Genomic DNA, 56056 nt, shown 5'->3' with positions numbered 1-56056 from the left:
GCACCTTCCCTGTCCGAGGAACAACCCGTCACGACGAACACGGCCTGCTCCTCGTCCTGGACCGACGACTCGACGGGCACGACACCTTCCTCTCCGGCATCCTTGACCTCGGCCAAGGGGCCGCAGCGGTACGGATCTTCACCCTCGACGATGTCACCGTGCTCCGACCGCTGGAAGCGATCAAGGCGCCCAGCCCGGTCTGGGCCGGAATCCTCCACCTCCCGCACGGACTTCGCCCGCGCGTGGTCCCTGCTGACCTGGCGGACGCCGCCCAGGCCGACAACCGCGACCTGGACACGCTCGACGCGGCCGAGCTGCGGTACGCGCTGACCTTCCTCGGTGAGGCCACCACCGCCCAGATCCGTATGGCACGGATCGCCGCCATCGTCTCCGCCCTGCCCCTGGTCGGGGGTGACGCCGCATGAGTGGAGCAGTCAGTCGGCTGGTCAGTTTGGACATCGGGGGAACCCTCGGAAACGCGCAGGGCCCCGGCCTGGCGGCCAGGCTCGCCGCCGTCTCCCCGCTCGGCCCGAAGCAGGCCAGGCGCGTGATGCGGGACGTCCTGCACACCGCGGCGGAGATCACCGACGCCGTGATCCAGCAGGTCTGCGCGGAACTGGACATCAAGCAGTCGGACTTCCCAACGGATCTGCCCGTCTCGCCGCTCGTCCTCTTCCCCGGAGTCGTCGAGGCCCTTCAGCAACTCAGCGACAGCGCCACCGTGGTCACGCTCTCGAACGTGACCTGCACCGAGGCCGACCCCGACCGGCTCCTCGCGCTCCTCTCCCCGTGGGTCAGCGCCCACTTCCCGTCCTGCCGCACCGGGTTCGCCAAGCCCGACTGCCACGCATTCTGGACCGTCGCCGACGCCCACCAGGTGCCAGCCAGGACCATGGTCCATGTCGGCGACGACTGGGAATGCGACATCCGCGGCGCCACGGCCGCCGGATTCGCCGCCGTCTGGCTCGCCCACGGCCGTACGGTCCCCGACGAGCACGTCCTCGTTGAACACGACGTGCTCGTCGCCCACGATCTCGCCGACGCGGTCCAGCACGTTCGCCAGCTACTCGATCTGAGGAACCCATGAGCCTGTTCACCGGCACCGCCAGCTACTACCGCCAGTACCGCCCGGGTATCCCGGAGGAGGTCGCGACCGTCCTCGACCAGGCCGTCGCCGCCGGCAAGCCCCGTCGACTCCTGGACATTGGCACCGGCACCGGCCTGGTCGCCGAAGCCCTCCTCGGCCGGTTCGACGACATCATCGCCATCGACAACGACGCCGACATGCTCAAGGCCGCCGAGGAAGCCCTCCGACCCCAACTCCCTGACGGGGCGAGCCTGGCGCTCATCGAGTCGACGGCCGAGGGCTTCAAGCCCCCGACCGGCTGGCAGGCCGACCTCGTCACGATCTGCCGGGCCTTCCACTGGCTCGACCAGGCGACCGTCCTCGCCCTCCTCGACGACCAGGTCGCCCCCGGTGGCGCCGTCGCCATCTTCGGCGACAACAGCTTCTGGGCCGCCGACAGCGCCTGGAAGCAGTCCGTGCGCGCGGTCGTCCAGAGCTTCCTCGGCGAGGAACGGCGGGCCGGCAACAGCACCTTCAAGCACCACAACCGGCCCTACAGCGAGATCATGGAGGAGTCACCCTTCAACCGGGTCGAGGAGATCCGGGTGCCCGTCCACCGGACGTGGAGCGCCAACAGCATCCTCGGCTACCTCTACTCCACGAGCTTCGCCGCACCGCACCTCTTCGGAGACCGCCTCGACGAGTTCGAGGCGGCCGTGGAGACAGCCCTCGCCGAGCACAGCACCGAGGACGTCTTCCCGGAGGACAACGAATTCCTCATCCGCATCGGCCGGCGGGGCACTGAGTGACAGCAGTCGACGGTCCAGCCGCCCGCCAATACGGGCGGCTGGCCGCACCCAGGGTCCTGACCGAGCTCACCACCGAATCCGTGCTCTGCCTGCCCATCGGCTCCCACGAGCAGCACGGTCCCCACCTGCCGCTCAACACGGACACCGTGATCGCGGAGCGGTTCACCGGCCTGCTGGTCCAGCGGTACGGCGGACAGCACGACCTGTGGGCGTTGCCGGCCGTCCCGTACGGGCTCTCGCTCGAACACGCCTGGTCGCCGGGAACCGTGTCGCTACGGATCGCGAGCTTCATGTCCCTGCTCGACGTCGTGGTCACGGAGTACCTGCGGGCGACCCCTGCGCGAAGGCTCCTGATCATCAACGGCCACGGCGGCAACCGAGGAATCCTGGAGCCTGCTCTCCACGAGCTGAGGAGCGCGCACACCTTCTCCGTCTACGTCATCCACCCGGCCTCGCTGTCCACCGTCCAGGTCGGCGGCGAGACCGTCCCGGAGATCCACGCCGGCATCCGAGAGACGGCCATGATGCTCGAACTCGCGCCCGAGGACGTCCATCTCGACCGCCTCCCAGTGGACTTCACCGCCAACGGCGACGAGGCGAAGCGGCTTGTCCTGGACCGTGGCACGACCTGGCCGTGGACCTCCGGCGACACCACCATCGCCACCTGCGGCGTCATCGGAGGCGACCCGCGCCGGGCAACCGCCGATGCCGGCCGAGCCATTCTCACCAGCGCCCTCGATGCGGCCGGCCAGGTGCTCACCCACCTCACCAACCACAGGCCGTAACCGCCCCCATGCCCACCAGGAGATCCCGTGGCCCTCACCGCCGCAGAGAAGCACGCCTTCATGCGCGACGGCCTGCTCGTCAGGCGCGGCGCCGTTCCCGACGACCAGATCGTCCGAGCCCGTGAACTGGTCACCGACTGGTACCGCGAGTCGATGAACCCTGAGCTCATCAACGCCTACACGCAGCGGACCTTCGCACCGGAGCTCGGAAGCCACCCCGATCTGCTCGCGCTCTTCTCCGCGCCCCCGGCCGCCGAGCTCGCCCAAGATCTGCTCGGCACCGTTCGCCCCGTCTCCAGCGTGCAGCTCCAGATCCGCATCCCCGAGGGCCAGCTCGAACAGCCCCAGCCGGAGAAGGCGATGCACGTGGACGGCGTCGCCTGCCCGCATCTCGACCCCGTCGAGCTTCGAACCTTCTCGCTGCTGGTAGGCGTCGTGCTGTCCGACATCACCGACCCGCAGGGCGGGGCCCTGCGCTACCAACCGGGCGGACACCTGGCCATGGCCGACTGGTTTCGCACCCAGTGGTCGCTCGGCATCACCGAGCAGGTCCCACCCGACATCGACGCGCATGTCGGCATCCCGTTCCTCGGCCAGCCCGGCGACCTGCTGCTGATGCACCACCTCGTCCCCCACGCCGTGGGCCGCAACCTCAGCCCGGAGCCACGGATCATGGCGTACTTCCGCGTAGAGCACCCCGACCACGCCCGGCGGCGGCTGCAGGCACTACAAGACCCGTGGCTCGACTACCCGGGGCTGTCACAGCCCGCGTGAACTCCCAGCAGGGCCGGGATCACGCCCGGCCCGTCCACTGACTCCCAGACGGAGGGATACCTGTGCGACCGATCCCAGCAGAACAACTCACCGCCGCCGCCCGCGCCCTGGAGGTCGGCGAACTCGTCATCGTGCCCACCGATCGCTGGTACATGATCTGCGCCGACGCCACGAACCTGGCCGCCTGCAACAGCATCTTCGACGGCAAGCAGCGGGCACGCGCCAAGTCCCTCGTACTCGTCACCCCCTCCCTGGAGGAGTGCGAGAAGCAGTTCGTCATCCACCCCGAGGCCAGGCAACTGGCCGCCGCCTTCTGGCCCGGCGACCTCGCCATGCTCCTTCCCTGGCAGAGCACGGACGTCGGGGCACAGCACCCCTCAGTCGGGTCGCCGGCCCTCACCACCAACTCGTCGGGCCCACTCGGCGCCCTCGCGGCGGAGGCCCGCACGCCAGTGGCGGCAACGACCGTCAACATCTCGGGCGACGCGGGAGTGGACGCGCCTGGCCCTGCGATCACGGTCGGGGAGGTCCAGCAGTTCCTGGACTCCACCGGCGTCAAGGCGGCCGTCATCCTTGACGGAGGAGTCTCGCCGGCCGCCAACCACCTCACCATCGTCGACTGCTCGACGCCAGCTACCCGCCTCATTCGGGCCGGCCTCGTCCACGAACGGGCGATCTCGGCTGTGCTCGACCGCCAAGTGTCATGACCGAGAGCACCTGCGCTCCACGATCACCGGTGGACGAACCTCAGGCATCGTTCGCCGCCGAGACACCGCGATCCCATCGGTCCAGTGAGTGTCGGCCGAAAGACGCCCTGTCGCTCCAGCAGGTGCGTCATCCTGTCCTATCGGCGCCGCGTACCGCCCAGCTCGGCCGCGCCCGGCCAGGCCGGGGGCGGGCACCCGCCGAGAGGCGGGTGGGGGGTGGATGGTGGGGAACGGCGGTGAACGTTTCCAACGCAGCAGGTCACGCGGGGGTGCAGCAAAAACACCGCTGCCCGGGACTTCCGAAGAAGTCCCGGGCAGCAGCAAGAAGCAAAAGACACCGATCAGACGTTGAAGCCCAACGCCCGCAGCTGCTCGCGGCCGTCGTCGGTGATCTTGTCCGGGCCCCACGGCGGCATCCAGACCCAGTTGATCCGCAGGTCCTGGACGAGGCCGTCGGTGGCCGTCTTGGCCTGGTCCTCGATGACGTCGGTCAGCGGGCAGGCCGCCGAGGTGAGCGTCATGTCGATGGTGGCCACGTCGGACTCGTCGATGTGGATGCCGTAGATCAGGCCCAGGTTGACGACGTCGATGCCCAGTTCGGGGTCGACGACGTCCATCAGGGCCTCGGTCAGGTCCTCGACCGAGACGGTGCCGGCGGTGGTGCCGACGATCAGGCCGGTCGGCTGCTCCTCCGCAGCGGAGGCCGTGGCGTCGGCGGTGGTGGTGCTCTCGTCACTCATGGTCTGTCCTCCTCTGCAGGATCAGTCGTTCACGGCGGGGTGCTGGGCGAGCGCCTGGGCGGTGGCGTCCTTCCAGGCCATCCAGCTGAGCAGGGCGCACTTGACCCGGGCCGGGTACTTGGAGACGCCGGCGAACGCGACCGCGTCCTCCAGCACCTCCTCGTCGCCCTCGCCCTGGCCCTTGCTCTGCATCAGCTCCAGGAAGGCCTCCTGGACCGCCTGCGCCTCGCCGACGGTCTTGCCGACCACCAGGTCGTTCAGCACCGAGGCGCTGGCCTGGCTGATCGAACAGCCCTGGGACTCGTACGAGACGTCGGTGACCGTCGCGCCGTCGAGCTTCACCCGCAGGGTGATCTCGTCGCCGCACGTCGGGTTGACGTGGTGCACCTCGGCGTCGCCGTCCCGCAGCCCCTTGCCGTGCGGGTTGCGGTAGTGGTCCAGGATGATGTCCTGGTACATCGAGTCGAGCTTCATGGTCGTCCTGCCCCGTCCCGTCAGCCGAAGAAGTTCCGGACGTGGTGCAGGCCGTCGATCAGCGCGTCGACCTCGCCCGGCGTCGAGTACAGGTAGAACGACGCCCGCGTGGTCGCCGGAATTCCGTACCGCAGGCAGACCGGCCGCGCGCAGTGGTGTCCGACGCGCACGGCGATGCCCTGCTCGTCCAGCACCTGGCCCACGTCGTGCGGGTGGATGTCGCCGAGCGTGAAGGAGATCGCGGCACCGCGGTCCACGGCCGTGCGCGGGCCGATGATCCGCAGGTCGGGGACCTCCAGCAGGCGCTCCACCGCGTACTCGGTGATCGCGTGCTCGTGCGCGGCGACCTTCTCCATGCCGATCGCCGACAGGTAGTCGATGGCCGCGCCGAGCCCGACCGCCTGGGCGATCGGCGGGGTGCCGGCCTCGAACTTGTGCGGCGCCGGGGCGTAGGTGGACGAGCCCATGGTGACGGTCTCGATCATCTCGCCGCCGCCGAGGAACGGCGGGAGGTCCTCCAGCAGCTCCTGGCGGCCCCAGAGCACGCCGATGCCGGTCGGGGCCAGCATCTTGTGGCCGGTGAAGGCGACGAAGTCGGCCTCCAGGGCCTGGACGTCCAGCACCATGTGCGGGGCGGCCTGCGAGGCGTCGATGACGACCAGCGCGCCGACCGACTGGGCCTTGCGGACGATCGTCTCGACCGGGTTGACCGTGCCCAGCAGGTTGGAGACCAGGGTGAAGGAGACCACCTTGGTCTTCTCGGTGATCAGCTCGTCGATGTCCGACAGGTCGAGCCGGCCCTCGTCGGTCAGCCCGAACCACTTGAGCTTCGCACCGGTGCGCTGCGAGAGCAGCTGCCACGGGACGATGTTGGAGTGGTGCTCCATCTCCGTGATCACGATCTCGGAGTCGGCGTCCACCCGGTACGGCTCGTCGGCCCAACCCAGCATGTTGGCAACGAGGTTGAGCGACTCCGAGGCGTTCTTGGTGAAGATCACCTCGTTGCGGCTCGGCGCGTTGACGAAGGCCGCGACCTTGTCCCGGGCGCCCTCGTACAGCGCCGTGGCCTCCTCGGCGAGCACGTGCACGCCGCGGTGGACGTTGGCGTTGTGCCGCTCGTAGTAGGCGGTCAGCGCCTCCAGCACCTGGCGCGGCTTCTGCGAGGTGGCCGCGTTGTCCAGGTAGACCAGCGGCTTGTCGTCGTGCAGCAGCCGCTGGAGGACCGGGAAGTCCTTGCGGATCGCGTCGGTGTCGAGCAGTCCCGTGAACGGATGCGTCACGCGGACGCGCCCCCCTTCACATACGCCTCGTAGCCCTCGTTCTCCAGCTTGTCGGCCAGCTCGGCACCGCCGGACTCGACGATGCGGCCGCCCGCGAAGACGTGGACGTGGTCGGGCTTGATGTACCGCAGGATGCGGGTGTAGTGGGTCACCAGCAGGGTGCCGACCTCGCCGGTGGAGCGGACCCGGTTGATGCCCTCGGAGACGATCCGCAGCGCGTCGACGTCCAGGCCGGAGTCGGTCTCGTCGAGGATCGCGATCTTCGGCTTGAGGAGCTCCAGCTGGAGGATCTCGTGGCGCTTCTTCTCACCGCCGGAGAAGCCCTCGTTGACGTTGCGCTCGGCGAACGCCGGGTCCATCTGCAGGGCGGCCATCGCCTCCTTGACCTCCTTGACCCACAGCCGCAGCTTGGGGGCCTCGCCGCGGACGGCGGTGGCGGCGGTGCGCAGGAAGTTGGAGACCGAGACGCCGGGGACCTCGACCGGGTACTGCATGGCCAGGAAGACGCCGGCCTTGGCACGCTCGTCGACGGACATCTCCAGGACGTCCTCGCCGTCCAGCAGCACGGTGCCGCCGGTGACGGTGTACTTGGGGTGGCCGGCCAGCGAGTAGGCCAGGGTGGACTTGCCGGAGCCGTTCGGACCCATGATGGCGTGGGTCTCGCCCTGCTTCACGGTCAGGTCGACGCCCTTCAGGATCTCGCGCGGGCCGTTCTCGGCCTCGACGGAGACGTGCAGGTCGCGGATTTCAAGGGTTGCCATGGGTACTCAGGACTCCTGGTTGACGGAGACGAGCACATCGTCCCCTTCGATCTTTACGGGGTAGACAGCGACCGGCTTGGTGGCGGGCAGGCCGGAGGGCTTGCCGGTGCGCAGGTCGAAGCTGGAACCGTGCAGCCAGCACTCGATCATGCAGTCCTCGACCTCGCCCTCCGAGAGCGAGACGTTCGCGTGCGAGCAGGTGTCGTTGATCGCGAACACCCCCTCGTCGGTGCGGACGACCGAGACCGGCACGCCGTTGAGGTCCACGCGCTTGGGCACGTCCTCCTGGAGGTCGCTCAGCGCGCAGGCACGGAGGAAGCTCATCGGGATCAGACCGCCGCTTCGAGCTCGGCGTCGATCTTCTCCAGGAGCTGCTCCTGGACCTCGGCCACGCCGATCTGCTGGAGCAGCTCGGCGAAGAAGCCGCGGACCACCAGGCGGCGGGCCTCGTCGGCCGGGATGCCCCGGGCCATCAGGTAGAACAGCTGCTCGTCGTCGAAGCGGCCGGTCGCCGAGGCGTGGCCGGCGCCGACGATCTCGCCGGTCTCGATCTCCAGGTTCGGGATCGAGTCGACCCGGGCGCCGTCGGTGAGCACCAGGTTCCGGTTGAGCTCGTAGGTGTCGGTGCCGACCGCGGCCGCGCGGATCAGCACGTCGCCGACCCAGACCGCGTGGGCGTCCTGGCCCTGCAGCGCGCCCTTGTACGCCACGTTCGACCGGCAGTGCGGCGTGTCGTGGTCGATGACCAGGCGGTGCTCCAGGTGCTGGCCGGCGTCGGCGAAGTACAGGCCGAACAGCTCGGCCTCGCCGCCGGGGGCGGCGTAGTTGACCCGGGGGTGCAGGCGGACCAGGTCGCCGCCGAAGGTGACGACCACGGACTTGTACGAGGCGTCCCGGCCGACCAGCGCGTTGTGCTGGGCGACGTGGACGGTGTCCCGGTCCCAGTCCTGGACCGAGACGAAGGTGAGCTTGGCGCCGTCGCCGACCAGCAGCTCGACGTTGGCGGCCCGGGTGCCGGTGCCCTCGTGGTTGAGCACCACGACGGCCTCGGCGAACGGCTTGACGTCGATCACCACGTGGGCGAAGCCGACCCCGCCCCCGGCGCGCACGTCGATCTTGACCGGCTCGGTCAGCACCGCGTCCTTGGGCACGGTGACGACCAGCGCCTGCTCGAAGGCGCTGAAGGCCTGCGCCGCGACCCGGTCGACCGGCGTGCCGGCCTTGCCCAGGCGGGCGTCGTCGCGGCCGACGGTCTCGGCGGTGACGCCGTCGGGCAGCCCGAGCTCGACCTTGTCCTCGCCGCGCGCGGCCTCGGCCGCGGTGCCGTCGTGCAGGCCGGCGAGACGGTGCAGCGGGGTGAACCGCCAGTCCTCCTCGCGGCCGGTGGGCACCGGGAAGTCGTTCACGTCGAAGGACGGCTTGACCGCGACGCGCGCGTCGATCGGCTGCTGGACCGCGGTGCGGCCGGTGCCGGGGCCGGCGAGCTGCGCGCCCGCGCCGGCGGTGCCGACCTCGATCGAACCGGCGGTGGTGGAGCCGGTGGTGTTCTGGACGTCAGCCATGGCTGTCGTAGTGCTCTCTTCCTCGAAAAGTCGGTGGGGCGGTCTGCGGCTGGTCGTCAGCCGACCGCGCCCTCCATCTGCAGCTCGATCAGCCGGTTGAGCTCCAGCGCGTACTCCATCGGCAGCTCGCGCGCGATCGGCTCGACGAAGCCGCGGACGATCATCGCCATCGCCTCGAACTCGGTCAGGCCGCGGCTCATCAGGTAGAACAGCTGGTCCTCGCTGACCTTGGAGACCGTCGCCTCGTGGCCCATGGACACGTCGTCCTCGCGGACGTCCACGTACGGGTAGGTGTCCGAGCGGGAGATCGTGTCGACCAGCAGCGCGTCGCACAGCACGTTGGACTTGGCGCCCTTGGAGCCCTCGCCGATCTCGATCAGACCGCGGTAGGAGGTCCGGCCGCCACCGCGCGCCACCGACTTGGAGACGATGTTGGACGAGGTGTTGGGCGCCATGTGCACCATCTTGGCGCCGGCGTCCTGGTGCTGGCCCTCGCCCGCGAAGGCGATCGACAGGGTCTCGCCCTTGGCGTGCTCGCCCATCAGGTAGACGGCCGGGTACTTCATGGTGACCTTGGAGCCGATGTTGCCGTCGACCCACTCCATGGTCGCGCCCTCGTACGCCACGGCGCGCTTGGTGACCAGGTTGTAGACGTTGTTCGACCAGTTCTGGATGGTCGTGTAGCGGCAGCGGCCGCCCTTCTTGACGATGATCTCGACGACCGCGGAGTGCAGCGAGTCGGAGGAGTAGATCGGCGCGGTGCAGCCCTCGACGTAGTGGACGTAGGCGTCCTCGTCGACGATGATCAGCGTCCGCTCGAACTGGCCCATGTTCTCGGTGTTGATCCGGAAGTAGGCCTGCAGCGGGATGTCGACGTGCACGCCCTTCGGCACGTAGATGAACGAGCCGCCGGACCACACGGCCGTGTTCAGCGCGGCGAACTTGTTGTCGCCGGCCGGGATGACGGTGCCGAAGTACTCCTTGAACAGCTCCGGGTGCTCGCGCAGCGCGGTGTCGGTGTCCAGGAAGATGACGCCCTGCTCCTCCAGGTCCTCGCGGATCTGGTGGTAGACGACCTCGGACTCGTACTGGGCGGCGACACCGGCGACCAGGCGCTGCTTCTCCGCCTCCGGGATGCCCAGCTTGTCGTAGGTGGCCTTGATGTCCGCGGGCAGGTCCTCCCAGGACTCGGCCTGCTTCTCGGTGGAGCGGACGAAGTACTTGATGTTGTCGAAGTCGATGCCGGTGAGGTCGGAGCCCCAGGTCGGCATGGGCTTCTTGCCGAACAGCTTCAGGCCCTTGAGCCGGAGGTTCAGCATCCACTCGGACTCGTTCTTCTTCGCGGAGATGTCGCGGACGACCTCCTCGCTGAGCCCGCGCTTGGCCGCGGCACCAGCGGTGTCCGGGTCGGCCCAGCCGTACTCGTAAGTGCCCAGGCCCTCGAGCTCCGGGTGCGAAACGGTGTCAGTCATGCGAGCTTCCTAACGCGCGGACGCAGAATCTTCGGTGGACGCAGAATTTTCATGTACTGGCAGTCGGCGCTGCATCGGAGCCGTGGCCCGCGGACCGCTGGGCGGGCGACGATGCGGCACCGGGTGCCGGCACATAGGTGGTGCAGACCCCGTCGCCGTGGGCGATGGTGGCCAGCCGTTGCACATGGGTGCCCAGGAGCTGGGAGAAGACCTCGGTCTCCGCCTCGCAGAGCTGGGGGAACTGCTCGGCGATGTGCGCGACCGGGCAGTGGTGCTGGCAGAGCTGGGCGCCCGCCGGGGCCTTGGCCACGGCCGACGGGACACGCCGCACCGTGGCAGCGTACCCGTCCGCGCTCAGCGCCTGGGCCAGGGCCTCCGGACGCTCCTGCGCCTCGGCCTGCCGCAGGGTCTCCAGGTACTTCTCGGCCTGCTTGCCGAACCGGGCGCGGGCGAAGGCGGCGACCGCCTCCTCGCCCGCCTCGCCGCCGCCGACGGAGTCCGCGATCCAGCGCAGCGCGTCGGCCGCGAGCTGGTCGTACGCCTGGTAGAAGGCGTCCCGGCCGGCGTCGGTGAGGGCGAAGACCTTGGCCGGGCGGCCCCGGCCGCGGCTGCCGTAGACCCGCTGTTCGCGGGACTCGACCAGGCCGGCGGCGGCCAGTCCGTCGAGGTGGCGGCGGACGGCGGCGGCGGTGAGGCCGAGCCGGGTCGCCAGGTCGGCGGCGGAGGAGGGGCCGTGGTCCAGGATCGACCGGGCGACCCGGTCACGGGTGGCGCGGTGGCCCTCCAGCAGCACCTCGGCCGCCGTCACGGGCACGTCGCAGCCGGGGGCCGGCTCGGCCTCCTGCTGCGGGATGTGCTCGCGCATGTTTTTCACAACACCAGTGTTGCGTAATTACTTCCGGGAGGACAAGCCGTGATCCAGGCCTCACCCGTGTCATCTGTCACGCAGGCAAGCCTTACCTGACCTGCGAAAACGATCACCAAGGCCGGTGTCGGGCCCGCCCGTTCGGCCCTCATAGACTCGCCGCTATGCATTCCGAACCCGCGGTCCAGGTCGCCGGGCTGGTCAAGCACTACGGCGACAAGACCGCGGTGGACGGCCTCGACCTGACCATCACCAGCGGCGCGATCACCGCCGTGCTCGGCCCCAACGGCGCCGGCAAGACCACCACCATCGAGACCTGCGAGGGCTACCGCCGCCCCGACGCCGGCACCGTCCGCGTCCTCGGCCTCGACCCGGTCACCCAGAGCGCGGCCCTGCGGCCCCGGATCGGCGTGATGCTCCAATCAGGGGGCGTGTACGCGGGCGCGCGCGCCGTCGAGATGCTCCGGCACACGGCCAAGCTGCACGCCCACCCGCTGGACGTCGACGCCCTGGTCGAGCGCCTCGGCCTCGGCTCCTGCGGCCGCACCACCTACCGCCGGCTCTCCGGCGGCCAGCAGCAGCGGCTCGCCCTGGCGATGGCCGTGGTCGGCCGCCCCGAGCTGGTCTTCCTGGACGAGCCCACCGCCGGCCTCGACCCGCAGGCCCGCCGCGCCACCTGGGAGCTGGTCCGCGACCTGCGCCGGGACGGCGTCACCGTGGTGGTCACCACCCACCACATGGACGAGGCCGAGCAGCTCGCCGACCAGGTCGCGATCGTCGACCGCGGCAGGGTGATCGCGGGCGGCACCGTCGAGCAGCTCTGCCGCGGCGGCGCCGAGGACGCGCTGCGCTTCGACGGCCCGCCCGGCCTCGACCTCGGCCCGCTGCTCCGGGAGCTGCCCGCCGGCGCCACCGCCACCGAGACCGCCCCCGGCAGCTACCGGGTCGAGGCGCCGCTCGACCCCAGCCGACTGCTGGCCACCGTCACCGGGTGGTGCGCGACCGCCGGCGTCCTGCCCGAGCGGCTGGCCGTGCAGCGCCGCAGCCTCGAAGACGTCTTCCTCGACCTGACCGGACGGGAGCTCCGCTCGTGACCACGTACGCACCGAAGCCCGGTGCCGCGCCCGTCGGCCGGATGCTGTTGGCCCAGACCGCCTTCGAGACCAGGATGCTGCTGCGCAACGGTGAGCAGCTGCTGCTCACCGTGGTCATCCCGACCGTGCTGCTGGTGCTGTTCTCCGCCGTCGACGTCGTCACCGTGGAGGGCCCGGGCAAGCGGGTCGACTTCCTGGCGCCGGGCCTGCTCGCGCTGGCCGTGATGTCCACCGCCTTCACCGGGCAGGCCATCGCCACCGGTTTCGAGCGCCGCTACGGCGTGCTCAAGCGGCTCGGCGCCAGCCCGCTGCCGCGCTGGACGCTGCTGACCGCCAAGACCGGCTGCGTGCTGGTCACCGAGGTGCTGCAGGTCGCCCTGCTGTCGGTGATCGCGCTGGCGCTCGGCTGGTCCCCGCACGGCAACCCCGTCACCGTCGCCGCCCTGCTGGTCCTCGGCACCGCCGCCTTCTCCGGGCTCGGCCTGCTGATGGCCGGCACCCTCAAGGCCGAGGCCACCCTGGCCGCCGCCAACCTGGTGTTCATCCTGCTGCTGCTGGCCGGCGGGGTGATCGTGCCGCTCAGCAGGTTCCCGGACGCCGTCCGGTCGGTGCTGGAGCTGCTGCCGATCTCGGCGCTCTCCGACGGGCTGCGCTCGGTGCTCCAGCACGGCGCCGGGGTGCCCTGGTCCGACCTCGGCATCCTGGCCGGCTGGTCCGTCCTCGGGCTGGCCGCGGCCGCCCGGTTCTTCCGCTGGGAGTAGCCCGCGCCGACGAAACGCAGCGCCCCCAGGCCTCAACCGGCCTGGGGGCGCTGCGTGTTGTCGGGCCGGCTACCGGCCCGGGGGCGCTGTGCGCCGTCGGCCGAAGCCCGGTCAGCCCTCGCTGCCGCCCCGGCGCCTGCGGGCCACCAGCACCAGCGCGCCACCGACCAGCAGCACGCCGGCGCCGGCCGCCGCGATGATCGGGGTGGAGTCGCTGCTACCGGTCTGGGCCAGCGCCGGGGCGCTGGGGGCGGGCGCCGCCGGGGCGACCGTGGTCCTGCTGGGGGTGGGGGTCGGGGTGGCCGTCGGGGTCCTGCTCGGGGTGGGCGTCGCCGACGGGGTGTCGGTCGGCGTCGGGGTGGGGGTGGGCGTCTTGGTGGGGGTCGGGGTCGGCGTCGGGGTCGGGGTGTGGCACGGCGCGATGGTCTTGGTCTCGTCGATGCTCCAGCCCTTCTCGGCCGGGGTCTCGGTGGTCTTGACCACCAGGTGCGCCGTGAGCGGGGCGTCGTGGTCCTTCACCGGGAAGGTGCCGTGGAACTCCGCCGGGAACTCCTTGGCGTCCAGGACCTTGTCGTCGCCGATGGTGAGGCTGACGGTGTTCTTCACGTCAGGCTTGGGGCTGTAGTTGATCAGGTCGATCACGACCTTGTCGCAGGTCGTCGACCAGGTCGGAACGTGCGCCGAGGCGTTGGTGGCCAGCGCCAGCGGCAGGAGAATTCCGGCCGCCGCCGTTCCGGCGAGTGCCGCCGCGCCCATCCGAATGTGCCGCTGCTGTCGCGCCATTACCCTGTTCCCCTCCGAACGGTCTTGCGCAGCAGGCGTGTTGTGAGTGTTCGCGGAGGCCCGCTACGACATGTCCGGGGGACTCTACCGGCACTTCCGCACCTCACCACACCCCGCCGCACGACCGGATTTCGTCTGTCCGCCCGTTCCCGGATGTGCTTGCCCAGCCCATCACAGCCGCCACCTCGCAGAACGCGGATTGGGCAAACTTGAATGAACTTCGTCACCTCGGCCACAGAGAAGCGCCCCCGGCGATCAGGCTCGATCACCAGGGGCGCCATGTCGATCAGTCGACGACCGCGCGGGGCGTTCCGTCGGGTCAGGCCTTCCGGGCCGCCTTGCGTCGGGCCGCCACCACGATCCCGCCACCGGCCGCGAGCGCCACGGCGCCGCCGATCGCCAGCGGCAGCACCGGACCGGAGCCGGTGTGCGCCAGGTCGCCGCCCGCGTTCGCCTGGGCGGACGGGCTGGCCGAGGCGCCCGGAACGGCCGCCGAGGTCGAGGCGGAGGCGGAGGGGCTCGCCGAGCCGCTCGCGCTCGGCTTCCCGGTCGCCGGGGCGCTCGGGGAGCCGGACGGGCCGGTCGAGGCGCTGGGCGTCACCGGGACGCTCGGCGAGCCGCTCGGCGTCACCGGCGGGGTCACCGGCGGCGTGGCCGGGGTGGTCGGCACGGTGGTGCCCGGCAGGCAGCCGGTGAACGGGTAGTGGTGGGTCTCCGCGCCGCCCTTGCCGGTCAGCGAGGCCGCGATCACCGAGCCGTTGACCGGGCCGCCGCTGCCGAGGTCGAAGGCCGCGTTGGGCGCGAGCACGGTGCCCGCCCAGGCCGCCTTGCTGTTCTTGACCACCTTGGTCGCGGTCGGGAAGTTCCAGAGCAGCTTGGCCCGGATCGCGCCGCCCGTCGCGCTCTGCAGCTTGTCGTCCAGCACGAAGGCCGACTTGCCCGCGTCCCAGAGGTGGAAGCCGGTGGTGCCGGCCGCCGCCATGTCGTACGAGCCGCCGGTCACGTTGATGACGGTGACCGCGCCGGCCGGCACCTTGACGAAGACGTCCTTGGCGCCCTGGAGCTTGCCGGCGTCGACGGTGAAGCTGTTGTACCTGGCGTCGCCGCCGGTGAAGGTGAGCTCGGCACCCTTGGCCTCGACGGTGGCGCCGGCGGTCTGCGGCACGGCGGCCAACGAGGTGGCGGCGGCGCGCAGCTTGGCGAACTCGGCCTTGAAGTCGATCGGCGAGGCGCCCTGGGCGACGGAGCCGGCGTGGGCCTGGACGACGGCACCGTCGGCCTTGGAGCCGTAGACGCCGTTGCCCTTCATCACCTGGGTGTTGTGGCCGGTGATCTTGCCGGCCACCACCAGCGCGTTCTTGCCGGGCAGGGCGTCGACCTCGGCGGCGGTCAGCTCCTGGCCGACGGAGAACCCGCCGGTGAAGTCGGCGTTGCCGCCGACGGCCACGGCGCCCTCGGCGTCCGGGGTGTGGGTGTCGTCGCCCTCGATGAACTCTCCGTAGAGGTTGGCGACCCCGAGGCTGCGGCACTCCTGGTCGGAGCCGACGGTGCCGACGGCGTGGGCGGCCGGAGCGATCAGCGCGGCCAAAGCGAGCGAGCCGCCGGCCGCGAGCGCGGCGGCGGAAGTGGATATGCGCATGTGCAGGATCTCCGCGTGTGTGCGGGAAGGGGGGAACGGCCCGAAAAAAGGTATGGACCAATCCGCACTCTTTCGGCCAAACGGGTGAATGGTCAAGACCAATGACCGCCTTGCCCGAACAGTCCCGTTTGCTCCCTCCCCGTTCGGGTACGGCCCGCCCCCGCGCCCCGCCCCAAGATCGCCTGTAAGGCCACCTACGATGGGACCCGTGCGTACCCCCTTCTCCCTGCTCGCCGAGCGCTGGCAGCCCTCCGCCGCAATGGTCCGGCGCGCCGCGTTCGCCGCGCTGGTGATGAGCGTGGTGATCGTCGTCACCGGCGGCGCCGTCCGGCTCACCGCCTCCGGCCTCGGCTGTACGACCTGGCCCCGCTGCACCGCCGACAGCCTCACGCCCACCCCCGAGATGGGCTTCCACGGCATCGTCGAGTTCACCAACCGGATGCTCACCTACGTGCTGAGCGCGGCCGTCGGCTGGGCGATCCTCGCGGCCCGCTGCCACCGCCCCTGGCGGCACGGCCTGACGAAGCTCGGCTGGGCCCAGTTCTGGCTGGTGATGAGCAACGCCGTCCTCGGCGGCATCACCGTGCTGACCGGCCTCAACCCGTACACCGTCGCGCTGCACATGATCGCCGCGATGGCGCTGGTCTGGGTGGCGCTGCTGATGTGGGAGCGCTCCAAGGAAGGCGACGGCGCACCGAAGCTCTCGGTGGCCCGCCCGATCCACCAGCTCTCCTACGTCCTGGTGACGGTCGTCGGCCTGCTGGTCGCGGCGGGCACCCTGGTCACCGGCGCCGGCCACCACCCGGGTACGCCCCAGGACAACAAGATCGTCCCCCGCATCCCGATCGACTACGACCGGCTGGCCCAGTTCCACGCCGACTTCGCCTTCGTCTCGGTCGGCCTCACCATCGCGATGATCTTCGTCTTCGCAGCGATCAAGGCCCCCCAGAGCGCGAAGTCCCGCGCCAAGGAACTCCTGATCGTCCTCCTCCTTCAGGGCGTCCTCGGCTTCATCCAGTACTTCACCGACGCCCCCGAACTGATGGTCGTCCTCCACATGCTGGGCGCGACCCTCACCTGGATCGCCGCCCTCCGCATCCCCCTCGCCCTCCGCACCCGCGCGGCGGAGGACACCATCGACCAACTCCCCACCCAGACCCCCCAACCCGCCGCGGTCTGAGGCAGTGGCGAAGGCCCCCATCGATTTTCGTTGGGGGCCTTCGCCGTGCGGTCGCAGCAGTTGTCGCCCGTCATGCGCCCGGATGCTTGGCACGGCATCGTCCCGCAGCGCGTCCAGGCCTCGTACGGCATCCACCTCCCCCATCCGCTCGGAGACCTCCCCCGGCGTGAGCCACCCAGCTTCAATCGACTCTTCCGAGCCCCGCGCTACTCCACCCACCGGCCGACAGCGGAACACAAGCGCGCCGACCCCTCGCTGCAGGTTCTTGTAGACCCCGGTCTCCTCACGAACCTCGCGACACACCCCGTCATCAATCACTTCGTCCAGCTCCAGCACGCCACCCGGCGCCTCCCGAGCCCCGTTGTCCGCCCGCCGAATCGCCAACACCTGCCCGTCCTCCCGCACCACCACCCCCGCGACGGACACCGAGTGGAACGGCAACGACTGGGGCCCACGCTCACACCACTGGTTGGGTCAGGTCGAGGACCATCACGTCATGCCGGGCCGCACCCTCCCACGGGATCGCCGACCCGACGCGCTCGTAGCCCCACGCCCGGTAGGACGCCCCGGCCGCAGTCGCCTCCGGCCGGGTATTCAGCATCACCCGGGCGTTGTCGATTCCTTCGATGAGGACGCGATGCATGCGAGTGGCGACGCCCTGGCGGCGCCACTCGGGCCGGACCGCCAGCTCGAAGAGTCCGAACGTGCGCTTTCCGTCCTCGGACCGGAGCTCCTCGGGCACGGGATCGATCAAGGTGTCCCACCATCCGGTGTTCGCCGACAGCGGGTAGCCGTACGCCATGCCCACCACGGTGTCGCTGTCGAAGGCAATCACCGCCCGGAATCCCCGCCGACGTACCTGCGAGCGGAACCGCCGAAACGCCCGCTCCACGTCGGCCGGCCCTTCGTTGTAGGGAGGCTCCGCAAACGCATCGGAGAACACCTCCCTCAACTGCCCCTCCAGCCCGGCCGTCTGCTCCCCGTCCAAGAGCCGAACCGCCACCGTCACACCATCCTCTGTTTCCGGGCCGAAACCCCAAGCACCCGAAGTTCCTCGATGCAGTCTCGCGCCACTGCCGTGTCGACTCGAACAGCCAAGGAGGCCACCGAACTCAACCGATCTGCCAACCTAGCCGAGGCCATTCCCTGCGCCGCGCTGGCGCTAGCTACCGCCTCTGCGCACGCTTCCTCAACGTTGCCGGCCTTCATGAGCACCTCGGCAAGACGTGCCCGGTACAGCGCCGCGTTTCGGCTGAATTTCGGGCCGAGCAGCTCAACGGCAGATCGAAGAAACGGAATCGCATGCGCGAGTTGCCCAGCTCCGACATGCCACGCGGCGGTTGCATAGTCCACCTCAACCCGACCTGCAAATGCCGTCCATGGCGGCGCATCAGTGTCGCTATCCGATCGGTCTTGCCACGTTAGCGCCTGAGAGAGGGCGCGGCGGGCGCCTGCATGGTCACCGGCAGACGACAGTGCCCGCGCCTGCCGCAAGGCGACCACTGACTTCACCTTCGGCCCGCCATGCCTCTGCGCGATCTCCCCAGACGCGGTCGCCGCCGCAATCGCCTCCCACGGCCGCCTCTGTTCCACGGCAAGCAGAGACAGACTGTCGAGCGACCGAACTTCCAGCAGCGGGTCGCCAACCAGACGGGCCGAGGTCAGCGCCTCAGTACATGCTGCACGCGCAGCCGCCTTCCTTCCCGCGTCGAACTCGATCCAGCCGAGGTGGGAGTGAATCGTTCCAACCAGGGCGTGAAGGTCACGCCCGACCGGAGCGAGATAGACCCCTCCGGTCACAGCGTTCTCAACACTCTGCAAAACCTGAGCAGCGGCCCGCCGGGCGACGCGGCCACCTTGCGTGTGATCGATGGCGTACAGATCTGCAACCTTGGCCCTGAACACCTGGACATCGGCTGCACCGATCCGACGACCAACCTGTACAGGGGCAAGAACCGAAGCCCCAAGAAGTGCGCCGACATCTACAACGAACTGTCGCCTCTGCACCGCACCCACTTTGCACCCGGCGCTTGGGACGCTGCGGGCTCGCCCGCTGGGCACTGTAAATCCCAGCTCATCAAGCGGGACTCCCAACAACGCCTCAAGTACCGCCTGTTGGCCAGGATGCGGCAACGGCGGGCCGGGAGACTCCCATCTCCGGAGCTGACGCACACTCACTGCAGCGCGGACATGCATACGTTGCGCCATGTCGAGGAACGCTGCGACGAAGCTCTCTTGCGTGTACCCAGCTGCCTTCCTCAATCCGGCAAGCGATCGTTCCGCCACATGACCCCCCGTAGTCGGAGACCTCAGCCAAGCCCAAACGTCCGGTGAAACGTCCGGCCGCTCAGACCCCACGCGTCATCTCGAGCCGGTGAACTAGGAATACCTCGCTGGCAGATCGAGCACCAGAGAGGGGCCAATCGGACCACCCGAGGGAGTGACCTCGATGTCTCCACCCAGCACGCTGTCAGCAGTCTCAGGCGTCGACAGTGAACAGCCTCACTGCACTCCAGCAATCACCGGCGGCGAGGCCACTGATGATGAGCGCGTCGCACCGGCGATCGTCCGCCTCCCCTACCAGTCGGAGTCGGTGGCAGCTGCGCGCCGGTTCGTCGGCGCGCAGCTGCGCGAATGGGGGCTGGACGACGTGGTGGACGACGCCGCCGTGATCGTCAGCGAGTTGGCCACCAACTCCCTCAGGACCGGCTGCCACACCCGTATGCTCGTCGGCCTCCGCCATCCGGCCGACCACATCGTCCGCATCCTCGTCGGTGACGGCTCCAGGACGATGCCCGTGATGCTCCAGGCCGGGCCCGACGCGACGTCCGGCCGGGGCCTGGCCTTGGTCCACCGGCTCACCCGCGGCCGCTGGGGCGTCGCCCTCCTCCCGCACGGCAAGGTCGTCCACGCCGACCTCGCGATTCCCCGGTGAACTCACCACCCCCGCACGACGATCCCAACGCCGCGCCAGCGCCGCCACCCACCCCCGACCCCCCGCAGGTCTGGGCCGCCTACGGCGTCTCCGCCGCAGCCGGGCTGCACATCGTCGTCGCGGCCCTCGCACTGATCAACCGCTCCCACTGATGAACTCCCGTCCGCGCCGCCGACCCGGCGGCGCGGACGGACCACCCTGAACGAGGAGATGCAGCACAGATGACCACCGCACCCTGGGGCACCACCCGCATGGGCCCGTACCCCCACCCCGGACCGGCCCCCACCCTCACGCCCGTGATCGACCCCGAGACGCAGATCGCCATGTTCCTGGACGAGCACGGCCGCACGGTCGAGTTGGGCGCGCACGGCACCAGCACCAGCGGGCTCACGCCCACCACCACCTCGCCCGGTGACGGGGCCGGGCCCGGCGGAGCCACCGATGCCGACAGCACCGAGTCCTACGACCAGGACCAGAGTTCCGGCTGATGAACAACCGGAGCAGGTCGGTCCTAGTGCTGACCAATCCCCTGGACGTGACAGCGGACGCGGTCCTGCGGATCCTCGCGGAACGCCGCATCCCGGTGGTCCGCCTTGATCCCGGCACCGACCTGCACACGGGTGCCTCGCTGACCGCCGCGTACCGCACGGGCGACCAGCGGGGCACCCTGAGCACCGCCACCCGTGAACTGAACCTCTCCCAAGTCCGGTCCGTCTGGGTTCGCCGGGCCTCGCCCTACAAGGGCCCGCCCGACCTGGACGGGCAGGACCGCCGGTTCGCCACCTCGCAGTGCCTCTGGGGTGCGGGCGGCATCCTCGCGTCGCTTCCCGACGCGCAGTACGTGAATTACCCGTGGGCCAACCGCGCCGCCGAGCACAAGCCGGCGCAGCTGGCCGCCGCGCAACGGCTCGGGTTCCTGGTCCCCGACACGGTGATCACGAACAGCGTGCAGGAGGCACAGGAGTTCGTGGCGTCGCAAGCCTCGGGGGCGGTCTACAAACCACTCTGGAACACCCCCTACTCGGTCGACGGGCAGCCTCACGCCGTATGGGTGCGTGAAGTGTCCGGCAGCGAACTCACCGCAGCGATCGGCGCGTGCCCGCACATGTTCCAGGCGAAGGTGCCCAAGGCCTTCGACGTCCGGGTGACCGCCGTCGGCGACCGCACGTTCGGCGTCCGGATCGACAGCCCCGATCTCGACTGGCGTCGACGCCAGGACCGGATGACGTGCACACGGATCGACGTCCCCGAACCGGTTACCCGTTCGATCGACGCATTCCTCCACCAACTCCGTTTGGTGTACGGAGCGTTCGACTTCGCCGTGACTCTCTCCGGGGACTGGTACTTCCTTGAGTGCAACCCGAACGGCCAGTGGGCCTGGCAGCCGGACGAGACCACCAGGGCGATCGCCCGCGCCATCGCCGACCAACTAGCGAAAGGCACCACCGCATGAGCACATCGGAACAGCTCCGCGCCGCCATGGTGGACGCGTTCACCGGGGAGGACGCGATCACCGATCCGGCATGGGACAGTGCCGCCCGGTCGGTCCCCCGAGAACTGTTCACAGGATCGTTCTTCCTTCCGGTCTCGGGAGGCTCCGCCTACCGGCCCGTGTTCAAGGGCGACCCCGGCTGGCTGGAGCACGTCTACTCGAACGAAACCCTCGTCACCCAACTCGACGGACACACCCGCCCCGAGGACGTGACCGACGGCACCGCGACCGGAGCCCCGACCTCGTCGTCCACCCTGCCGTCCCTGGTCCTGCGCATGTGGCACCAACTCGACACCGAGGCCGGGCACCGGGTCCTGGAGATCGGCACCGGAACCGGCTACTCGACCGCCCTCGGCACACACCGGCTCGGCGACGGCAACCTCACCAGCATCGAGTACGACCCCCGGGTCGGCGAGGCCGCCGCGGCCGCCCTCAAGGCCGCCGGCCACTCGCCGCGCCTGATCATCGGCGACGGGCTACTCGGTGACCCGGACGGAGAACCGTACGACCGCCTCATCGCCACCTGCGCGGTCCGCTACGTCCCGCCCCCGTGGCTGCACCAGGTGAAGCCCGGCGGCCGGATCCTGGTCACCCTGTCCGGCTGGTCCTTCGGCTTCGGTCTCGCCCTCCTCGACGTGACCGGCCCCGGAGAAGCCACCGGCCGCTTCCTGCCCGGCTACACCAGCTTCATGATCGCCCGCCCCCACGACCGGCCGCCCCGCCAGAGCCTGTCGCTGCTCCCCGGCGACGAACGCCCGACCCGGATCGACCCCGAGACCATCAGCACCTGGACCGGCAGCTGGGTCGCGCAGCTCGCGGCTCCCTCCGCCGAGCGGATGGGAGCCGGCGCGCACCAGATCCTCTCCGACGTGGCCACCGGCTCCCAGGCCCGGACCGCCCCCACCCCCGACGGTGGCTGGACCGTCGTCCAGCGCGGCCCGCTCCGCCTCTGGGACCAGGTGGAAATCGCCGTCGAGACCTGGCAGGACGCGGGCGAGCCGCACCAGGAGGGCTTCGGCATCACCATTTCGCCGTCGGGCCAGCGCGTCTGGATCAGCCACGAGAACGGCCCGGGCTGGAACCTCCCCATCTGAAACGGCGAACGGCCCGGCTCCCCCACCTGGGGGAGCCGGGCCGTTCGCCGTACCAAGCCGTACCAGCGGTCCTCAGCCGCCGAGCTGGATGCCGGCCATCCGCTTCCACTCGTACGGGCCGGTCCTCACCTTCAGCCCCAGCTCGCCCTCGAAGTTCTCGTGCAGGGTCAGACCCGCCAGCTCCGCGGCGCGGCGGCCGACGGCGTAGGTCGGGGCCACCTGGTCGCCCCAGGCGCCGTCCGCGCCGACCACGACGATGCGGGTGGCCACGTCGCCGACGTACTCGACGACCGCGTCGGCGCTGCCGCCGTGCTGCCGGGCGAAGCTGGTCAGGTGCTTGGCGATGCGCTTGGCGCGGCGCTCGGTGCGGGCGTCCGGCGCGGCGGCGGTGGCGGTCTCTGCGCTGCTCATGCCCGCATGCTACCCACCGGTAGAGAAGCTGGCGACGGGAGCGCCCTGTGCACCGGGACACATACTCGGAGCATGACGTTCAAAGGCTGGCCGGCCGAGGCCCTCGACTTCTACGAGCACCTCGAAGCCGACAACTCCAAGACCTTCTGGCAGGCCCACAGGGAGCAGTACGACGACGCCGTGCGGGCCCCGATGGAGCTGCTGCTCGCCGAGCTGGAGCCGGAGTTCGGGCAGGGCAAGATCTTCCGCCCCAACCGCGACGTCCGGTTCTCCGCCGACAAGTCCCCGTACAAGACCCACATCGGCGCCCACCTGGAGACCGGCGGCTACATCCAGCTCTCCGCCGACGGCCTGGCCTGCGGCAACGGCATGTACCAGCTCGCCCCCGACCAGCTGGACCGCTACCGCGCCGCCGTCGCCGAGGACGTCGGCGGCGCCGAGCTGCTGCGGGTGATCGCCGCCGTCGAGAAGGCCGGCCCGCAGGTGCACGGCCGGGACAGCCTCAAGTCCGCCCCGCGCGGCTACCCCAAGGACCACCCGCGGATCGAGCTGCTGCGCCACAAGGGCCTGGTCGCCTGGCAGGAGTGGGAGCCCGCGAAGTGGCTCGGCACCCGGACCGCCCACACCCGGATCGCCGGCTTCCTGCGCGCCTCCCAGCCGCTCCGCGACTGGCTGGACGGCCACGTCGGCCCGTCGGAACTACCGGGTCGCTGAACACGGAAGAGCCCCGGTCCACCAGGACCGGGGCTCTTCCTGCGAGGAACGGGCCCTACTTCACGAACGGGTCGATCGCGCACACCACGAACAGCAGCGACAGGTAGGTGATCGACCAGTGGAACAGCCGCATCTCCTTCAGCTTCGCGCCGACGATCCCGGCCTTGGCCCGCCCGTACAGCGCGTGCGCCTCGCGCAGCCAGAACCCGCCGAGCAGCACCGCGACGACGGGGTACAGCCAGCTCATGTGCCCGAGCGGCCATACCGCCAGCGACACCGCGACCATCACCCAGGAGTAGGCGACGACCTGCTTGCCGACCGCGACGTTGCCCTTGACGACCGGCAGCATCGGCACGCCGGCCCGCTCGTAGTCGTCGCGCACCTTCATCGACAGCACCCAGGTGTGCGGCGGGGTCCAGAAGAACACCACCAGGAACAGCGCGACCGCCGCCCAGGAGACCGAGTTCGTCACCGAGGACCAGCCGATCAGCACCGGCATGCAGCCGGCGATGCCGCCCCAGACGATGTTCTGCGAGGTGCGCCGCTTGAGCCCGAGCGTGTAGACGAACACGTAGAACAGCAGCGCGCCGAGCGCCAGTCCGGCGGAGAGCCAGTTGACGCCGAAGCCGAGCAGCAGGGTGGAGAGGACACCGAGCGTGATGCCGAAGACCAGCGCCTCGCGCGGGGAGACCATCCCGGTGACGATCGGTCGCCGCTCGGTGCGGGTCATCAGCGCGTCGATGTCGCGGTCGATGTACATGTTGAGGGCGTTGGCGCCGCCCGCCGACAGGTAACCGCCGACCACGACCTTCAGCACCAGCAGCATGTTCGGCACGCCCTGCTGGGCCAGGAACATCACCGGCACCGTGCTCATCAGCAGCAGCTCGATGATCCGCGGCTTGGTCAGTGCGACGAACGCGCCGACACGGGCCCCGATCGGCCGGTGCGCAGGAGTCGCCCCGGTGACCCCGGCGGGACGGGTTTCGACGGCGGTCACTAACACCCCAACTGAAGATGAATCCTCGCAGGCGTCCATAGGAACGAAGGGTCCCGAATCGTCCGCTCTGCGCGTACCACGCCACCTTAGACGCTCCATATATCCCATCCGGCTCCGGGGTCCCCCGGCGAGGCGGATCCCGCGCGACCGGCTGAGCCGACCGGGTGACGCCCCGGAACGGCCGCGGAACGGGCCCGGCGGGTCCCGCGCAACCCGTCCCGACCACCCGGGCGGCGCGCACCGCCGAACCGGGAGAGTCTGGACAAAACATGTCAGAACGCCCTAGTGGGAATCAGCATGCGGAAATCCCGGTTGTCCCGGCACGGAGGGTGAGCCCCGGCCCGGGCGGTAGGCTCGCACGGAGAAGCGGGATCTACCCTCCGTGACCGGCACCAACCACAGTCGGGCCCACAGCGCCGTGGCCGACCCGGTCCCCATTCACGGGGTCACTCTTCACAATGGAAGGAGCCCTGAGACAGGGTGAGCACTGCGCCGAAGAACGCATTCGAGTGGAGCGACCTGGACGAGCGCACGGTTGACACGGCGCGGGTCCTGGCGATGGACGCTGTCCAGAAGGTCGGTAACGGGCACCCCGGGACGGCCATGTCGCTGGCCCCCGCCGCGTACCTGATCTTCCAGCGCTTCCTGCGCCACGACCCGACCGACCCGGCCTGGGTCGGCCGCGACCGCTTCGTCCTCTCCCCCGGGCACACCAGCCTGACCCTCTACACCCAGCTGTACTTCTCCGGCTACGGCCTGGAGCTGGACGACCTCAAGGCCTTCCGCGTGGCCGGCAGCCGCACCCCGGGCCACCCGGAGCACGGCCACACCGCCGGCGTCGAGACCACCACCGGCCCGCTCGGCCAGGGCATCGCCAACGCCGTGGGCATGGCGATGGCCGCCCGCTACGAGCGCGGCCTGTTCGACCCGGAGGCGTCGGCCGGGGAGTCCCCCTTCGACCACACCATCTGGGCCATCGTCTCCGACGGCGACCTGGAGGAGGGCATCTCCGCCGAGGCGTCCTCGCTGGCCGGCCACCAGAAGCTGGGCAACCTGGTCGCCGTGTACGACGACAACCACATCTCGATCGAGGGCGACACCGAGACCGCCTTCTCCGAGGACGTCCTCAAGCGCTACGAGGCCTACGGCTGGCACGTGCAGCGCGTCACCCCGAAGGCCAACGGCGACATCGACGTCGAGGCCCTCGCCGGTGCGCTGGAGGCGGCCAAGGCCGAGACCTCCCGGCCGTCGCTGATCGCGATGCGGACGATCATCGCCTGGCCGGCCCCGGACGCCCAGAACACCGCCAAGGCCCACGGCTCCGCGCTCGGTGCCGCCGAGATCGCCGCCACCAAGAAGGTCCTGGGCTTCGACCCGGAGAAGACCTTCGAGGTCAGCGACCAGGTCATCGAGCACGCCCGCCAGGTCATCAAGCGCGGCAAGGCCGCCCGCGACCAGTGGCAGCAGGGCTTCGACGCCTGGCGCGCCGCCGACGCCCACCGGGCCGCCGAGTTCGACCGCATCCAGGCCGGCGAACTGCCCGAGGGCTGGAAGAAGGCCATCCCCTCCTTCCCGGCCGGCAAGGACGTCGCCACCCGCAAGGCCTCCGGCGAGACCCTCAAGGCGCTCGGCGCGGTGATCCCGGAGCTGTGGGGCGGCTCGGCCGACCTCGCGGAGTCCAACCTCACCACGATCGACGAGGACAGCTCCTTCCTCCCCGAGGGCAACCCGCTGAAGTCCGCCAGCCCGTACGGCCGGACGATCCACTTCGGCATCCGCGAGCACGCCATGGGCTCGACCATGAACGGCATCGCGCTGCACGGGAAGACCCGCGTGTACGGCGGCACCTTCCTGGTCTTCGCCGACTACATGCGCCCGGCCGTCCGCCTGGCCGCGCTGATGAAGCTGCCGGTCACCTACGTCTGGACGCACGACTCGATCGGCCTCGGCGAGGACGGCCCGACCCACCAGCCGGTCGAGCACATGGCCTCGCTGCGCGCCATCCCGGGCCTGAGCATGGTCCGCCCGGCCGACGCCAACGAGACCGCCGTCGCCTGGCGCACCGTCATCGAGCGCCAGACCACCCACCCCGGCCCGGTCGGCCTGGCGCTCACCCGCCAGAACGTCCCGACCTTCGACCGCGAGGTCTTCGCCTCCGCCGAGGGCACCGCCAAGGGCGCGTACGTGCTGGCCGAGGCCGGCAACGGCGACCCGCAGCTGATCCTGCTGGGCACCGGCTCCGAGGTCCAGCTGGCCGTCCAGGCCCGCGAGGTGCTGGAGGCCGAGGGCATCGCCACCCGGGTGGTCTCCGTCCCGTCCTTCGAGTGGTTCCAGGAGCAGGACCAGGCCTACCGCGACAGCGTGCTGCCGCCGTCGGTGAAGGCCCGGGTCTCGGTCGAGGCCGGCATCGCCCAGGGCTGGCGCGAGCTGGTCGGCGACCACGGCCGGATCGTGTCGCTGGAGCACTTCGGCGCCTCCGCCGACTACAAGGTGCTGTTCGAGGAGTTCGGCCTGACCGCCGAGCGCGTGGTGGCCGAGGCGCACAACGCCCTGCGCTCCCTCGAAGCCGTCAACCGCTAAGCGCGTCCGGGCCGCGTGCCCGCCCGCACGCGGGCACGCGGCCCCTCTGACTACCCCACGAAGCAGAAGAAAAAGGGACTGAGCACCATGACTGACGCACTGAAGCGCCTCAGCGACGAAGGCGTTGCGATCTGGCTGGACGACCTCAGCCGGACGCGGCTGAACTCCGGCAACCTGGCCGAGCTGGTGCAGAACAAGCACGTGGTGGGCGTGACCACCAACCCGACCATCTTCCAGAAGGCGATCGCCGGCAGCGGCGACACCTCCTACGACAGCCAGCTGCGCGACCTGGCCGTCCGCAAGGTCACCACCGACGAGGCGATCCGCATGATCACCACCTCGGACGTGCGCGACGCGGCGGACGTGCTGCGCCCGGTCTACGACGCCTCCAACGGCCGCGACGGCCGGGTCTCCATCGAGGTCGACCCGCGCCTGGCGCACGAGACCGCCCCCACCGTGGCCGAGGCCAAGCAGCTGTGGTGGCTGGTCGACCGCCCGAACGTCCTGATCAAGATCCCCGCCACCAAGGCCGGCCTGCCCGCCATCGCCGAGGTCATCGGCCTGGGCATCAGCGTCAACGTCACGCTGATCTTCTCGCTGGAGCGCTACAAGGCCGTCATCGACGCCTACCTGACCGGTCTGGAGACCGCCAAGGCCAAGGGCCTGGACCTCTCCCAGATCGAGTCGGTCGCCTCCTTCTTCGTGTCCCGCGTGGACACCGAGATCGACAAGCGCCTGGACAAGATCGGCGGCGACGCCCGGAACCTGCGCTCCAAGGCCGCCCTGGCCAACGCCCGCCTCGCCTACCAGGCGTACGAGGAGGTCTTCGGCTCGGTCGACGGCAAGACCGCCGGCAGCGCCCGCTGGCGTGCCCTGGAGGCCGCCGGCGCCAAGCCGCAGCGCCCGCTGTGGGCCTCCACCGGCGTCAAGGACCCGGCCCTGCCGGACACCCTGTACGTCACCGAGCTGGTCGCCCCCGGCACCGTCAACACCATGCCCGAGGCCACCCTGGACGCCACCGGCGACCACGGCGTGATCACCGGCAACACCATCGTCCCCAACTACGCCGACGCCAAGGCCGTCCTCGAGGCCATCGCGGCCGCCAGCGTGGACTACGACGACGTGGTCCAGGTGCTGGAGGACGAGGGCGTCCAGAAGTTCGAGCAGTCCTGGCAGGAGCTGCTCGACACCGTCACCGCCTCGCTGGCCACCTTCGCCGGCGAGAAGTGACCCCCGCTCACACAGCCAGCGCACGAAAGCGGAGCACACCAAGTGAGCACTGATTTCCCTGAGTTGACATCGGATTCGGACGCGGACGATCTCCCGCCCACCCCCGTCAACCCGCTTCGTGACCCTTCCGACCGGCGGCTCCCGCGCATCGCGGGGCCGTCCGGCCTGGTCATCTTCGGGGTCACCGGCGACCTGTCCCGCAAGAAGCTGATGCCGGCCATCTACGACCTGGCCAACCGCGGTCTGCTGCCGCCGGGCTTCTCGCTGGTCGGCTTCGCCCGCCGCGAGTGGGACGACGAGGACTTCGCCAAGGAGGTCCACGACGCCGTCCGGGACCACGCCCGCACCCCGTTCCGGGAGGAGGTCTGGCAGCAGCTCGCCAAGGGCATGCGCTTCGTGCACGGCACCTTCGACGACGACGAGGCCTTCGACAAGCTGCGCGAGACCATCGAGGAACTGGACAAGGCCCAGGGCACCGGCGGCAACTTCGCCTTCTACCTGTCCGTCCCGCCGAAGTTCTTCCCGACCGTCGTCCAGCAGCTCAAGAAGCACGGCCTGGCCGACCCGCCCTCCTCGCCCGCCAACGGGCAGGAGGGGCCCAGCAGGACTTCCTGGCGCCGCGCCGTCATCGAGAAGCCCTTCGGCCACGACCTGGAGAGCGCCCAGGAGCTCAACAAGGTCGTCCACGAGGTCTTCCCCCGGGACGAGGTCTTCCGGATCGACCACTACCTGGGCAAGGAGACGGTCCAGAACATCCTGGCGCTGCGCTTCGCCAACCAGATGTTCGAGCCGATCTGGAACCGGTCGTACGTCGACCACGTGCAGATCACCATGGCCGAGGACATCGGCATCGGCGGCCGGGCCGGCTACTACGACGGCATCGGCTCCGCCCGTGACGTCATCCAGAACCACCTGCTCCAGCTGATGGCGCTCACCGCCATCGAGGAGCCGGCGTCCTTCCACCCCAAGGCGCTGGTGGCCGAGAAGCTCAAGGTGCTCAGCGCCGTCAAGCTCCCGGCCGACCTCGGCCGGCACACCGTGCGCGGCCAGTACGCGGCCGGCTGGCAGGGCGGCGAGGAGGTGGTCGGCTACCTGGACGAGGACGGCATCGACCCGGACTCCAAGACCGACACCTACGCGGCCATCAAGCTGGAGATCAACAACCGCCGCTGGGCGGGCGTCCCGTTCTACCTGCGCACCGGCAAGCGCCTGGGCCGCCGGGTGACCGAGATCGCGGTGGTCTTCCAGCGCGCCCCGTACCTGCCGTTCGACTCCTACGCGACCGAGGAGCTGGGGCAGAACGCCCTGGTCATCCGGGTCCAGCCGGACGAGGGCGTGACGGTGCGGTTCGGCTCCAAGGTGCCGGGCACCTCCTTCGAGGTCCGGGACGTCACGATGGACTTCGCCTACGGCGAGTCCTTCACCGAGTCCAGCCCGGAGGCGTACGAGCGGCTCATCCTCGACGTGCTGCTCGGCGACGCCAACCTGTTCCCGCGCCACCAGGAGGTCGAGCTCTCCTGGCAGATCCTCGACCCGATCGAGAAGTACTGGGACGCCCACGGCAAGCCCGCCCAGTACGCGGCGGGCACCTGGGGCCCGGCCGAGGCGGACGAGATGCTCGCACGAGACGGCAGGAGCTGGCGCCGGCCATGAAGATCGACCTCACCAACACGACGTCCAGCAAGATCAACGCCGCGCTGATGGAGGCGCGCCGGGCCAGCGGCTCCACCGCCGCCGGCATGGTGCTCACCCTGGTGATCGTGACCGACGAGGGCAGCGCCTACGACGCCCTCAAGGCCGCCAACGAGGCCTCCCACGAGCACCCGATGCGCACCCTCGCGGTGATCAAGCGCGCCGGGCGCTCGCCCCGGGCCCGCGCCGAGACCCGGCTGGACGCCGAGATCCTGGTCGGCTCGGACGCCGGCTCCGGAGAAACGGTCATCCTGCGCATGCACGGCGAACTCGCCTCGCACGCCCAGTCGGTGGTCCTGCCGCTGCTGCTGCCGGACGCCCCGACCGTGGTCTGGTGGCCGGACAACGCGCCGCAGCACCCGGCGCAGGACCCGCTGGGCGCGCTCGCCCAGCGCCGGATCACCGACGCCGTCACCGCCGAGTCCCCGGTCGGCCAGCTCGCCCAGCGGGCCCAGAGCTACACCCCGGGCGACACCGACCTGGCCTGGACCCGGATCACCGGCTGGCGCTCGATGCTGGCCGCCGCGCTGGACCAGCGGCCGTCCGCCATCACCTCGGTGATGGTCGAGGGCGAGTCCTACAACCCCAGCGTCGAGCTGCTCGGCCTGTGGCTGCTCAACCGGCTGAACGTGCCGGTCGAGCGGGTCGTCACCGGCGGCCCCGGCATCACCGCGGTGCACCTGCGCACCAAGGACGGGGACATCACCCTGGACCGCCCGGACGGCCTGATGGGCACGCTCTGCATGCCCGGCTCGCCGGACCGCCAGGTGGCGCTCAAGCGGCGCGAGACCTCGGAGCTGATCGCCGAGGAACTGCGCCGACTGGACCCGGACGACATCTACTCGACGGCCGTGCGCACGCCCGTCGACCGGCTGCGCGAACCGGTCGAGGCCGACCGGGGCGCCGCCGAGCAGGCCGCGGCCGGACCGGCGGCGGCCGCCTCGGTGGGCGAGGCCGCGGCCGCGGCCGCCGACGCCGCGGTGGCCAACCCGGCCCGGGTGACCACCGAGAACGCGGAGAAGTCCACCGCGAAGAAGGCCTCGGGCAAGCGCGCCGCCAAGGGCAGCGCATGACCGCCGCGACCCCGCAGCTGGTCGTCCACCGGGACAAGGAGCTGATGGCCCAGGCGGCCGCGGCCCGGCTGATCACCCGGATCGTGGACGCCCAGGCGGCCCGCGGCACCGCCTCGGTGGTGCTCACCGGCGGCCGCAACGGCAACGCCCTGCTGGCCGCGATCGCCGCCTCCCCGGCGCGCGACGCGGTCGACTGGGGCCGGCTGGACCTCTGGTGGGGCGACGAGCGCTTCGTCTCCGCCGCCGACCCGGACCGCAACGCCGTCCAGGCCCGCGCCGAACTGCTGGACACCGTCCCGCTGGACCCGGCGCGGGTGCACGAGATGCCCGCCTCGGACGGGGTGGACGGCTCGGACGTGGAGGCCGCCGCGGCCCGCTACGCACAGGAGCTGGCCAAGGCCGCCGGGCCGGGCGACCGGCTCGGCGTCCCGGCCTTCGACGTGCTGCTGCTCGGCGTCGGCCCGGACACCCACGTGGCCTCGCTCTTCCCGGAGCACCCGGGCGTGCGGGAGACCGAGCTGACCGTGATCGGCGTGCGCGGGGCCCCCAAGCCCCCGCCGACCCGGATCTCGCTCACCCTCCCGGCGATCCGGGCGGCCCGCGAGGTCTGGCTGCTGGCCGCCGGCGAGGACAAGGCGGGCGCGGTCGCACTGGCCCTGTCCGGCCCCGGCGAGCTGCAGGCCCCGGCCTCCGGCGCGTACGGCCGCAGCCGCACCCTGTGGCTGCTGGACCGCGCCGCCGCGGAGCGGATCCCCCCGCAGCTGTACCCGCCGGCCTCGGCCTGAGGCCCGACCGGCCCGGCAGCGGGAGACGAACACCGAAGGGCGCCACCGTCGATGACGGTGGCGCCCTTTCCGCAGGTCTGACGTCCTACGGCCCTCCGGTCAGATCTCGCCGCGCAGCTTGGCCAGCGCCTCGGCGAGGATCGCCTCGCCGTCGGCGTCGGTGCGCCGCTCCCGGACGTAGGCGAGGTGGGTCTTGTACGGCTCGTTGCGGGAGGGCGCCGGCGGGTTGTGCTCGTCCTGTCCGGCCGGGAAACCGCAGCGCGGGCAGTCCCAGGTGTCCGGGATGACGGCTTCGGCGGCGAAGCTGGGGCGGGTCTCGTGCTTGTTGGCGCACCAGAAGGAGATCCTGTTGCGCGGAGCGGACTCACCGCGCTCCGCCTCCCCCATCGGGCCTGCCCCGACCCTGCTCCCACGGATGGCGTTGCCACTTGCCACGGTCTGACTCCCTGCGTGCTGGTGCGCCGACCCGCCGCGGTGCGCGTCGGTGGCGAAAGTCGTCCTAGTGTAAGCAGGACTTAAGCATCCGCCACCATCGCCTCCGCCCCCGACCGTCCCAGGATAGGCGCTCGGGCGACGGGGCGTCAGGCTTGTGTCAGCTCTTGTACTTCAGGATCAGGCCCAGCACCATGATGCAGGCGAACCACCCCAGGCCGACCACGATGGTGATGCGGTCGAGGTTGCGCTCGGCCACCGCCGAACCGCCGCCGGTGGACATCGCGCCACCGCCGAACATGTCGGAAAGACCGCCGCCCTTCCCCTTGTGCAGCAGCACCAACAGGATCATCAGCGCACTGAAGATGATCAGGGCAATCGAGAACCCGAGAACCACGACGGGACCAACTCTCTCGTATCTTCGCGAAGGGGCCGGGCCGCGTACGGCGGTCCGGCCCCAAAGCCTACGTTGCTGCGGCGGCGTTAGCCTACTGCCTGCTCACGGTAGCGCACGATCTTGACGAACTCGTCGGCGTCCAGCGAGGCACCGCCGATCAGGCCGCCGTCGATGTCGGGCTTGGCCATCAGACCGGCCGCGCTCGACGACTTGACCGAACCGCCGTACAGCACACGGACCTTGTCGGCCAGCTCGGCGGAGTACAGCTCGGCGAGCCGGGCCCGGATGGCGGCGCAGACCTCCTGCGCGTCCTCCGGGGTGGCCACCTCGCCGGTGCCGATCGCCCAGACCGGCTCGTACGCGACCACGATCGACTCGGCCTGGTCCGCCGGGACGCCCTCCAGGGCGCCGTCCAGCTGGGCCAGGGTGTGCTCGACGTGGGTGCCGGCCTTGCGGACCTCCAGCGGCTCGCCGATGCACAGGATCGGGGTGACCCCGGCCCGGTAGGCGGCCTTGACCTTGGCGTTGACGATCTCCTCGTTCTCGCCGTGGTACTGGCGGCGCTCCGAGTGGCCGATCACCGCGTAGGTGCACTGGAGCTTGGCCAGCATCGGGCCGGAGACCTCACCGGTGTACGCCCCGCCGTCGTGCTGCGAGATGTCCTGCGAGCCGTACTTGATCTTCAGCTTGTCGCCGAAGACCAGGGTCTGCACCGAGCGCAGGTCGGTGAACGGGACCAGGACGGCGACCTCGACGGCCGCGTAGTCCTTGTCGGCCAGCGCGAAGGCCAGCTTCTGGGTGTGCTGGATGGCCTCGAGGTGGTTGAGGTTCATCTTCCAGTTGCCCGCCATCAGCGGGAGACGCTCAGTCATGCTTTCAGCCTTCCAGTGCGGCGAGACCGGGGAGGGTCTTGCCCTCCAGGTACTCGAGGCTCGCGCCACCGCCGGTCGAGATGTGCCCGAACTTCGTCTCGTCGAAGCCCAGGATGCGGACGGCGGCGGCGGAGTCGCCGCCACCGACCACGGTGAACGCGGCGCTGTCGAGCAGCGCCTGGGCGACGGCCTTGGTGCCGTTCGCGTAGTCCGGGTGCTCGAAGACGCCCATCGGGCCGTTCCAGAACACCGTGCCCGCGTCGGCCAGCTTCGCCGCGTACAGCTCGCGGGTCTTCGGGCCGATGTCCAGGCCCTCCTGGTCGGCCGGGATCTTGTCCGCGTCGACGGTCTCGAAGGTCGCCGGGGTCTTGCCCTTGAGGTCCGGGAAGTCGGCCGAGACCAGGACGTCCACGGGCAGGACGAACTCGACGCCCCGCTTCTGCGCCCGGTCCAGGTACTCCAGGACGGTCGGGATCTGGTCCTCCTGCAGCAGCGAGATGCCGACCTCGTGGCCCTGGGCCTTGAGGAAGGTGTACGCCATGCCGCCGCCGATCAGGATCCGGTCGGCCTTCTCCAGCAGGTTGTCGATCACACCGAGCTTGTCGGAGACCTTGGCGCCGCCGAGCACGACCACGTACGGCCGGGCGACCTCCTCGGTGAGCTTCTTCAGCACGCCGACCTCGGTGGCGATCAGGTCGCCGGCGGCGTGCGGCAGCAGCGCCGGCAGGTCGTACACCGAGGCGTGCTTGCGGTGCACCGCGCCGAAGCCGTCGCCGACGTACAGGTCGGCCAGGCCGGCCAGCTGCTCGGCGAAGGCCTTGCGCTCGGCGTCGTCCTTGCTGGTCTCGCCGGCGTTGAAGCGCAGGTTCTCCAGCAGCGCGACCTCGCCGTCGGCCAGCCCGGCGACGGCGGCCTCGGCGCTGTCACCGACGGTGTCGGTGGCGAAGGCGACGTCCCGGCCGAGGATCTCGCCGAGGCGGACGGCGACCGGCGCGAGCGAGAACTTCGGGTCCGGCTCGCCCTTGGGGCGGCCGAGGTGGGAGGCGACGACGACCCTGGCGCCGCGCTCGACGAGCTTGGCGATGGTCGGCGCGACGGCGCGGATCCGGCCGTCGTCGGTGATCGTGGTGCCGTCCAGCGGGACGTTCAGGTCGGCGCGTACGAAGACGCGCTTGCCGGCGACGTCCAGGTCTTCGATGGTCTTCACGGGTTCTTCGGTCTCCTGGGGAGATGGTTGATGCGCAGAGGCGGCACGGCGCAGGGGCCGCCTGAGAAGTCCTTGCACGCAGAGCGAGGGCCCGGTCGGCACGTTGCGCCGTCCGGGCCCTCGCCCCTACATCACGTCAGCTCCCACTGCGTCAGAGCTGGCCACCGACGATGGCGACCAGGTCGACGACGCGGTTCGAGTAGCCCCACTCGTTGTCGTACCAGCCGAGCACCTTGACCTGGTTGCCCTGGACCATGGTGAGCTGCGAGTCGAAGATGCACGAGTGCGGGTCGTTCACGATGTCCGAGGAGACGATCGGGTCCTCGGTGTAGGCCAGGATGCCCTTGAGCGGGCCCTCCTGCGCGGCCTTCTGGAAGGCCGCGTTGACCTCGTCCTTGGTGACCTCGCGCTCCAGGGTGACGACCAGGTCGGTGATGGAGCCGGTCGGGACCGGGACGCGCAGCGAGGTGCCGTCCAGCTTGCCCTTCAGCTCCGGCAGGACCAGGGCGGTCGCCTTGGCGGCACCGGTCGAGGTCGGGATGATGTTCTGGCTCGCCGCACGAGCACGGCGCAGGTCCTTGTGCGGGAAGTCCAGGGTGACCTGGTCGTTGGTGAACGCGTGGACGGTGGTCATCAGACCCTTGACGATGCCGAAGCTCTCGTTCAGCACCTTCGCCATCGGCGCCACGCAGTTGGTGGTGCAGGAGGCGTTGGAGATGATGTGGTGCGCGGCGGCGTCGTACTTCTCGTCGTTGACACCCAGGACGACGGTGATGTCCTCGTCGGTCGCGGGGGCCGAGATGATGACCTTCTTGGCACCGGCGGCGAGGTGCTTCTTCGCGGCCTCGGCCTTGGTGAAGATGCCGGTGGACTCGACGACGATGTCGGCGCCCAGGGCGGCCCACGGCAGGTTGGCCGGGTCACGCTCGGCGGTCACCTTGAAGGTGTGGCCGTCGACGGTGATGCTGTCCTCGGTGTGCGAGACCTCGCCCGGGAAGGTACCCAGGGTGGTGTCGTACTTGAGCAGGTGAGCCAGGGTCTTCGTGTCGGTGAGGTCGTTGACACCGACGATCTCGATGTCCGCACCCTGGGCCTTGACGGCGCGGAAGAAGTTGCGGCCGATGCGGCCGAAGCCGTTGATGCCTACCCGGATCGTCACGAACCGATCTCCTCGTTAGGTACGCCGGCGCTGAGCCGACGGGGATGAGATTTGGGAAGTCCCCGACCGCCTACGACCCTACCTCTCCCGACCCTGGGAGGGCACATCGCGCCACCTGGCAAGACCTGGCGTGGCGCACTTCCGGGCCCTCCGGCCTTGCCCGCCCGGGCCGTTGGTCCTGGTCAAGTGGTCTTGACCAATTTCGCCTTTCGCCCCCGCCCCGGAACGCCGACGGCCGGTGCCCCGGAATCCGGACACCGGCCGCTGCTCGGAGTCGATCAGTTGAGCGCCATCTCGTCGGTCAGGTTGGCCTCGGTGCTCGGCAGGCCCAGCTCCGCCGCCCGCTTGTCGGCCATCGCCAGCAGCCGGCGGATCCGGCCGGCCACCGCGTCCTTGGTCAGCGGCGGGTCGGCGAGCGCGCCCAGCTCCTCCAGCGAGGCCTGCTTGTGCTGCATCCGCAGCTGGCCGGCCGCGGCCAGGTGCTCGGGCACCTCCTCGCCGAGGATCTCCAGCGCGCGGGCCACCCGGGCCCCGGCCGCCACCGCGGCCCGGGCCGAGCGGCGCAGGTTGGCGTCGTCGAAGTTGGCGAGCCGGTTGGCGGTGGCCCGCACCTCGCGCCGCATCCGGCGCTCCTCCCAGGCGAGCACCGACTCGTGCGCCCCCAGCCGGGTCAGCAGCGCGCCGATCGCGTCACCGTCGCGGATGACCACCCGGTCCACCCCGCGCACCTCGCGGGCCTTGGCCGGGATGCCGAGCCGGCGGGCCGCGCCGACCAGCGCCAGCGCCGCCTCGGAGCCGGGGCAGGTGATCTCCAGCGAGGAGGAGCGACCCGGTTCGGTGAGCGAGCCGTGCGCCAGGAAGGCCCCGCGCCAGGCCGCCTCGGCGTCACAGGTGGCCCCGGAGACCACCGCCGGGGGCAGCCCCCGGATCGGGCGGCCGCGGCCGTCCACCAGGCCGGTCTGGCGGGCCAGCAGCTCGCCGTCCTTGACCACCCGGACGACGAAGCGGCTGCCGCGCCGCAGCCCGCCGGGCGCCATCACGACCAGGTCGGAGGAGTGCCCGAAGATCTCCAGCAGGTCCTTGCGCAGCCGCCGTGCCGCCGCCCCGGTGTCCAGCTCCGCCTCGATCACGATGCGGCCGCTCACGATGTGCAGTCCGCCCGCGAACCGCAGGATCGCCGACACCTCCGCCTTGCGACAGCAGGCCCGGGTGACCGGGAGCCGGCTGATCTCGTCCTTCACCGCTGGAGTCATCGCCATGGCCCGATCCTTCCATGTGTCCGGAAAATCCGGTCGTACGCGGCCGCCAACAGCTCGGGGTCGTGTCGCGGGGTGCCGTCGGTACGGGCCACCGTGCCGAGCACCAGAGCGGCACCCATCCGTTCGGCGGCCTTCTCCAGACCGGCCAGGTCCGCCTGGCCGAAAGCGCCGCCCGTGACGGCACGCTCGTCCACCAGGATCGCATCCACCGCGAGGTCGGGGGCGTGGTCGGCGATGACCTCCAGGTGACGCTGCGGGGTGAAGCCCTCGGTCTCGCCGGGCTGGGGGGCCAGGTTCAGGGTCAGCAGCCGGCGGGCGCGGGTCTCCGTCAGCGCCTTGGCCAGCTCGGGCACCAGCAGGTGCGGCAGCACGCTGGTGAACCAGGAGCCCGGGCCGAGCACCACCCAGTCCGCCTCCCGCACGGCCGTGACCGCCTCCGGGACGGCCGGCGGGCCGTCCGGCAGCAGCCGGATCGACTGCACGGTGCCGGGGGTGGCCGCCACGCTGGCCTGGCCGCGGACGGCCGCGACCTCGGCCGGGCGGGCCGGGTCGTGGCCGCGCACGACCGCCTCGATGTCCAGCGGCACCGCCGACATCGGCAGCACCCGGCCCTGGACGTTCAGCAGCCGGCCGACCCAGTCCAGCGCCGTCACCGGGTCGCCCAGCTTCTCCCAGAGCGCGACGATCAGCAGGTTGCCGACCGCGTGGCCGCCCAGCTCGCCGTTGCCGGTGAAGCGCTGCTGGATCACCTCGGACCAGGTGCGGCCCCAGTCGTCGTCCCCGCAGAGTGCGGCCAGCGCCTTGCGCAGGTCCCCGGGCGGCAGGACGCCCAGTTCCTCGCGCAGCCGCCCGCTGGAGCCGCCGTCGTCGGCGACGGTGACCACCGCGGTGAGGTCGCTGGTGAGCCGGCGCAGCGCGGACAGCGAGGCGGACAGGCCCTGCCCGCCGCCGAGCGCGGTGATCCTCGGGGCCGGATTGGCCCGGGCGGGACTGCTGCGCGGACGGCTCGGCGACGGACTGCCCGCCCGTTCACCGGTCCTGCTCTGCGGCTGCCGACCGGGCACGTATCCCGCCACACATCACCTCGCGTTCTCGGCCCCGCCACCGGCTCCGCCGGCGGCCCGGCAGGGAAGGCGGCGGTTACTCCCGACCCATGTCACGGTGGACGAGCACCGTCTCGACTCCGTCGGCGATGAGACGCTTGGTCAGACGCTCGGACATGGCGACGCTACGGTGCTTGCCACCGGTGCAGCCTACGGCAAGCGTCATGTAGCGCTTCCCCTCCCGCCGGTACCCCTCGGTGACGATGCGCAGCAGCTGGGCGTAACCGTCCAGGAACTCGTTGGCCCCGGGCTGCTGGAACACGTAGTCGGCGACGTCCGCGTCGGTGCCGGTGCGGGCCCGCAGCTCGGGCACCCAGTGCGGGTTGGGCAGGAAGCGGCAGTCCACCACGAGGTCGGCGTCGACCGGCAGGCCGTACTTGAAGCCGAAGGACATCACGGTGGCGCGCAGCTCGGGCTCGTCGTGGTCGGCGAACTGGGCGTCCAGCTTGGCGCGCAGCTGGTGCACGTTGAGGTTGGAGGTGTCGATCACCAGGTCGGCCTCGCCGCGCAGGTCGCGCAGCAGGTCGCGCTCCTGGGCGATGCCGTCCACGATCCGGCCGTCGGCCTGCAGCGGGTGCGGGCGGCGGACGCTCTCGAAGCGGCGGACCAGGGCGTCGTCGGAGGAGTCCAGGAAGACCACCTGGAGCCGGACGCCGCGCTTCTCCAGCTCGTCCAGCGAGGTGAGCAGGTCGTCGAAGAACTGGCGGCCGCGGACGTCCACGACCACGCCGATCCTGGCGACGTTGCCCTGGGAGCGGGCGCCCAGGTCGACCATGGTGGGGATCAGGGCCGGCGGCAGGTTGTCCACCACGAACCAGCCCAGGTCCTCCAGGCACTTCGCGGCGGTGGAGCGGCCGGCTCCGGACATGCCGGAGATGATCACCAGCTCCGGCGCGTTCTCGGCCACGTCTGACACGGTCACTTCGGTTCCCCGCTCTCGGTCTTTCTGCTGGGGAGAACGCACACGGCACGGCCGCCCTTCCCCGGCCCGGACAGGCGGGCGGGGTCGGGGCGCGCCGACAGACGGGCGGCGTCGGCCGTCATGGCGTCTCCTGGGATGGTGCGGTCTGGGGTGCTGCGGCCATCGGCTCGGCCGCCTCGTCGGCCCCGTCCTCGATGATCTCGCCGGTCGCGGTGTTGACCGCGGGTGCGGCGGGTGTACGGGACGACAACGCCGCCGCAACAGTCTCCGCGGTGCGGCGCCCGATGCCGGGTACCTCGCAGATCTCGTCGACGGTGGCGGCCCGGAGCTTCTTCAGCGAGCCGAAGTGCTTGAGCAGCGCCCGGCGGCGAGTCTCGCCGAGGCCCGGGACGGAGTCCAGTTCCCCGGCGGTGAGTCGCTTGGAACGCTTGGCGCGCTGGTAGCCGATCGCGAAGCGGTGGGCCTCGTCGCGCACCCGCTGGAGCAGGTAGAGGCCCTCGCTGGAGCGGGGCAGCACGACCGGGTCGTCCTCGCCGGGCAGCCAGACCTCCTCCAGGCGCTTGGCCAGGCCGCACAGCGCGACGTCGTCGATGCCGAGTTCCGCCAGCGCGCGCTGGGCGGCGGCGACCTGCGGCTGGCCGCCGTCGACCACCAGCAGCTGCGGCGGGTAGGCGAAGCGCTTGGGGCGGCCGTCCTCGGTGCGCGGGCCGTCGGCCGGGTGGTCCTCGTCGGGCTCCTCCGGGACGGCCCACTCGCCGGTCTGCTCGCGCTCCTGGAGGTAGCGGCGGAAGCGGCGGCTGATCACCTCGTGCATCGAGCGGACGTCGTCCTGGCCCGCGAAGCCCTTGATCTGGAAGCGCCGGTACTCGCTCTTGCGGGCCAGGCCGTCCTCGAAGACCACCATCGAGGCGACCACGTCCTCGCCCTGGAGGTGGGAGATGTCGTAGCACTCGATGCGCAACGGGACGGAGTCCAGCTCCAGGGCGTCGGCGATCTCCTGGAGGGCGCGGCTGCGGGTGGTGAGGTCGGAGGCGCGCTTGGTCTTGTGCAGGGCGAGCGCCTGTTGGGCGTTGCGCTGCACGGTGGCCATCAGGTCCTTCTTGTCGCCGCGCTGCGGGATCCGCAGGTCGACCTGGCTGCCGCGCAGTTCGCTGAGCCACTCCCTTATCGGGGCGGCCGGTTCGGGCAGCGCGGGGACGAGCACCTCGCGCGGGACGGACTCGTTGCGCTCCTCGGAGGTGGCACCGCCGTAGAGCTGCTGGAGGGCGTGCTCCACCAGTCCGGCGGTGTCCACGTCCTCGACCTTGTCGGTGACCCAGCCGCGCTGGCCGCGCACCCGGCCGCCGCGGACGTGGAAGATCTGGACGGCCGCCTCCAGTTCGTCCTCGGCGACGGCCAGCAGGTCGGCGTCGGTGGCGTCGGCGAGCACGATGGCGTTCTTCTCCATCGCGCGCTTGAGGGCGCCGATGTCGTCCCGCAGCCGGGCCGCCTTCTCGTACTCCAGGTCCGCGGCGGCCTCCTGCATCTGCTCTTCCAGCCGGCGCAGGTAGTTGCCGGTGCGCCCGGCCATGAAGTCGCAGAAGTCCTCGGCCAGCGCCCGGTGTTCGTCCGCGGAGACCTTGCCGACGCAGGGCGCGGCGCACTTGCCGATGTAGCCGAGCAGACAGGGGCGGCCGACCTGCCGGGCGCGCTTGAACACGCCGTTGGAGCAGGTGCGGACGGGGAAGACGCGCAGCAGCAGGTCGACCGTCTCGCGGATCGCCCAGGCGTGCCCGTACGGCCCGAAGTAGCGCACGCCCTTCTTGTGCGCCCCGCGCATCACCTGGACCCGCGGGTACTCCTCGTTCAGGGTGACGGCGAGTTCCGGATAGCTCTTGTCGTCGCGGTACTTGACGTTGAACCGCGGGTCGAACTCCTTGATCCAGGAGTACTCCAGCTGGAGCGCCTCGACCTCGGTGGCGACCACCGTCCACTCCACCGAGGCGGCAGTGGTGACCATGGTCGCGGTGCGCGGGTGCAGCCCGGCGAGGTCCTGGAAGTAGGAGGACAGCCGCGGCCGCAGGCTCTTGGCCTTGCCGACGTAGATGACCCGGCCGTGGGCGTCACGGAACTTGTAGACGCCCGGGGAGGTCGGGATCGCGCCCGGCGCCGGACGGTAGGTGCTCGGGTCAGCCATGGGTCCACCGTACCGAGTGCGGTCGGGGCCGTGCGGACGGGATCAGCGGGAAGACGATCAACTGCTTCAGCTCGGGGTCACCTTGAGGTTGCCGCCCTCGACCGTGACGGCGTAGGCGGGCAGCGGGCTGGGGGCCGGGCCGTCCTGCACCGCGCCGTCCGCGATGGCGAACCGGCTGCCGTGGCAGGGGCACTGGATCTGCTGGTTCTTCACCTGGTCGACGATGCAGCCGGCGTGGGTGCACTTGGCGCTGAAGGCCTTGTACTGGCCGGCGGCCGGCTGGGTCACCACGATCTTCTGCTCGCGGAACACCTTGCCGCCGCCCTCCGGGACCGCGGAGGCCGGGCCGAGGTCCACCGGGCCCTTGGCGGTGCTGCTCTTGTCCGAGGAGCCGGCCGAACCCGCCGAGGAGCTGCAGCCGCTGACCGCCACGGTGCCGCCGGCCGCCAGGACGGCCGCGGCGCCGCAGAGCAGCGTGCGGCGGGAGGTGGCGGGGCTGGTCTCGGGGGCCTCGGACATCGGTGTGCTCCTACGGTTGCTGCTGCGGCGAGGGACCACGGAAGTCTATGCGGCACGCGCCCCGCCGCTCCCGAGGAGTACCGGGAACGGCGGGGCGCGCCGGGGTCACTTCTTCGCCGCGGCGGCCCGCTTGCGCGGGGCCTTCTTGGCGGGCGCCTTGACCGGCGCGTCCGTGAAGCCGTCCGGCAGGATGTCCCGGAGGAACTTGCCGGTGTGGCTCTCCGGGACGGCCGCGATCTGCTCCGGGGTGCCCTCGGCGACCACCGTGCCGCCGCCGGAGCCGCCCTCGGGGCCCATGTCGACGACCCAGTCGGCGGTCTTGATCACATCGAGGTTGTGCTCGATCACGATCACCGTGTTGCCCTTGTCCACCAGCCCGCTGAGCACCTTGATCAGCTTGCTGATGTCCTCGAAGTGCAGGCCGGTGGTGGGCTCGTCCAGGACGTAGACCGTCCGCCCGGTGGAGCGCTTCTGCAGCTCGGAGGCGAGCTTGACGCGCTGCGCCTCGCCGCCGGAGAGCGTCGGCGCGGACTGGCCGAGCCGGACGTAGCCGAGGCCGACGTCGTTGAGCGTGCGCAGGTGGCGGGCGATCGCCGGGACGGCCTCGAAGAAGGCCAGCCCCTCCTCGATCGGCATGTCCAGCACCTCGGCGATGGACTTGCCCTTGTAGTGCACCTCCAGCGTCTCCCGGTTGTACCGGGCGCCGTGGCAGACCTCGCACGGGACGTAGACGTCCGGCAGGAAGTTCATCTCGATCTTGATGGTGCCGTCACCGGTGCAGTTCTCGCAACGGCCGCCCTTGACGTTGAAGGAGAACCGGCCGGGCAGGTAGCCCCGGACCTTGGCCTCCTGGGTCTCCGCGAAGAGCCGGCGGACGTGGTCGAACACCCCGGTGTAGGTGGCCGGGTTGGAGCGCGGGGTGCGGCCGATCGGCGACTGGTCGACGTGCACCACCTTGTCCACCAGGTCGGTGCCGGTGATCCGGGTGTGCCGGCCGGGCACGCTGCGGGCGCCGTTCAGCTCCCGGGCGAGGTGGGTGTACAGGATGTCGTTGACCAGCGTCGACTTGCCGGAGCCGGAGACGCCGGTGATCGCGGTGAGCGTCCCGAGCGGGAAGCCGACCGTGACGTCCTTGAGGTTGTGCTCGCGGGCGCCGTGCACCGTCAGCTGGCGCTTCTTGTCCCGGTCGCGGCGGGTGGCCGGGATCGGGATCGACCGCTTGCCGGAGAGGTACTGGCCGGTCAGCGACTCCTTGTTGGAGAGCAGCTGCTTCAGCGAACCGGAGTGCACCACCTTGCCGCCGTGCTCGCCGGCGCCCGGGCCGATGTCCACCACCCAGTCCGCGGTCTTGATGGTGTCCTCGTCGTGCTCGACCACGATCAGGGTGTTGCCGATGTCGCGCAGCCGCACCAGCGTCTCGATCAGCCGGTGGTTGTCCCGCTGGTGCAGGCCGATGGACGGCTCGTCCAGCACGTACAGCACGCCGACCAGGCCGGAGCCGATCTGGGTGGCCAGCCGGATGCGCTGGGCCTCGCCGCCGGACAGGGTGCCGGCCGCGCGGTCCAGGGAGAGGTAGTCCAGGCCGACGTCGACCAGGAAGCGCAGCCGCTCGTTGACCTCCTTGAGGACCCGCTCGGCGATCTGCTTGTCCCGGTCGTTGAGCCTCATCGCGCCCAGGAACTCGGCGCAGTCGCTGATCGACATCGACGAGACGTCGGCGATCGACTTCTCCTCGACGGTGACCGCGAGCACCACCGGCTTGAGCCGGGTGCCCCGGCAGGTCGGGCAGGGCACCTCGCGCATGTAGCCCTCGAAGCGCTCGCGGCTGCTGTCGCTCTCCGCCTCGGTGTGCCGGCGCTGGATGAACGGGACGGCGCCCTCGAAACCGGTGCTGTAGGAGCGCTCGCGGCCGAAGCGGTTGCGGTAGCGGACCTGCACCTGGTGCTTGTGCCCGTACATCAGCGCCTTCTTGGCGCGGGCCGGCAGCCCGGCCCAGGGGATGTCGGTGCGGAAGCCGAGCTCCTCGCCGAGCGCGTCGATCAGGCGCTGGAAGTACTCCTTGGCGTGCCCGGCCGACCACGGGTGGATCGCGCCCTCCGCCAGCGAGCGCTCCGGGTCCGGCACGACCAGCTCCGGGTCGACCTCCATCCGGTTGCCCAGGCCCGAGCAGTCCGGGCAGGCGCCGAACGGGGAGTTGAAGGAGAACGAGCGCGGCTCCAGCTCCTCGAACGACACGTCGTCGTACGGGCAGTAGAGGTGCTCGGAGTACATCCGCTCGCGCTCCGGGTCGTCCTCCGGGAGGTCGACGAAGTCGAGCACGACCATGCCGCCGGCCAGCCGCAGGGCCGTCTCCACCGAATCGGTGAGCCGCCGCTTGGCGCTCTCCTTGACGGTCAGGCGGTCGATGACCACCTCGACGGTGTGCTTCTCCTGCTTCTTGAGCTTCGGCGGCTCGGCGAGCTGGATCGTCTCGCCGTCGACCCGGGCGCGGGAGTAGCCCTTGGACTGGAGGTCGGCGAAGAGGTCGACGAACTCGCCCTTGCGCTCGCGCACCACCGGGCTGAGCACCTGGAACCGGGTGCCCTCGGCGAGCTCCAGCACCTTGTCGACGATCGCCTGCGGGGACTGCTTGGCGATCGGGCGCGCGCAGTGCGGGCAGTGCGGCTTGCCGATCCGGGCGAACAGCAGGCGCAGGTAGTCGTAGACCTCGGTGATCGTGCCGACGGTCGAACGGGGGTTGCGGTTGGTGGACTTCTGGTCGATCGAGACGGCCGGGGAGAGGCCCTCGATGAAGTCCACGTCGGGCTTGTCCATCTGCCCGAGGAACTGGCGGGCGTAGGACGACAGCGACTCGACGTAGCGGCGCTGGCCCTCGGCGAAGATCGTGTCGAAGGCGAGCGAGGACTTGCCGGAGCCGGAGAGGCCCGTGAAGACGATGAGGGAGTCGCGGGGCAGGTCGAGCGAGACGTTCTTGAGGTTGTGCTCGCGAGCACCGCGGACGATGAGGCGGTCGGCCACTGCTTCTGGCGCCTTTCTCCGGACGAGAGGGCTTGCGGTGTGTGGGGTGTTCTTCTTCCAGGATGCGGCAGCCAGCCTATAGCTCAGACGTTCGAATCTCGACTTTGTCCAGCCGAGTCCACCCGAACGAGTGACGGAGCCCACCGGACCGTCCGTATCCGGACCGAAAAAGCCCTGCTCAGCACCCGGGATTCGGCGGTAGCGTCACCTGGTCAACGAGCGGAGCCCGCTCCGGGCAACGCGCCGACCGCACAGAAGGCAGATCCGATGAGCGACCCGCAGTCCGCCGCCGTCGCCGCCGAACGGCTGGTCCTGGTCGAGGACAGCACGGCGGCCCTGCTGGAGACCGTCGCCGGGCTGGCGCCGGAGGCCGTCACCGGGCCCTCCGCGCTCCCCGGCTGGACCCGCGGCCACGTGCTGGCCCACCTCTCCCGCAACGCCGACTCCCTGGTCAACCTGCTGACCGGGGCCCGCACCCGGACCGACGTCCCGCAGTACGCCAGCGAGCAGGCCCGCGACCAGGGCATCGCCGACGGCGCCGGCCGCCCGCTCGACGCCCAGCTCGCCGACCTGCGCGACTCCCACCGGCGCTTCCTCGCCGCCGTCGCGCTGATGACCGACGAGGACTGGGCCGCCGAGGTGCGGCACCGCTCCGGCGCCGTCTTCCCGGCCTGCGACGTGGTCTGGAAGCGCCTCGGCGAACTGGAGTACCACCTGGTCGACCTGGACGGCGGCTACGCCCCCGCCCGCTGGCCGGAGGCCTTCGCCGTCACCGAGTTCCACGCGCTCGCGGACCGGCTGCACGGCACCGCGCTGCCCGCCGTCGAGCTGGTCGCCGAGGACACCGGCGACCGCCGCCCGATCGGCACCGGCGAGCCCGCCCTGACCGTCCGCGGCCCGCTGCGCGAGCTGCTCGCCTGGCTCTCCGGCCGCTCCGACGGCGCCGGCCTGGCCCGGACGCCCGACACCGCACTCCCCCCGCTTCCCCCACTGGGCTGACGGAGCGAGGATGATCGCAGGACCCAGACGACGAGGAGCGGACGGATGACGTACCACGGAGCGGTCAAGGTCGGCGGGCCGCCGGACGTGCGCGAGCTGGCCCACCTGATCATCACCAAGGTGGCCGTGGGCCCGTACGACAACAACGCCTACCTGCTGCGCTGCCGGGCCACCGACGAACAGCTGTTGATCGACGCGGCCGCCGACGCCCCGGTGCTGCTGGAGACCGTCGGGGACGACCTGGCCACGGTGGTCACCACCCACCGGCACCAGGACCACTGGGGGGCGCTGGCCGAGGTGGTCGCCACCACCGGCGCCCGCACCGCCGCCGGGGAGCACGACGCCGAGGGCATCGAGGTGCCCACCGGGCTGACGCTCGCGGACGGCGACCGGCTGCGGGTCGGCCAGGTCGAGCTGACCGTCCGGCACCTGGTCGGGCACACCCCCGGCGCCATCGTGCTGGTCTACGACGACCCCCAGGGCCACCCGCACGTGTTCACCGGCGACTGCCTCTTCCCGGGCGGCGTCGGCAACACCTGGGGCGACCCGGAGGCCTTCCGGACGCTCTTCCGGGACGTCACGGAGAAGATCTTCGACGTGCTGCCCGACGAGGCCTGGGTCTACCCCGGCCACGGCAACGACACCACCCTCGGTGCGGAGCGCCCGCACCTGGACGAGTGGCGCGAGCGCGGCTGGTAGCGGCCGCGACAACGCGGAGGGGCCCCGCGACCCTTGCGGTCGCGGGGCCCCTCCGCGGGCGTCAGGCGTCGAGCTTCTGCGACTCCTGGAGTTCGCGCTGCTCGGCCTTCTTCGAGGCCAGCAGGCTGGTCACGGTCGTCACGGCCAGCACCACCACGATGAAGCCGAGCGAGAACGGGATGCCGATCTCCGGGACGTGCGCGCCGGCCTCGTGGGCGGCGTGCAGCACCAGCTTCACGCCGATGAAGCCGAGGATCACCGACAGGCCGTAGCTCAGGTGGACCAGCTTCTTCAGCAGGCCGCCGATCAGGAAGTACAGCTGCCGCAGCCCCATCAGGGCGAAGGCGTTGGCGGTGAAGACGATGTACGGGTCCTGGGTGAGCCCGAAGATGGCCGGGATCGAGTCCAGGGCGAACAGCACGTCCGTGGTGCCGATCGCCAGCATCACGATCAGCATCGGGGTGATCAGCCGGCGGCCGTTCTCCACGACGAACAGCTTGGTGCCGCGGTAGTCGTCGGTGGACGGGAAGCGCCCGGTGATCGACTTGAGCAGCCGGTTCTCCTCGAACTCCTCCTCTTCCTCGTCGGCCCGGGCCTCCTTGATCAGCTTCCAGGCCGTCCAGATCAGGAAGGCGCCGAAGATGAAGAACACCCAGGAGAACTGGGTGACCAGCGCGGCACCGCCGGCGATGAACACCGCCCGGAGCACCAGCGCGATGATCACACCGAACATCAGCACGCGCTGCTGGTAGATCCGGGGCACCGCGAACTTGCCCATGATCAGGATGAACACGAAGAGGTTGTCGACACTGAGCGACTTCTCGGTGATGTAGCCGGCGAAGAACTCACCCGCCGGCTGGGCCCCGGAGTGCCACCAGAGGAACCCGCCGAAGAGCAGCGCCAGCACGATCCAGACGACCGTCCAGATCCCGGCCTCCTTGATCGAGACCTCGTGCGGCTTGCGCCCCCCGATGAAGAAGTCCGCCACGATCAGTGCGATCAGCACACCGATCGTGGTGGCCCACATGGTTACGGAAACGTCCACTACTGCTCCTCCGGCAGGTAGGCGAGACAGTCATCGTCACTGCCGGAGGTCTCTTCCGCCCGTCGGGCCAGCGCCCCGGGGCGCCTCGACGGGCGCCCGTGATGACGGGGTCGGCTGTTGGGGAATACTCCCCTCCGCTGCCGTCGAGAGTAACAGGGAAGGCAAAGAAAGGTAAAGAAGGTAAAGGACGGGTCAGAGGAACGGCTCGATGGCCGGCAGCAGGTCCTGGAAGGTCCGCCCCTTGGCCGGGGCGCCGATCGCCTGCATCTCCCAGCCGCCGTTGCCGTCCCGGACCACCTTGGCCATGATCTGCCCGGTGTGCGGCCCGCCGCCCGCCAGCTCGTACCGGGCCAGCTCCACCCCGGAGGCCTCGTCCACCAGCCGGCAGTGCGCCTGACGCACCTCGGCGAAGGTCTGCCCGGTGTACGAGCTGACCGTGAACACCACCTGGGTGATGTGCGGCGGCACGTGCAGCAGGTCGACCAGGATCGCCTCGTCGTCCTCGTCGCCCGAGCCGCCCTCCAGGTTGTCCCCGGTGTGCCGCACCGAGCCGTCGGTGGACTCCAGGTGCTGGAAGAACACCACGTCGGACGGGGTCCGCTCGGCGTACAGCAGGGCCGAGGCGTCCAGGTCGATCTTCCTGGTCCGGCTGCCGAACAGACCCCGCTTGGGGGCGGCCTGCCAGCCCAGCCCCATCCGGACCACGGTCAGGGTGCCGCCCCCCTTCTGGAGGCTGACCCGCTGCCCCTTGGCAAGGTTCACCGACACGACGTTGTCCTCTCTGCCGGCCACGCGGTCGCTGCCGCACGGCTCCACGGTGGAACACCCCGTCGCCGTCCCCCGGCTGAGGCCCCCTCTGCTGACGGCCCGCTACCCCGTCCCGAGGGCACGATGCCGCAGGCCAGCCTAGGGCCTGCGGCACCCGCGACTCCTCCGGGTTACCCGGTTTGTGGCAAGGCTGAGACACCGCCGGGCTTGACCGGTGCCGAACCGGCCAAACCCGGTGCCCCGGCGGTCAGGCCACCCCCGCCTCGCGCATCTGGCGCAGCTCCTTCTTCAACTCCTTCACCTCGTCGCGCAGCCGGGCCGCCACCTCGAACTGGAGGTCGGCGGCGGCCGTGTGCATCCGGTCCGTCATCTCCTGGATCAGCTCCGCCAGCTCGGCGGCCGGCAGCGACTTCGCGGGCTTGCGGTCCGCGCCCAGGCTCGGCACCGGGGCCTTCGCCTTGCCGGAGCCGCGGTACCCGGTGGAGAGCAGTTCGTCGGTGTCCACGTCCTCGCGGGCGAGGGTGTCCAGGATGTCGCCGATCTTCTTCCGCAACGGCTGCGGGTCGATCCCGTGCTCCTGGTTGTAGGCCTGCTGCACGGCCCGGCGGCGGTTGGTCTCGTCGATCGCCTTCTCCATCGACGGGGTGATCCGGTCCGCGTACATGTGCACCTGGCCGGAGACGTTGCGGGCGGCGCGGCCGATCGTCTGGATCAGGGACGTGCCGGAGCGCAGGAAGCCCTCCTTGTCCGCGTCCAGGATCGCCACCAGCGACACCTCCGGCAGGTCCAGGCCCTCGCGCAGCAGGTTGATGCCGACCAGCACGTCGTACCGGCCGGCCCGCAGCTCGCGCAGCAGCTCCACCCGGCGCAGGGTGTCCACGTCGCTGTGCAGGTACCGGACCCGGATGTCCAGGCCCAGCATGTAGTCGGTGAGGTCCTCGGCCATCTTCTTGGTCAGCGTGGTGACCAGGACCCGCTCGTCCTTCTCGACCCGCTTGCGGACCTCGTGCACCAGGTCGTCGATCTGGCCCTCGGTCGGCTTGACGATCACCTCGGGGTCGATCAGGCCGGTCGGGCGGATGATCTGCTCGACCTGCCCGTCGCCGCGCGACAGCTCGTACGGGCCCGGCGTCGCCGACAGGTACACCGTCTGGCCGATCCGCCCCAGGAACTCCTCCCACTTCAGCGGGCGGTTGTCCATCGCGGACGGCAGCCGGAAGCCGTGCTCCACCAGGGTGCGCTTGCGCGAGGCGTCGCCCTCGTACATCGCGCCGATCTGCGGGACGGTGACGTGCGACTCGTCGATGACCAGGAGGAAGTCCTCCGGGAAGTAGTCCAGCAGGGTGTTCGGCGGGGAGCCGGGCTCGCGGCCGTCGAAGTGCATCGAGTAGTTCTCGACGCCCGAGCAGGTGCCGATCTGGCGCAGCATCTCGATGTCGTAGGTGGTGCGCATGCGCAGCCGCTGGGCCTCCAGCAGCTTGCCCTGCTTCTCCAGCCTGGCGAGCGTCTGCTCCAGCTCCTGCTCGATGCCGGTGATCGCCCGCTCCATGCGCTCGGGGCCGGCCACGTAGTGCGAGGCGGGGAAGACGTAGATCTGCTCGTCCTGGCTGATGATCTCGCCGGTGAGCGGGTGCAGGGTGTACAGCGACTCGATCTCGTCGCCGAACATCTCGATCCGGACCGCGAGCTCCTCGTAGACCGGGAAGATCTCGATGGTGTCGCCGCGGACCCGGAAGGTGCCGCGGGTGAAGGCGACGTCGTTGCGGGCGTACTGGATGTCCACGAAGCGGCGCAGCAGCACGTCGCGGTCGATCTCCTGGCCGACCTTGAGCGGGACCATCCGGTCCACGTACTCCTGCGGGGTGCCGAGGCCGTAGATGCAGGAGACGGAGGCGACCACGATCACGTCGCGACGGGTGAGCAGCGAGTTGGTCGCCGAGTGCCGCAGGCGCTCGACCTCCTCGTTGATCGAGGAGTCCTTCTCGATGTAGGTGTCCGTCTGCGGGACGTAGGCCTCCGGCTGGTAGTAGTCGTAGTACGAGACGAAGTACTCGACCGCGTTGTTGGGCAGCAGCTCGCGGAACTCGTTCGCCAGCTGGGCGGCCAGCGTCTTGTTCGGCGCCATCACCAGGGTGGGGCGCTGCAGCTTCTCGATCATCCAGGCCGTGGTGGCCGACTTGCCGGTGCCGGTGGCACCGAGCAGCACGACGTCCTTCTCCCCCGCCCTGATCCGCCGTTCCAGCTCGGCGATCGCCGCCGGCTGGTCACCGTTCGGCTGGAAGGGGCTGACGACCTCGAAGGGCGCCACGGACCGCTCAATACTCGTGATGGGACGCACGACTCCACCGTACGACCCCCCACCGACAACCGGTGCCGCTCCGATCAGGCCGCGTGGGCCTCGAACCTTATGGCGGGCTCGCGGGCGGGGTCGATGCGGACCGCGGCGTCGAACGCGGCGGCGAGCAGTTCGATCAGCGGCAGGGTCGGGTCGACCCCGCTCTCCTCGATGCTCTCGACCGTCTCCTCCTCCAGTCCGGCCCGCCCGGCGAGTTCGGCGACCGTCCAGCCGAGCGCGGAGCGACGGGCGTACACGGCTTCGGCGAGCGCCATCCGCCGCCCGGCCGCGCGGTACTCCTCGCTCTCCCGGTGCTCGGGTGGCACGACCCAACGGGTGTGGTAGCCGCCGCTCATCGCTGCTCCTCGTCCCTGTCGTAGACCTCGTGGTCACCGGCCGGTGCGTGCTCCGCCTCGCAGAGCTTCTGGGCCCGGTGGGCCCGCTCGACCTCGTCGCCCTCGCGGTTCCTAGTCTTGCGGAAGACGGTCAGCAGCACAGCCCGCCGCCCGGGGGCCAGCCAGTACGTGATCCGTACCGGCCCGATCCGCAGCTCCCGCAGCGGCCCTCCGAGGTGGCTGGCCAGTGGGAACGTCAGCAGCTCGCCGTCCTCGGCGAGGCGGTCGGCCGCGCGCTCGGCCGCCCGGTACTCAGCGGTCGAGCAGCAGCGGAGCCACTCCCGGACCTCCGGCTCGATCTCGATCCCGTACGTTCCGCGGGTCCCACCACCGGCCACACGATCCCCCTCGCTCCGGGGAGCAACGAGTGGCCGGCCCAGGGGTCACGGGCTCATTGCTTCGCGCTGTCGCGGGCGAGGGCGACCAGGCGGGAGATGGCGCGCAGGTACTTCTTGCGGTAGCCGCCGCGCAGCATGTCCTCGGGGAAGACCTCGTCGAAGGGCAGGCCGGAGGCGGTGATGGGCAGCTCGCGGTCGTACATCCGGTCGGCGAGGACGACCAGGCGCAGGGCGGTGGACTGGTCGTCGACCTGGTGCACGCCGCGCAGGCAGACCGCCGTGACGTCGTCCAGCAGCGCGCCGTAGCGGCTGGGGTGGACGGCGGAGAGGTGGGCGAGCAGGGCGTCGAAGTCGTCCAGCGAGGCGCCGGGGGTGCGGGCGGCGGCGGCCTCGACGGCGGCGTCGGCGTACGGCGGCGGGGCGTCGGGCAGGCCGCGGTGGCGGTAGTCCTGGCCGTCGATCCGCATCGGGCGGAAGTGCGCGGACAGGCCCTGGATCTCGCGCAGGAAGTCGGCGGCGGCGAAGCGGCCCTCGCCGAGCTTCTCCGGCAGGGTGTTCGAGGTGGCGCACAGCTTGACGCCGTTCTCGACCAGCCGGCCGAGCAGGGTGGAGACCAGCACGGTGTCGCCCGGGTCGTCCAGCTCGAACTCGTCGATGCAGAGCAGGGTGTGCCCGGAGAGGGTCCGGACGGCCTGCTGGAAGCCGAGCGCGCCGACCAGGTTGGTCAGCTCGACGAAGGTGCCGAAGGCCTTGGGGCCGGGGGCAGCGTGCCAGAGCGAGGCGAGCAGGTGGGTCTTGCCGACGCCGTAGCCGCCGTCGAGGTAGACGCCGGCCGGGCCGGTGGGCGCGGGGGCGGACCGGCGGAACCAGCTGCGCTTGGGCGCGGAACCGTTTCCTCCCCCGAGCGTGGCCGCGAACTGCTCCAGGACCTGGACGGCCTCGTACTGGCTGGGCTGGGTCGGGTCCGGGAGGTACGTCCCGAAGCTCACCTCGGCGAACCGGGGCGGCGGGACCATCTCGGCGACCAGCCGCTCGGCGGGCACGACGGGACGGCGTTCGGTGAGCGCGATCGGGGCGCCGGCCGGGCTCGCGGCGGCTATCGACTCGGTCGCGGTGGCGGGGCGGGAGGCTGCGGGCACGTTAGTAGAGGGTACGCCTGGTCCCGGCGCCCTCCGAACCGGCTCCGGAGCTCCCGGGGGCCGCCCGCCGGGGCGGGCCCGGGCCCGCTCCGGGCCTCCCCCGGACGGCCCGCGGTGGAAGACTGAGGTCATGCAACAGTTGATCAGCCCGCTGGGTGCCCCGGTCGCCGATCCGTCCGACCTGGAATCGCTCGCCGCCGTCTACGCGTACCCCGACCAGGTGAATCGGGGGCGTGCCTGGCTGCGCGCGAACATGGTCGCCGGGCTGGACGGCGGTGCGGGGCTCGACGGACTGTCCGAGGGCCTGTCCGGCGACGCCGACAAGCGGATCTTCGGCGTGCTGCGGGCGCTGTCCGACGTGGTGCTGGTCGGCGCCGAGACGGTCCGGGCGGAGGGCTACCGGCCGGCCCGGGCCCGCCGGGAGTTCGCCGCCGCGCGGGCAGCGGCGGGGCAGTCGCCGGCCCCGGCGATCGCGATCGTGAGCCGCTCGCTGAACCTCGACCTGGCCGCGCCGCTGTTCACGGAACCGCTGGTCAGGACGGTGGTGATCACCGTGGAGGACGCCCCCGAGGAGCGCCGCCGGGAGGTCGCCCGGGTGGCCGACGTGGTGCTCGCCGGGCGCGGCTCGGTGGATCTGCGGGCGGGCGTGGCGGCCCTGGTGGACCGCGGCTGGACCCGGCTGCTGACCGAGGGCGGCCCCCGGCTGCTGGGCCAGCTGGCCGCCGCCGGGCTGCTGGACGAGCTCTGCCTGTCGCTGGCTCCGCTGGTCACCGGCGGGGACGCGCCGCGCATAGTCCACCATGCGGAAATGCCTGACGTGCAGCGGATGCGGCTGGTCTCATTGATCGAGCAGAAAGGATTCCTCTTCACCCGCTACCTGCGTCACCTGGGTTCGGATGACCCCGTGACCCCCCGATCGTGATCCCGTTATGCGATGCCGGGGCCCGGGGGCCGGCCACTGGAAGGGACTCACGTGTTCAAGACGGTACTGATGATCGAAAAGGCGCTCTCGGACGCGGACGTGGAGCTGGTCACCACGCTCCACAGCGACGAGAAGGTGTCCTTCGTCGTCCTGATGCAGCCGCGCGGCAAGCAGGACGAACTGCTGCGGGCGCTCGACGACGTCGCCCTCGGCCACCTCGACAAGGTGGTGCGCGAGCACGACGAGTCCGAGGGCGGCCCGACCGTGGCCGGTGAATCGCTGGAGCACAGCCTGCGCCACCTGCGCGCCGCCGGGGCCGAGGCGATCGGCGAGCTGGTCGAGGAGAAGCCGCTGGACCGGCTGCGCGCGGCGGTCGAGGAGCACCGGGCGGACGAGGTGGTGGTGCTCACCTCCCCGCACTTCGTGGAGGAGTTCTTCCACCGCGACTGGGCCTCCCAGGCGCGCCACAAGGTGGGCGTGCCGGTGCTGAGGCTGTTCGCCAGCGACTCGTAGGGCCCTGGCCCCGCGCGCCGGTGGTGCAGAATCGTCCTTGCGGTCCGTCCGCGAGGACGATTCGCGCATCGCCGGACCCACCTGCCCACACCAGCCATCGCCCGTACGGAGCCACGCCTTGAACGACGCCGCGCACGACCTGCACGCCCCGCACTTCATCGGCATCGGCGGCGCCGGGATGTCCGGCCTGGCGAAGATCCTCGCAGTGCGCGGTGCCAGCGTCTCCGGCAGCGACTCCAAGGAGTCCGAGACCGTCCTCGCGCTGCGCGCCCTCGGCGCCACCGTGCACGTCGGCCACGCCGCCGAGCACGTGCCGGACGGCGCCAGCAGCATCGTGGTCTCCAGCGCGATCCGGGCCGACAACCCGGAGCTGGTGGCAGCCCACGAGCGCGGCATCCCGGTGGTGCACCGCTCCGACGCGCTGGCCGCGCTGATGGGCGGCCGCCGGGCCCTGGCGGTGGCCGGCACCCACGGCAAGACCACCACCACCAGCATGCTCGCCGTCGCCCTCGGCGAACTGGGCCTGGACCCCTCCTACGCGATCGGCGGCGACCTCGACGCCCCCGGCTCCAACGCCCACCACGGCACCGGCGAGATCTTCGTCGCCGAGGCCGACGAGAGCGACCGCAGCTTCCACAAGTACGCGCCCGAGGTGGCGATCGTGCTCAACGTGGAGCTGGACCACCACGCCAACTACGCCTCGATCGACGAGATCTACGAGTCCTTCGAGACCTTCGTCGGCCGGATCGCCCCCGGCGGCACCCTGGTCGTCTCCGCCGACCACGACGGCGCCCGCGAGCTGACCGCCCGGGTGGCCGGCCGCGAGGGGCTCACCGTGGTCACCGTCGGCGCCGCCGAGGACGCCGACCTGCGCGTGCTCTCGGTCGTCGCCCACGGCATGACCAGCGAGGTCACCGTCCTGCTGGACGGCACCGAGCTGACCTTCACCGTCTCGGTGCCCGGTCGGCACTACGCCCACAACGCGGTGTCCGCGCTGGCCGCCGGCGTCGCGCTGGGCGTCCCGGCCGCCGACCTGGCCAAGGCGCTCGGCGCCTACACCGGTGTGCGCCGCCGCCTCCAGCTCAAGGGCGAGGCGGCCGGCGTCCAGGTGATCGACTCCTACGCCCACCACCCGACCGAGATGACCGCCGACCTGGAGGCCATCCGCGAGGGCCTGGAGGGCGGGGGGCGCGTCCTGGTGGTCTTCCAGCCGCACCTGTTCAGCCGCACCCAGCAGCTCGCCGAGGAGATGGGCACGGCCCTGGCGCTGGCCGACGCCTCGGTGGTGCTGGACATCTACCCGGCCCGCGAGGACCCGATCCCCGGCATCACCAGCGAGCTGATCATCGACGCCGCCCGCCGGGCCGGCGCCGACGTCACCCCCGAGCACGACTTCGCCGCCGCCCCCGCCCTGCTGGCCGGCCTGGCCCGCCCGGGCGACCTGCTGCTCACCATGGGCGCCGGTGACGTCACCAACCTGGGGCCCGAAATTCTGAAGCACCTCGCGAACGTTGCCTCCAACGTCTGACCAACAGCGTCCGACGTACGTACGCCGCGAGCGGGAGTCGTGATGAGCTACGAGATCCAGAAGACCGAGGCCGAGTGGCGCGCCCAGCTCAGCCCCGAGGAGTACCACGTGCTCCGCGAGGCGGGCACCGAGCGCCCCTTCGTCGGCGAGTACACCGACACCAAGACGGTCGGCGTCTACAGCTGCCGGGCCTGCGGGTCGGAGCTGTTCAGCTCCGAGACCAAGTTCGACAGCCACTGCGGCTGGCCCTCGTACTACGCGCCGCTGGCCGAGGACCGGGTCGAGTACATCGAGGACACCTCGCTCGGCATGCGCCGGGTGGAGGTGCGCTGCGCCGCCTGCGGCGGGCACCTGGGGCACGTCTTCGAGGGCGAGGGCTACGGGACCCCGACCGACCAGCGCTACTGCATCAACAGCATCTCGCTGACGCTGCGGCCGGCCGGGTAGTCCGGACGGCGGGAGGGCCCGGACGGTCGCCGTCCGGGCCCTCGGGCCGTCTCCGTGCGCCGCTTCGCGCCGCTCGCCGGGGTGCGGCCGGGGGCCCGCGTACCGGCGG

57 protein-coding genes and 1 pseudogene (1 of these 58 cut by a window edge) are annotated in these 56056 nt (G+C 70.9%); 26 read left to right on the top strand and 32 right to left on the bottom strand.

The window, feature by feature from the left end:
* The 6 genes from AB0O91_RS04820 to AB0O91_RS04795 form a co-directional block, all read left to right on the top strand.
* Positions 1–425 carry the 3' portion of a hypothetical protein gene (locus tag AB0O91_RS04820; RefSeq protein WP_363427875.1) on the top strand. Its footprint begins 16 nt before the window's first position, so the window shows 425 of its 441 coding nt (coding positions 17–441); its start codon lies beyond the left edge, outside the window; it ends in the stop codon at positions 423–425.
* A 26-nt stretch (positions 426–451) separates the two neighbouring features.
* Positions 452–1087: an HAD family hydrolase gene (locus tag AB0O91_RS04815; RefSeq protein ID WP_363427873.1), complete on the top strand. Its 636-nt coding sequence runs from the start codon at positions 452–454 to the stop codon at positions 1085–1087.
* Positions 1084–1875: a class I SAM-dependent methyltransferase gene (locus AB0O91_RS04810; RefSeq protein ID WP_363427871.1), complete on the top strand. Its 792-nt coding sequence runs from the start codon at positions 1084–1086 to the stop codon at positions 1873–1875. Before AB0O91_RS04815 ends, AB0O91_RS04810 begins: the two co-directional genes overlap by 4 nt.
* Entirely contained in the window at positions 1872–2660 is a 789-nt protein-coding gene (locus AB0O91_RS04805) for a creatininase family protein (RefSeq protein ID WP_363427869.1), read from the top strand. Before AB0O91_RS04810 ends, AB0O91_RS04805 begins: the two co-directional genes overlap by 4 nt.
* Before the next feature lie 27 nt (positions 2661–2687).
* Positions 2688–3434, top strand: a complete 747-nt coding sequence (locus tag AB0O91_RS04800) for a phytanoyl-CoA dioxygenase family protein (RefSeq protein WP_363427867.1) — start codon at positions 2688–2690, stop codon at positions 3432–3434.
* 62 nt (positions 3435–3496) lie between these two features.
* A complete protein-coding gene (locus AB0O91_RS04795) occupies positions 3497–4141 on the top strand; it encodes a Sua5/YciO/YrdC/YwlC family protein (RefSeq protein WP_363427865.1) in 645 nt (214 codons plus the stop codon).
* Positions 4142–4482: 341 nt separating this feature from the next.
* On the opposite strand, the gene AB0O91_RS04790 is transcribed toward AB0O91_RS04795, so the two are convergent.
* The 8 genes from AB0O91_RS04790 to AB0O91_RS04755 are packed head-to-tail and all read right to left on the bottom strand — an operon-like array spanning position 4483 to position 11295.
* Positions 4483–4881 carry a metal-sulfur cluster assembly factor gene (locus AB0O91_RS04790; RefSeq protein ID WP_363427863.1) on the bottom strand — a complete coding sequence of 133 codons (399 nt, stop codon included), beginning with the start codon at positions 4879–4881 and terminating at the stop codon, positions 4483–4485.
* A 21-nt stretch (positions 4882–4902) separates the two neighbouring features.
* Positions 4903–5355, bottom strand: coding sequence for a Fe-S cluster assembly sulfur transfer protein SufU (sufU, locus tag AB0O91_RS04785; protein ID WP_188303625.1), 453 nt, complete (start codon positions 5353–5355; stop codon positions 4903–4905).
* A gap of 20 nt (positions 5356–5375) precedes the next feature.
* Positions 5376–6635: a cysteine desulfurase gene (locus AB0O91_RS04780; RefSeq protein ID WP_363427861.1), complete on the bottom strand. Its 1260-nt coding sequence runs from the start codon at positions 6633–6635 to the stop codon at positions 5376–5378.
* Positions 6632–7396, bottom strand: coding sequence for a Fe-S cluster assembly ATPase SufC (sufC, locus tag AB0O91_RS04775; RefSeq protein WP_363427859.1), 765 nt, complete (start codon positions 7394–7396; stop codon positions 6632–6634). Before sufC ends, AB0O91_RS04780 begins: the two co-directional genes overlap by 4 nt.
* Positions 7397–7402: 6 nt before the next feature.
* Entirely contained in the window at positions 7403–7720 is a 318-nt protein-coding gene (locus AB0O91_RS04770; RefSeq protein WP_350506658.1) for a bifunctional 3-phenylpropionate/cinnamic acid dioxygenase ferredoxin subunit, read from the bottom strand.
* A 5-nt stretch (positions 7721–7725) separates the two neighbouring features.
* A complete protein-coding gene (gene sufD, locus AB0O91_RS04765) occupies positions 7726–8958 on the bottom strand; it encodes a Fe-S cluster assembly protein SufD (protein WP_363427857.1) in 1233 nt (410 codons plus the stop codon).
* Positions 8959–9014: 56 nt separating this feature from the next.
* Entirely contained in the window at positions 9015–10430 is a 1416-nt protein-coding gene (sufB, locus tag AB0O91_RS04760) for a Fe-S cluster assembly protein SufB (protein WP_363427855.1), read from the bottom strand.
* A gap of 49 nt (positions 10431–10479) precedes the next feature.
* Positions 10480–11295, bottom strand: a complete 816-nt coding sequence (locus AB0O91_RS04755; protein WP_363427853.1) for a helix-turn-helix domain-containing protein — start codon at positions 11293–11295, stop codon at positions 10480–10482.
* A 164-nt stretch (positions 11296–11459) separates the two neighbouring features.
* Between AB0O91_RS04755 and AB0O91_RS04750 the strand changes: the two genes are divergently transcribed.
* Both AB0O91_RS04750 and AB0O91_RS04745 read left to right on the top strand, forming a co-directional pair.
* Positions 11460–12389 carry an ABC transporter ATP-binding protein gene (locus AB0O91_RS04750; protein WP_363427851.1) on the top strand — a complete coding sequence of 310 codons (930 nt, stop codon included), beginning with the start codon at positions 11460–11462 and terminating at the stop codon, positions 12387–12389.
* A gap of 41 nt (positions 12390–12430) precedes the next feature.
* Positions 12431–13150, top strand: a complete 720-nt coding sequence (locus AB0O91_RS04745; RefSeq protein ID WP_363428199.1) for an ABC transporter permease — start codon at positions 12431–12433, stop codon at positions 13148–13150.
* Between the two features lie 111 nt (positions 13151–13261).
* Here the strand turns inward: AB0O91_RS04745 and AB0O91_RS04740 are convergent, their stop codons facing one another.
* Together AB0O91_RS04740 and AB0O91_RS04735 are read right to left on the bottom strand one after the other, a co-directional pair.
* A complete protein-coding gene (locus AB0O91_RS04740; protein ID WP_363427849.1) occupies positions 13262–13933 on the bottom strand; it encodes an LAETG motif-containing sortase-dependent surface protein in 672 nt (223 codons plus the stop codon).
* Positions 13934–14252: 319 nt separating this feature from the next.
* Positions 14253–15572, bottom strand: coding sequence for a choice-of-anchor A family protein (locus AB0O91_RS04735; protein WP_363427847.1), 1320 nt, complete (start codon positions 15570–15572; stop codon positions 14253–14255).
* Positions 15573–15771: 199 nt separating this feature from the next.
* On the opposite strand from AB0O91_RS04735, the gene AB0O91_RS04730 reads away from it, so the two are divergent.
* The gene (locus tag AB0O91_RS04730) at positions 15772–16752 is read left to right on the top strand and encodes a COX15/CtaA family protein (RefSeq protein WP_363427845.1); all 981 of its coding nucleotides are present in this window, start codon (positions 15772–15774) and stop codon (positions 16750–16752) included.
* A 54-nt stretch (positions 16753–16806) separates the two neighbouring features.
* Here AB0O91_RS04730 and AB0O91_RS04725 read toward each other — a convergent pair.
* The 3 genes and pseudogenes from AB0O91_RS04725 to AB0O91_RS04715 all read right to left on the bottom strand — a co-directional run.
* A pseudogene (locus tag AB0O91_RS04725) lies at positions 16807–17178 on the bottom strand (NUDIX domain-containing protein); the annotation flags it as partial.
* A gap of 31 nt (positions 17179–17209) precedes the next feature.
* A complete protein-coding gene (locus tag AB0O91_RS04720) occupies positions 17210–17740 on the bottom strand; it encodes a GNAT family N-acetyltransferase (RefSeq protein WP_363427843.1) in 531 nt (176 codons plus the stop codon).
* A gap of 17 nt (positions 17741–17757) precedes the next feature.
* Positions 17758–18759 (bottom strand): hypothetical protein, encoded by a 1002-nt coding sequence (locus AB0O91_RS04715; RefSeq protein WP_363427841.1) that lies wholly within the window; start codon positions 18757–18759, stop codon positions 17758–17760.
* Positions 18760–19201: 442 nt separating this feature from the next.
* On the opposite strand from AB0O91_RS04715, the gene AB0O91_RS04710 reads away from it, so the two are divergent.
* From AB0O91_RS04710 to tgmC, 5 genes are all read left to right on the top strand, one after another.
* The gene (locus tag AB0O91_RS04710) at positions 19202–19687 is read left to right on the top strand and encodes an ATP-binding protein (RefSeq protein WP_363427839.1); all 486 of its coding nucleotides are present in this window, start codon (positions 19202–19204) and stop codon (positions 19685–19687) included.
* Positions 19684–19839, top strand: coding sequence for a hypothetical protein (locus tag AB0O91_RS04705; protein WP_363427837.1), 156 nt, complete (start codon positions 19684–19686; stop codon positions 19837–19839). Before AB0O91_RS04710 ends, AB0O91_RS04705 begins: the two co-directional genes overlap by 4 nt.
* 69 nt (positions 19840–19908) lie before the next feature.
* The gene (gene tgmA / locus AB0O91_RS04700) at positions 19909–20175 is read left to right on the top strand and encodes a putative ATP-grasp-modified RiPP (protein ID WP_363427835.1); all 267 of its coding nucleotides are present in this window, start codon (positions 19909–19911) and stop codon (positions 20173–20175) included.
* Positions 20175–21140: an ATP-grasp ribosomal peptide maturase gene (tgmB, locus tag AB0O91_RS04695; protein WP_363427833.1), complete on the top strand. Its 966-nt coding sequence runs from the start codon at positions 20175–20177 to the stop codon at positions 21138–21140. The genes tgmA and tgmB overlap by 1 nt, the downstream gene beginning before the upstream one ends.
* Positions 21137–22273, top strand: coding sequence for an ATP-grasp peptide maturase system methyltransferase (gene tgmC / locus AB0O91_RS04690; protein WP_363427831.1), 1137 nt, complete (start codon positions 21137–21139; stop codon positions 22271–22273). Before tgmB ends, tgmC begins: the two co-directional genes overlap by 4 nt.
* A gap of 72 nt (positions 22274–22345) precedes the next feature.
* Here the strand turns inward: tgmC and AB0O91_RS04685 are convergent, their stop codons facing one another.
* Positions 22346–22684 carry a hypothetical protein gene (locus AB0O91_RS04685; protein WP_363427829.1) on the bottom strand — a complete coding sequence of 113 codons (339 nt, stop codon included), beginning with the start codon at positions 22682–22684 and terminating at the stop codon, positions 22346–22348.
* A gap of 72 nt (positions 22685–22756) precedes the next feature.
* Between AB0O91_RS04685 and AB0O91_RS04680 the strand changes: the two genes are divergently transcribed.
* Positions 22757–23398 carry a DUF2461 domain-containing protein gene (locus AB0O91_RS04680; protein WP_363427827.1) on the top strand — a complete coding sequence of 214 codons (642 nt, stop codon included), beginning with the start codon at positions 22757–22759 and terminating at the stop codon, positions 23396–23398.
* A 55-nt stretch (positions 23399–23453) separates the two neighbouring features.
* Here AB0O91_RS04680 and AB0O91_RS04675 read toward each other — a convergent pair whose 3' ends face one another.
* Entirely contained in the window at positions 23454–24401 is a 948-nt protein-coding gene (locus tag AB0O91_RS04675) for a heme o synthase (RefSeq protein WP_363427825.1), read from the bottom strand.
* Positions 24402–24875: 474 nt separating this feature from the next.
* Between AB0O91_RS04675 and tkt the strand changes: the two genes are divergently transcribed.
* The 5 genes from tkt to pgl all read left to right on the top strand — a co-directional run bounded on the left by tkt (position 24876) and on the right by pgl (position 31755).
* On the top strand, positions 24876–26975 hold the full coding sequence (gene tkt / locus AB0O91_RS04670; protein ID WP_363427823.1) for a transketolase: 2100 nt from the start codon (positions 24876–24878) through the stop codon (positions 26973–26975).
* An 87-nt stretch (positions 26976–27062) separates the two neighbouring features.
* The gene (gene tal, locus AB0O91_RS04665) at positions 27063–28205 is read left to right on the top strand and encodes a transaldolase (RefSeq protein WP_363427821.1); all 1143 of its coding nucleotides are present in this window, start codon (positions 27063–27065) and stop codon (positions 28203–28205) included.
* Between the two features lie 63 nt (positions 28206–28268).
* Positions 28269–29858: a glucose-6-phosphate dehydrogenase gene (gene zwf, locus AB0O91_RS04660; RefSeq protein WP_363428197.1), complete on the top strand. Its 1590-nt coding sequence runs from the start codon at positions 28269–28271 to the stop codon at positions 29856–29858.
* The gene (gene opcA, locus AB0O91_RS04655; RefSeq protein WP_363427819.1) at positions 29855–30970 is read left to right on the top strand and encodes a glucose-6-phosphate dehydrogenase assembly protein OpcA; all 1116 of its coding nucleotides are present in this window, start codon (positions 29855–29857) and stop codon (positions 30968–30970) included. Before zwf ends, opcA begins: the two co-directional genes overlap by 4 nt.
* A complete protein-coding gene (pgl, locus tag AB0O91_RS04650) occupies positions 30967–31755 on the top strand; it encodes a 6-phosphogluconolactonase (protein ID WP_363427817.1) in 789 nt (262 codons plus the stop codon). Before opcA ends, pgl begins: the two co-directional genes overlap by 4 nt.
* 99 nt (positions 31756–31854) lie before the next feature.
* On the opposite strand, the gene AB0O91_RS04645 is transcribed toward pgl, so the two are convergent.
* From AB0O91_RS04645 to uvrA, 11 genes are all read right to left on the bottom strand, one after another.
* A complete protein-coding gene (locus AB0O91_RS04645; protein WP_035841977.1) occupies positions 31855–32190 on the bottom strand; it encodes an RNA polymerase-binding protein RbpA in 336 nt (111 codons plus the stop codon).
* Positions 32191–32347: 157 nt separating this feature from the next.
* Positions 32348–32584: a preprotein translocase subunit SecG gene (gene secG / locus AB0O91_RS04640; protein ID WP_363427815.1), complete on the bottom strand. Its 237-nt coding sequence runs from the start codon at positions 32582–32584 to the stop codon at positions 32348–32350.
* A gap of 86 nt (positions 32585–32670) precedes the next feature.
* The gene (gene tpiA / locus AB0O91_RS04635; RefSeq protein ID WP_363427813.1) at positions 32671–33456 is read right to left on the bottom strand and encodes a triose-phosphate isomerase; all 786 of its coding nucleotides are present in this window, start codon (positions 33454–33456) and stop codon (positions 32671–32673) included.
* Between the two features lie 4 nt (positions 33457–33460).
* Complete coding sequence (locus tag AB0O91_RS04630; RefSeq protein ID WP_363427811.1) at positions 33461–34663, bottom strand: phosphoglycerate kinase; 1203 nt, start codon at positions 34661–34663, stop codon at positions 33461–33463.
* A gap of 151 nt (positions 34664–34814) precedes the next feature.
* Positions 34815–35822 carry a type I glyceraldehyde-3-phosphate dehydrogenase gene (gap, locus tag AB0O91_RS04625; RefSeq protein WP_363427809.1) on the bottom strand — a complete coding sequence of 336 codons (1008 nt, stop codon included), beginning with the start codon at positions 35820–35822 and terminating at the stop codon, positions 34815–34817.
* A gap of 278 nt (positions 35823–36100) precedes the next feature.
* On the bottom strand, positions 36101–37081 hold the full coding sequence (gene whiA / locus AB0O91_RS04620; protein WP_030288283.1) for a DNA-binding protein WhiA: 981 nt from the start codon (positions 37079–37081) through the stop codon (positions 36101–36103).
* Complete coding sequence (yvcK, locus tag AB0O91_RS04615; RefSeq protein WP_363428195.1) at positions 37072–38043, bottom strand: uridine diphosphate-N-acetylglucosamine-binding protein YvcK; 972 nt, start codon at positions 38041–38043, stop codon at positions 37072–37074. Before yvcK ends, whiA begins: the two co-directional genes overlap by 10 nt.
* Before the next feature lie 178 nt (positions 38044–38221).
* Positions 38222–39106, bottom strand: a complete 885-nt coding sequence (rapZ, locus tag AB0O91_RS04610; RefSeq protein ID WP_363427807.1) for an RNase adapter RapZ — start codon at positions 39104–39106, stop codon at positions 38222–38224.
* Between the two features lie 118 nt (positions 39107–39224).
* Positions 39225–41282 (bottom strand): excinuclease ABC subunit UvrC, encoded by a 2058-nt coding sequence (uvrC, locus tag AB0O91_RS04605; protein WP_363427805.1) that lies wholly within the window; start codon positions 41280–41282, stop codon positions 39225–39227.
* A 66-nt stretch (positions 41283–41348) separates the two neighbouring features.
* Entirely contained in the window at positions 41349–41801 is a 453-nt protein-coding gene (locus AB0O91_RS04600; protein ID WP_363427803.1) for a Rieske (2Fe-2S) protein, read from the bottom strand.
* Positions 41802–41906: 105 nt separating this feature from the next.
* Entirely contained in the window at positions 41907–44819 is a 2913-nt protein-coding gene (uvrA, locus tag AB0O91_RS04595) for an excinuclease ABC subunit UvrA (protein ID WP_363427801.1), read from the bottom strand.
* A gap of 267 nt (positions 44820–45086) precedes the next feature.
* Between uvrA and AB0O91_RS04590 the strand changes: the two genes are divergently transcribed.
* Both AB0O91_RS04590 and AB0O91_RS04585 read left to right on the top strand, forming a co-directional pair.
* A complete protein-coding gene (locus AB0O91_RS04590) occupies positions 45087–45818 on the top strand; it encodes a maleylpyruvate isomerase family mycothiol-dependent enzyme (RefSeq protein WP_363427799.1) in 732 nt (243 codons plus the stop codon).
* Between the two features lie 45 nt (positions 45819–45863).
* Positions 45864–46517 (top strand): MBL fold metallo-hydrolase, encoded by a 654-nt coding sequence (locus tag AB0O91_RS04585; protein WP_363427797.1) that lies wholly within the window; start codon positions 45864–45866, stop codon positions 46515–46517.
* A gap of 61 nt (positions 46518–46578) precedes the next feature.
* On the opposite strand, the gene AB0O91_RS04580 is transcribed toward AB0O91_RS04585, so the two are convergent.
* The 6 genes from AB0O91_RS04580 to zapE all read right to left on the bottom strand — a co-directional run bounded on the left by AB0O91_RS04580 (position 46579) and on the right by zapE (position 52498).
* Positions 46579–47562, bottom strand: a complete 984-nt coding sequence (locus AB0O91_RS04580; RefSeq protein ID WP_363427795.1) for a TerC family protein — start codon at positions 47560–47562, stop codon at positions 46579–46581.
* A 192-nt stretch (positions 47563–47754) separates the two neighbouring features.
* On the bottom strand, positions 47755–48330 hold the full coding sequence (locus AB0O91_RS04575; RefSeq protein WP_363427793.1) for a TerD family protein: 576 nt from the start codon (positions 48328–48330) through the stop codon (positions 47755–47757).
* A gap of 247 nt (positions 48331–48577) precedes the next feature.
* Complete coding sequence (gene uvrB, locus AB0O91_RS04570) at positions 48578–50668, bottom strand: excinuclease ABC subunit UvrB (RefSeq protein ID WP_363427791.1); 2091 nt, start codon at positions 50666–50668, stop codon at positions 48578–48580.
* 44 nt (positions 50669–50712) lie between these two features.
* Positions 50713–51021: a transcriptional regulator gene (locus tag AB0O91_RS04565; protein WP_363427789.1), complete on the bottom strand. Its 309-nt coding sequence runs from the start codon at positions 51019–51021 to the stop codon at positions 50713–50715.
* A complete protein-coding gene (locus AB0O91_RS04560; RefSeq protein ID WP_363427787.1) occupies positions 51018–51398 on the bottom strand; it encodes a type II toxin-antitoxin system RelE/ParE family toxin in 381 nt (126 codons plus the stop codon). The genes AB0O91_RS04565 and AB0O91_RS04560 overlap by 4 nt, the downstream gene beginning before the upstream one ends.
* 53 nt (positions 51399–51451) lie before the next feature.
* Positions 51452–52498 carry a cell division protein ZapE gene (gene zapE, locus AB0O91_RS04555; RefSeq protein WP_363428193.1) on the bottom strand — a complete coding sequence of 349 codons (1047 nt, stop codon included), beginning with the start codon at positions 52496–52498 and terminating at the stop codon, positions 51452–51454.
* 169 nt (positions 52499–52667) lie between these two features.
* Between zapE and AB0O91_RS04550 the strand changes: the two genes are divergently transcribed.
* The 4 genes from AB0O91_RS04550 (at position 52668) to msrB (ending at position 55947) form a co-directional block, all read left to right on the top strand.
* Positions 52668–53459 (top strand): pyrimidine reductase family protein, encoded by a 792-nt coding sequence (locus AB0O91_RS04550; protein ID WP_363427785.1) that lies wholly within the window; start codon positions 52668–52670, stop codon positions 53457–53459.
* Between the two features lie 51 nt (positions 53460–53510).
* On the top strand, positions 53511–53972 hold the full coding sequence (locus AB0O91_RS04545; RefSeq protein ID WP_363427783.1) for an indole-3-glycerol phosphate synthase: 462 nt from the start codon (positions 53511–53513) through the stop codon (positions 53970–53972).
* 118 nt (positions 53973–54090) lie between these two features.
* Positions 54091–55500 carry a UDP-N-acetylmuramate--L-alanine ligase gene (murC, locus tag AB0O91_RS04540; protein ID WP_363427781.1) on the top strand — a complete coding sequence of 470 codons (1410 nt, stop codon included), beginning with the start codon at positions 54091–54093 and terminating at the stop codon, positions 55498–55500.
* 42 nt (positions 55501–55542) lie between these two features.
* Positions 55543–55947 (top strand): peptide-methionine (R)-S-oxide reductase MsrB, encoded by a 405-nt coding sequence (gene msrB, locus AB0O91_RS04535; protein WP_363427779.1) that lies wholly within the window; start codon positions 55543–55545, stop codon positions 55945–55947.
* Positions 55948–56056 lie beyond the last annotated feature (109 nt).

Source organism: Kitasatospora sp. NPDC089797, assembly GCF_040684795.1.
Taxonomy (GTDB): domain Bacteria; phylum Actinomycetota; class Actinomycetes; order Streptomycetales; family Streptomycetaceae; genus Kitasatospora.
This window is presented reverse-complemented; position numbering and strand designations above follow the sequence as displayed.

Coding starts and splice junctions, on each gene's coding strand:
- AB0O91_RS04810 (WP_363427871.1), top strand. CDS start 1,084: ATGAGCCTGTTCACCGGCACCGCCAGCTACTACCGCCAGTACCGCCCG.
- AB0O91_RS04790 (WP_363427863.1), bottom strand. CDS start 4,881: ATGAGTGACGAGAGCACCACCACCGCCGACGCCACGGCCTCCGCTGCG.
- sufU (WP_188303625.1), bottom strand. CDS start 5,355: ATGAAGCTCGACTCGATGTACCAGGACATCATCCTGGACCACTACCGC.
- sufC (WP_363427859.1), bottom strand. CDS start 7,396: ATGGCAACCCTTGAAATCCGCGACCTGCACGTCTCCGTCGAGGCCGAG.
- AB0O91_RS04770 (WP_350506658.1), bottom strand. CDS start 7,720: ATGAGCTTCCTCCGTGCCTGCGCGCTGAGCGACCTCCAGGAGGACGTG.
- sufD (WP_363427857.1), bottom strand. CDS start 8,958: ATGGCTGACGTCCAGAACACCACCGGCTCCACCACCGCCGGTTCGATC.
- sufB (WP_363427855.1), bottom strand. CDS start 10,430: ATGACTGACACCGTTTCGCACCCGGAGCTCGAGGGCCTGGGCACTTAC.
- AB0O91_RS04755 (WP_363427853.1), bottom strand. CDS start 11,295: ATGCGCGAGCACATCCCGCAGCAGGAGGCCGAGCCGGCCCCCGGCTGC.
- AB0O91_RS04750 (WP_363427851.1), top strand. CDS start 11,460: ATGCATTCCGAACCCGCGGTCCAGGTCGCCGGGCTGGTCAAGCACTAC.
- AB0O91_RS04745 (WP_363428199.1), top strand. CDS start 12,431: ATGCTGTTGGCCCAGACCGCCTTCGAGACCAGGATGCTGCTGCGCAAC.
- AB0O91_RS04740 (WP_363427849.1), bottom strand. CDS start 13,933: ATGGCGCGACAGCAGCGGCACATTCGGATGGGCGCGGCGGCACTCGCC.
- AB0O91_RS04735 (WP_363427847.1), bottom strand. CDS start 15,572: ATGCGCATATCCACTTCCGCCGCCGCGCTCGCGGCCGGCGGCTCGCTC.
- AB0O91_RS04730 (WP_363427845.1), top strand. CDS start 15,772: ATGGGACCCGTGCGTACCCCCTTCTCCCTGCTCGCCGAGCGCTGGCAG.
- AB0O91_RS04710 (WP_363427839.1), top strand. CDS start 19,202: ATGTCTCCACCCAGCACGCTGTCAGCAGTCTCAGGCGTCGACAGTGAA.
- tgmA (WP_363427835.1), top strand. CDS start 19,909: ATGACCACCGCACCCTGGGGCACCACCCGCATGGGCCCGTACCCCCAC.
- tgmB (WP_363427833.1), top strand. CDS start 20,175: ATGAACAACCGGAGCAGGTCGGTCCTAGTGCTGACCAATCCCCTGGAC.
- tgmC (WP_363427831.1), top strand. CDS start 21,137: ATGAGCACATCGGAACAGCTCCGCGCCGCCATGGTGGACGCGTTCACC.
- AB0O91_RS04685 (WP_363427829.1), bottom strand. CDS start 22,684: ATGAGCAGCGCAGAGACCGCCACCGCCGCCGCGCCGGACGCCCGCACC.
- AB0O91_RS04680 (WP_363427827.1), top strand. CDS start 22,757: ATGACGTTCAAAGGCTGGCCGGCCGAGGCCCTCGACTTCTACGAGCAC.
- tal (WP_363427821.1), top strand. CDS start 27,063: ATGACTGACGCACTGAAGCGCCTCAGCGACGAAGGCGTTGCGATCTGG.
- opcA (WP_363427819.1), top strand. CDS start 29,855: ATGAAGATCGACCTCACCAACACGACGTCCAGCAAGATCAACGCCGCG.
- pgl (WP_363427817.1), top strand. CDS start 30,967: ATGACCGCCGCGACCCCGCAGCTGGTCGTCCACCGGGACAAGGAGCTG.
- tpiA (WP_363427813.1), bottom strand. CDS start 33,456: ATGACTGAGCGTCTCCCGCTGATGGCGGGCAACTGGAAGATGAACCTC.
- whiA (WP_030288283.1), bottom strand. CDS start 37,081: ATGGCGATGACTCCAGCGGTGAAGGACGAGATCAGCCGGCTCCCGGTC.
- uvrC (WP_363427805.1), bottom strand. CDS start 41,282: ATGGCTGACCCGAGCACCTACCGTCCGGCGCCGGGCGCGATCCCGACC.
- AB0O91_RS04600 (WP_363427803.1), bottom strand. CDS start 41,801: ATGTCCGAGGCCCCCGAGACCAGCCCCGCCACCTCCCGCCGCACGCTG.
- AB0O91_RS04590 (WP_363427799.1), top strand. CDS start 45,087: ATGAGCGACCCGCAGTCCGCCGCCGTCGCCGCCGAACGGCTGGTCCTG.
- AB0O91_RS04585 (WP_363427797.1), top strand. CDS start 45,864: ATGACGTACCACGGAGCGGTCAAGGTCGGCGGGCCGCCGGACGTGCGC.
- AB0O91_RS04565 (WP_363427789.1), bottom strand. CDS start 51,021: ATGAGCGGCGGCTACCACACCCGTTGGGTCGTGCCACCCGAGCACCGG.
- AB0O91_RS04550 (WP_363427785.1), top strand. CDS start 52,668: ATGCAACAGTTGATCAGCCCGCTGGGTGCCCCGGTCGCCGATCCGTCC.
- msrB (WP_363427779.1), top strand. CDS start 55,543: ATGAGCTACGAGATCCAGAAGACCGAGGCCGAGTGGCGCGCCCAGCTC.